The sequence below is a fragment of the Micromonospora sp. NPDC049081 genome, from assembly GCF_040648835.1.
Lineage (GTDB): Bacteria > Actinomycetota > Actinomycetes > Mycobacteriales > Micromonosporaceae > Micromonospora > Micromonospora antibiotica.
Genome location: NZ_JBEZEK010000020.1, coordinates 57,101 through 114,771, shown reverse-complemented (window position 1 = coordinate 114,771; position 57,671 = coordinate 57,101). Strand labels below are relative to the sequence as shown.

The 57,671-nt window shown below is 73.6% G+C and carries 47 protein-coding genes and 1 riboswitch (2 of these 48 running past the window's edge); of the genes, 21 read left to right on the top strand and 26 right to left on the bottom strand.

All coding sequences use genetic code 11. The features are described 5' to 3' along the window. Positions 1-414: the 3' portion of a DUF72 domain-containing protein gene (locus AB0B63_RS24715; protein ID WP_357022695.1), read on the top strand. 483 nt of this gene lie to the left of the window's left edge; the window shows 414 of its 897 coding nt (coding positions 484-897); the start codon falls outside the window, past its left edge; it ends in the stop codon at positions 412-414. 175 nt (positions 415-589) lie between these two features. Here the strand turns inward: AB0B63_RS24715 and AB0B63_RS24710 are convergent, their stop codons facing one another. From AB0B63_RS24710 to AB0B63_RS24695, 4 genes are all read right to left on the bottom strand, one after another. Then, positions 590-1,213 (bottom strand): hypothetical protein, encoded by a 624-nt coding sequence (locus AB0B63_RS24710; protein ID WP_208569061.1) that lies wholly within the window; start codon positions 1,211-1,213, stop codon positions 590-592. 84 nt (positions 1,214-1,297) lie between these two features. Further along, positions 1,298-2,161 carry an alpha/beta fold hydrolase gene (locus tag AB0B63_RS24705; protein WP_357022692.1) on the bottom strand — a complete coding sequence of 288 codons (864 nt, stop codon included), beginning with the start codon at positions 2,159-2,161 and terminating at the stop codon, positions 1,298-1,300. A gap of 87 nt (positions 2,162-2,248) precedes the next feature. Next, positions 2,249-3,463 (bottom strand): glycosyltransferase, encoded by a 1,215-nt coding sequence (locus AB0B63_RS24700; RefSeq protein ID WP_357022689.1) that lies wholly within the window; start codon positions 3,461-3,463, stop codon positions 2,249-2,251. Positions 3,464-3,738: 275 nt separating this feature from the next. Beyond that, entirely contained in the window at positions 3,739-4,959 is a 1,221-nt protein-coding gene (locus tag AB0B63_RS24695) for a globin domain-containing protein (protein WP_357022686.1), read from the bottom strand. A gap of 146 nt (positions 4,960-5,105) precedes the next feature. Between AB0B63_RS24695 and AB0B63_RS24690 the strand changes: the two genes are divergently transcribed. Then, positions 5,106-5,546 carry an Rrf2 family transcriptional regulator gene (locus AB0B63_RS24690; RefSeq protein ID WP_219469197.1) on the top strand — a complete coding sequence of 147 codons (441 nt, stop codon included), beginning with the start codon at positions 5,106-5,108 and terminating at the stop codon, positions 5,544-5,546. 235 nt (positions 5,547-5,781) lie between these two features. On the opposite strand, the gene AB0B63_RS24685 is transcribed toward AB0B63_RS24690, so the two are convergent. After that, on the bottom strand, positions 5,782-7,038 hold the full coding sequence (locus AB0B63_RS24685; protein WP_357022683.1) for a hypothetical protein: 1,257 nt from the start codon (positions 7,036-7,038) through the stop codon (positions 5,782-5,784). Between the two features lie 312 nt (positions 7,039-7,350). On the opposite strand from AB0B63_RS24685, the gene AB0B63_RS24680 reads away from it, so the two are divergent. Together AB0B63_RS24680 and AB0B63_RS24675 are read left to right on the top strand one after the other, a co-directional pair. Further along, positions 7,351-9,408, top strand: a complete 2,058-nt coding sequence (locus tag AB0B63_RS24680) for a DNA topoisomerase IV subunit B (RefSeq protein ID WP_357022680.1) — start codon at positions 7,351-7,353, stop codon at positions 9,406-9,408. A gap of 41 nt (positions 9,409-9,449) precedes the next feature. Beyond that, positions 9,450-11,939, top strand: a complete 2,490-nt coding sequence (locus AB0B63_RS24675; protein ID WP_357022677.1) for a DNA topoisomerase IV subunit A — start codon at positions 9,450-9,452, stop codon at positions 11,937-11,939. 48 nt (positions 11,940-11,987) lie between these two features. On the opposite strand, the gene AB0B63_RS24670 is transcribed toward AB0B63_RS24675, so the two are convergent. The 7 genes from AB0B63_RS24670 to pseB form a co-directional block, all read right to left on the bottom strand. Then, positions 11,988-12,620 (bottom strand): alpha-ketoglutarate-dependent dioxygenase AlkB, encoded by a 633-nt coding sequence (locus AB0B63_RS24670; RefSeq protein WP_357022674.1) that lies wholly within the window; start codon positions 12,618-12,620, stop codon positions 11,988-11,990. A gap of 13 nt (positions 12,621-12,633) precedes the next feature. Beyond that, the gene (locus tag AB0B63_RS24665; protein WP_357022723.1) at positions 12,634-13,758 is read right to left on the bottom strand and encodes a spore coat protein; all 1,125 of its coding nucleotides are present in this window, start codon (positions 13,756-13,758) and stop codon (positions 12,634-12,636) included. Continuing rightward, positions 13,755-14,483 (bottom strand): glycosyltransferase family protein, encoded by a 729-nt coding sequence (locus AB0B63_RS24660; protein WP_357022720.1) that lies wholly within the window; start codon positions 14,481-14,483, stop codon positions 13,755-13,757. The genes AB0B63_RS24665 and AB0B63_RS24660 overlap by 4 nt, the downstream gene beginning before the upstream one ends. Before the next feature lie 185 nt (positions 14,484-14,668). Further along, a complete protein-coding gene (locus AB0B63_RS24655) occupies positions 14,669-16,429 on the bottom strand; it encodes a class I SAM-dependent methyltransferase (protein WP_357022717.1) in 1,761 nt (586 codons plus the stop codon). A gap of 41 nt (positions 16,430-16,470) precedes the next feature. Beyond that, positions 16,471-17,307, bottom strand: coding sequence for a hypothetical protein (locus AB0B63_RS24650; protein WP_357022671.1), 837 nt, complete (start codon positions 17,305-17,307; stop codon positions 16,471-16,473). A 12-nt stretch (positions 17,308-17,319) separates the two neighbouring features. Then, entirely contained in the window at positions 17,320-18,477 is a 1,158-nt protein-coding gene (locus AB0B63_RS24645; protein ID WP_357022668.1) for a DegT/DnrJ/EryC1/StrS family aminotransferase, read from the bottom strand. After that, on the bottom strand, positions 18,474-19,457 hold the full coding sequence (gene pseB, locus AB0B63_RS24640) for a UDP-N-acetylglucosamine 4,6-dehydratase (inverting) (protein ID WP_219469218.1): 984 nt from the start codon (positions 19,455-19,457) through the stop codon (positions 18,474-18,476). The genes AB0B63_RS24645 and pseB overlap by 4 nt, the downstream gene beginning before the upstream one ends. 349 nt (positions 19,458-19,806) lie before the next feature. Between pseB and AB0B63_RS24635 the strand changes: the two genes are divergently transcribed. Beyond that, the gene (locus AB0B63_RS24635; protein WP_357022664.1) at positions 19,807-21,708 is read left to right on the top strand and encodes a hypothetical protein; all 1,902 of its coding nucleotides are present in this window, start codon (positions 19,807-19,809) and stop codon (positions 21,706-21,708) included. Between the two features lie 169 nt (positions 21,709-21,877). Here the strand turns inward: AB0B63_RS24635 and AB0B63_RS24630 are convergent, their stop codons facing one another. Continuing rightward, positions 21,878-22,390: a GNAT family N-acetyltransferase gene (locus tag AB0B63_RS24630; protein WP_208569048.1), complete on the bottom strand. Its 513-nt coding sequence runs from the start codon at positions 22,388-22,390 to the stop codon at positions 21,878-21,880. An 88-nt stretch (positions 22,391-22,478) separates the two neighbouring features. Between AB0B63_RS24630 and AB0B63_RS24625 the strand changes: the two genes are divergently transcribed. From AB0B63_RS24625 to AB0B63_RS24610, 4 genes are all read left to right on the top strand, one after another. Further along, on the top strand, positions 22,479-22,730 hold the full coding sequence (locus AB0B63_RS24625; protein ID WP_244252945.1) for an acyl carrier protein: 252 nt from the start codon (positions 22,479-22,481) through the stop codon (positions 22,728-22,730). Then, positions 22,727-23,989 carry an AMP-binding protein gene (locus AB0B63_RS24620; protein ID WP_357022660.1) on the top strand — a complete coding sequence of 421 codons (1,263 nt, stop codon included), beginning with the start codon at positions 22,727-22,729 and terminating at the stop codon, positions 23,987-23,989. The genes AB0B63_RS24625 and AB0B63_RS24620 overlap by 4 nt, the downstream gene beginning before the upstream one ends. Continuing rightward, positions 23,982-24,728: an SDR family NAD(P)-dependent oxidoreductase gene (locus AB0B63_RS24615; RefSeq protein ID WP_357022657.1), complete on the top strand. Its 747-nt coding sequence runs from the start codon at positions 23,982-23,984 to the stop codon at positions 24,726-24,728. Before AB0B63_RS24620 ends, AB0B63_RS24615 begins: the two co-directional genes overlap by 8 nt. A gap of 94 nt (positions 24,729-24,822) precedes the next feature. Beyond that, the gene (locus tag AB0B63_RS24610) at positions 24,823-25,278 is read left to right on the top strand and encodes a hypothetical protein (protein WP_357022654.1); all 456 of its coding nucleotides are present in this window, start codon (positions 24,823-24,825) and stop codon (positions 25,276-25,278) included. 395 nt (positions 25,279-25,673) lie between these two features. Here AB0B63_RS24610 and pseI read toward each other — a convergent pair whose 3' ends face one another. The 3 genes from pseI to AB0B63_RS24595 all read right to left on the bottom strand — a co-directional run bounded on the left by pseI (position 25,674) and on the right by AB0B63_RS24595 (position 29,374). Then, positions 25,674-26,726, bottom strand: coding sequence for a pseudaminic acid synthase (pseI, locus tag AB0B63_RS24605; RefSeq protein WP_357022651.1), 1,053 nt, complete (start codon positions 26,724-26,726; stop codon positions 25,674-25,676). 108 nt (positions 26,727-26,834) lie between these two features. Beyond that, positions 26,835-27,959 carry a glycosyltransferase gene (locus AB0B63_RS24600; protein WP_357022648.1) on the bottom strand — a complete coding sequence of 375 codons (1,125 nt, stop codon included), beginning with the start codon at positions 27,957-27,959 and terminating at the stop codon, positions 26,835-26,837. Positions 27,960-28,048: 89 nt separating this feature from the next. Then, positions 28,049-29,374, bottom strand: coding sequence for a polysaccharide pyruvyl transferase family protein (locus AB0B63_RS24595; protein ID WP_357022645.1), 1,326 nt, complete (start codon positions 29,372-29,374; stop codon positions 28,049-28,051). Between the two features lie 186 nt (positions 29,375-29,560). On the opposite strand from AB0B63_RS24595, the gene AB0B63_RS24590 reads away from it, so the two are divergent. The 4 genes from AB0B63_RS24590 to AB0B63_RS24575 all read left to right on the top strand — a co-directional run bounded on the left by AB0B63_RS24590 (position 29,561) and on the right by AB0B63_RS24575 (position 34,076). Further along, a complete protein-coding gene (locus AB0B63_RS24590; RefSeq protein WP_357022643.1) occupies positions 29,561-30,871 on the top strand; it encodes an acyltransferase in 1,311 nt (436 codons plus the stop codon). 136 nt (positions 30,872-31,007) lie between these two features. Continuing rightward, positions 31,008-31,505 carry a hypothetical protein gene (locus AB0B63_RS24585; protein ID WP_357022641.1) on the top strand — a complete coding sequence of 166 codons (498 nt, stop codon included), beginning with the start codon at positions 31,008-31,010 and terminating at the stop codon, positions 31,503-31,505. 126 nt (positions 31,506-31,631) lie between these two features. Continuing rightward, positions 31,632-32,393, top strand: coding sequence for a hypothetical protein (locus AB0B63_RS24580; RefSeq protein ID WP_357022638.1), 762 nt, complete (start codon positions 31,632-31,634; stop codon positions 32,391-32,393). Between the two features lie 402 nt (positions 32,394-32,795). Further along, a riboswitch (cyclic di-AMP (ydaO/yuaA leader) is annotated at positions 32,796-32,940 on the top strand. A gap of 272 nt (positions 32,941-33,212) precedes the next feature. Next, complete coding sequence (locus AB0B63_RS24575) at positions 33,213-34,076, top strand: C39 family peptidase (RefSeq protein ID WP_357022636.1); 864 nt, start codon at positions 33,213-33,215, stop codon at positions 34,074-34,076. Between the two features lie 263 nt (positions 34,077-34,339). Here AB0B63_RS24575 and AB0B63_RS24570 read toward each other — a convergent pair whose 3' ends face one another. From AB0B63_RS24570 to AB0B63_RS24555, 4 genes are all read right to left on the bottom strand, one after another. Further along, a complete protein-coding gene (locus AB0B63_RS24570; protein WP_357022633.1) occupies positions 34,340-36,034 on the bottom strand; it encodes a CDP-glycerol glycerophosphotransferase family protein in 1,695 nt (564 codons plus the stop codon). A gap of 24 nt (positions 36,035-36,058) precedes the next feature. Continuing rightward, positions 36,059-37,567, bottom strand: a complete 1,509-nt coding sequence (locus AB0B63_RS24565; RefSeq protein ID WP_208569038.1) for a bifunctional cytidylyltransferase/SDR family oxidoreductase — start codon at positions 37,565-37,567, stop codon at positions 36,059-36,061. 170 nt (positions 37,568-37,737) lie between these two features. Next, positions 37,738-38,556 (bottom strand): ABC transporter ATP-binding protein, encoded by an 819-nt coding sequence (locus AB0B63_RS24560; RefSeq protein WP_067303417.1) that lies wholly within the window; start codon positions 38,554-38,556, stop codon positions 37,738-37,740. After that, a complete protein-coding gene (locus tag AB0B63_RS24555; protein ID WP_357022630.1) occupies positions 38,549-39,442 on the bottom strand; it encodes an ABC transporter permease in 894 nt (297 codons plus the stop codon). The genes AB0B63_RS24560 and AB0B63_RS24555 overlap by 8 nt, the downstream gene beginning before the upstream one ends. A 177-nt stretch (positions 39,443-39,619) precedes the next feature. Here AB0B63_RS24555 and AB0B63_RS24550 point away from each other — a divergent pair, with 177 nt between their 5' ends. From AB0B63_RS24550 to AB0B63_RS24530, 5 genes are all read left to right on the top strand, one after another. Continuing rightward, complete coding sequence (locus AB0B63_RS24550) at positions 39,620-40,258, top strand: TetR/AcrR family transcriptional regulator (protein WP_357022627.1); 639 nt, start codon at positions 39,620-39,622, stop codon at positions 40,256-40,258. A 173-nt stretch (positions 40,259-40,431) separates the two neighbouring features. Then, positions 40,432-42,552 (top strand): DUF6077 domain-containing protein, encoded by a 2,121-nt coding sequence (locus tag AB0B63_RS24545; RefSeq protein WP_357022624.1) that lies wholly within the window; start codon positions 40,432-40,434, stop codon positions 42,550-42,552. A 215-nt stretch (positions 42,553-42,767) separates the two neighbouring features. After that, on the top strand, positions 42,768-44,522 hold the full coding sequence (locus tag AB0B63_RS24540; protein ID WP_357022621.1) for a CDP-glycerol glycerophosphotransferase family protein: 1,755 nt from the start codon (positions 42,768-42,770) through the stop codon (positions 44,520-44,522). Between the two features lie 158 nt (positions 44,523-44,680). Beyond that, a complete protein-coding gene (locus tag AB0B63_RS24535) occupies positions 44,681-45,337 on the top strand; it encodes a response regulator transcription factor (RefSeq protein WP_208569033.1) in 657 nt (218 codons plus the stop codon). A gap of 10 nt (positions 45,338-45,347) precedes the next feature. Further along, positions 45,348-46,859, top strand: a complete 1,512-nt coding sequence (locus AB0B63_RS24530; protein ID WP_357022618.1) for a HAMP domain-containing sensor histidine kinase — start codon at positions 45,348-45,350, stop codon at positions 46,857-46,859. A 1-nt stretch (position 46,860) separates the two neighbouring features. On the opposite strand, the gene AB0B63_RS24525 is transcribed toward AB0B63_RS24530, so the two are convergent. The 4 genes from AB0B63_RS24525 to AB0B63_RS24510 all read right to left on the bottom strand — a co-directional run bounded on the left by AB0B63_RS24525 (position 46,861) and on the right by AB0B63_RS24510 (position 51,155). Next, the gene (locus AB0B63_RS24525; protein WP_208569084.1) at positions 46,861-47,763 is read right to left on the bottom strand and encodes a TAXI family TRAP transporter solute-binding subunit; all 903 of its coding nucleotides are present in this window, start codon (positions 47,761-47,763) and stop codon (positions 46,861-46,863) included. Positions 47,764-47,933: 170 nt separating this feature from the next. After that, positions 47,934-48,602 carry a hypothetical protein gene (locus tag AB0B63_RS24520; RefSeq protein ID WP_219469255.1) on the bottom strand — a complete coding sequence of 223 codons (669 nt, stop codon included), beginning with the start codon at positions 48,600-48,602 and terminating at the stop codon, positions 47,934-47,936. A 95-nt stretch (positions 48,603-48,697) separates the two neighbouring features. After that, entirely contained in the window at positions 48,698-49,504 is an 807-nt protein-coding gene (gene yaaA / locus AB0B63_RS24515; RefSeq protein ID WP_357022615.1) for a peroxide stress protein YaaA, read from the bottom strand. A gap of 22 nt (positions 49,505-49,526) precedes the next feature. Continuing rightward, positions 49,527-51,155, bottom strand: a complete 1,629-nt coding sequence (locus tag AB0B63_RS24510; protein ID WP_357022612.1) for a hypothetical protein — start codon at positions 51,153-51,155, stop codon at positions 49,527-49,529. Between the two features lie 278 nt (positions 51,156-51,433). Between AB0B63_RS24510 and AB0B63_RS24505 the strand changes: the two genes are divergently transcribed. Further along, entirely contained in the window at positions 51,434-52,474 is a 1,041-nt protein-coding gene (locus AB0B63_RS24505; RefSeq protein WP_307799553.1) for a phosphatase domain-containing protein, read from the top strand. Positions 52,475-52,507: 33 nt separating this feature from the next. On the opposite strand, the gene glgB is transcribed toward AB0B63_RS24505, so the two are convergent. Both glgB and AB0B63_RS24495 read right to left on the bottom strand, forming a co-directional pair. After that, entirely contained in the window at positions 52,508-54,610 is a 2,103-nt protein-coding gene (gene glgB / locus AB0B63_RS24500; RefSeq protein WP_357022608.1) for a 1,4-alpha-glucan branching protein GlgB, read from the bottom strand. Then, positions 54,598-56,853 carry a maltotransferase domain-containing protein gene (locus AB0B63_RS24495; protein ID WP_357022605.1) on the bottom strand — a complete coding sequence of 752 codons (2,256 nt, stop codon included), beginning with the start codon at positions 56,851-56,853 and terminating at the stop codon, positions 54,598-54,600. Before AB0B63_RS24495 ends, glgB begins: the two co-directional genes overlap by 13 nt. Positions 56,854-57,045: 192 nt before the next feature. Between AB0B63_RS24495 and AB0B63_RS24490 the strand changes: the two genes are divergently transcribed. After that, entirely contained in the window at positions 57,046-57,330 is a 285-nt protein-coding gene (locus AB0B63_RS24490) for a hypothetical protein (RefSeq protein WP_357022602.1), read from the top strand. Between the two features lie 78 nt (positions 57,331-57,408). After that, positions 57,409-57,671: the 5' portion of a hypothetical protein gene (locus tag AB0B63_RS24485; protein ID WP_219469273.1), read on the top strand. The gene runs 49 nt beyond the window's last position; the window shows 263 of its 312 coding nt (coding positions 1-263); the start codon lies at positions 57,409-57,411; the stop codon falls past the right edge of the window.

Here is a 57,671-nt window from a genome sequence, read left to right as displayed (position 1 = left end):
CCGTGGCGGGTCGCGGTGGAGCTGCGTCACGGGTCCTGGTTCGACGGCCTCGCGGCGGCCGAGACGGTGACCTTCCTGCGTGACCACGACCTCAGCCTGGTCTGCGTCGACATGCCGCAGGGGCACCCCTCCTCGGTGCCGCCGATCATGGTGGGTACGGCCGAGCCGGTGCTGGTCCGGATGCACGGCCACAGCGCGCACTGGGCGCACGGCAGCAAGGAGGACCGGTTCCGGTACGCCTACGCCGACGACGAACTACGTCGCTGGGCCGACCTGCTCACCGACCTGGCCGCCCGGTCCGGGGAGCTGCACGTGCTGTTCAACAACTGCTGCGCGGGGCAGGCCCAGCGGGACGCCGCCCGGCTGGCGGAGCTGCTCGGGGTGACCCCCACGACGGCCGTCGCCGGCCACTGACCCCGGTCACCGACCCTCGGGTGTGTCCCGGGCCGTCCACCACGCGACGTGCCGTCGGGCCGGGCGACCGGGCCAGGACGGTCGGCGGGCGGGTCGGGTAGCCGACCCGCCGGTGCGGGGCCCGCCGTCGTGCTGTCGACGGCGGGCCCCGCACCGGCCGGTCCCGGCCCGACGGTCAGCTGGCCATCGCCATCCTGCGGCGGGCCCCCGTCGCGGCCAGCCGGCCCATCGTCATCGGGGCGCCCATCAGCCCACCGGCGCGACCGAGCATCCCCCGGAACACCTGGCCGGGCTTCTGTTGCTCACCCATGTACGCGGTGACCACCACCAGTGCCCCGGTCAACGCCGGAATGGTCCACTGGAGGACCTTCATCTGCCGCTGCCGGTGCGCCACCTCGGCGGGTGTCTGGTAGTTGGGCTCGGTGGTCCCCGAGACCGGCGGGTTGCCGGCGTTCTGCAACTTCATCCCGATCAACCGGCTGTAGCCGGTCACCGCGAGCGCGCTGACGGTCAGCGCCGTCTTCACCGCGCTCATCCGTCCCACCCCGGACTGGGCCATCATCCGGGGGCTCTCGGTGGCCAGTTCGCCCACCGCGCCGGCCAGGTGCGCGCCGATCGCCGCCGCGTTGACCGGGGTCCACCGCGACCAACCGGCCGAGGCCACCGGGAGCCGTTGGGTCGAGTCGCTGATCCGTGCCGCCGCTCCGTTGACGCCCAGCGCTCCCATCAGGGAGCCACCGAACCAGGCCGCCAGGCCCAGGTCGTGCATCGAGCGTAGTGCGGTGTGTCGTTCAGACATCTGATCCCCCTCCACCGTGTGCGGGCGCAGCGGCATACCCGCCCCGGCGGCGGCTACGCGCCCGGCTCGCGGCCAGGCGGGGGATCAGCGGCGCGGCAGCCCGGCGGCGAAGTCGGCGACCCGCCGGGTCAGCGGCAACCCGGCCCGCACCCAGCGGAAGTGGTCCAGCGCAGCCCCCGCCTCGGCCACCGTGTACCGGTGCCGGGTGACCGGTGCGGCGGTGAGCTTGGCGCAGAGGTGGTCGACGACCGGGTGCGGGGTGTACTGGTCGTCGTCCACGCTGACCGCCAGCACCGGCAGGGACAACCGGCCCACGGCCGCCTCGCCGTCCACCCCGTCGAGGGTGGGGAAGCGGCCGGTCCGGGCGGTGCGTGCCCAGTCCCGGATCACCCCCCGCGCCTGCCGGCCGCCGAACCCCCAGCCCGGCCAGACCCCGAGGGCCCCGGCCACCGCCGAGATCCCCTGGGAGTACGGCAGCACGCCGTAGCGCCGCAGACCCGGATAGCTGCGCCAGTACGGGACACCGACGGCGAGCAGGGCGAGCCCGTCGACCCGGTCCGTGCCGTGCAGTGCCAGGTGCAGCAGGGCGGCCTGCCCGCCGAGGGAGTGCCCGAGCAGCAGCGTGGGACGGCCGTCCAGCCGGGGCTTCAGCGCGTCGAGGACCACGCCGACGTCGGTGGCCAGCTCGCGGTAGCCGTACCGGCAGGTCCGGGACGGCGGGGGCGTGCTGACGCCGGTGCCGCGCAGGTCGGCGACGGTCACGGCCAGGCCGGCGTCGTGCAGCGCGGTGGCGAACGGGCGGTAGTACCGGGCCCGGACCCCCATCGCCGGCCAGATCACCACCGCCGGGCCGCCGGGCGCCCCCACGGGCTCCGGGTAGACCTGGATGCCGATCCGGGCCCCGTCGACGTCGACGAACTCCTGCGTGTATGCCACGTCCCCGCTCACCGACTCATCCTACCGGCCGGTAATAACGGGTCGGTGCTCCGCCCCGACCGCTCCCGGCGCCCCGGGGGGTGGTCGGGGCGGAGGCGGTCAGGCGGCTGCCGTGGCGACCTGACCGACCCCGCTGACCGAGGCGTAGACGGCGGTGAGCTGCTCCGCCCAGTGCCGGAAGGAGTAGCGGACGCGGATCCGGTCCAGGGCCGCCGTGGCGTACGCGAAGCGGCGTACCCGGTCGGCGAGCAGCCGGCGGATCGTGCCGCCCAGCGCCCGGGGGTCGCGCGGCGGCACCAGGTCCCCGGTCAACCCGTCGACGACGCTCTCCGCGATCCCCCCGACCTCCGTGCCGACCACGGGCACGCCGCACGCCATCGCCTCCAACGGGGTACGACCGAACGGCTCGTACCAGGGGGCGGCGACCAGCAGGTCGGCGGAGCGGTACCAGGCGGCCAACTCGTCGCGGGGCACCGACCCGACCAGTCGGACCCGGTCGGCGACCCCGCAGGACTCGGCGAGCGCGGTCAACCGGCGGGCGACCGGGTCGGCCGGCAGCAGGTCGGCGGGGGGCCCACCGACCACCACGCACTCGGCCCCCGGCACCGCGGGCAGCGCCCGGATGACGTCCTGGAAGCCGCTGCGTTCGCGCAGCGACCCGACGGTGAGCAACCGGGGCCGGGCCGGGTCGCGGGGAACGACCGGCCCCGCCGGCCCGAACACCGTCTCGTCCACCCCGGCCGGCACCAGGGTCAGCTTCGACCGCGGTACCCCGAGGCGGACCAGTTCCCCCAACTCGTCGTGCGACTGGACGACGATCCGGTCGGCGGCCCGCCCGAGGGCGCGTTCGTAGCCGATCCGACCCCGGGGTCCGGGGTCCCGGCCGGCCGAGCGGCGTCGGTGCGCGCTGCCCAGGTCGTGGTAGGTCAGCACCACCGGGGTGTTGGTACGGCGTCCGGCGTGCAGGGTGGCCAGGCCGCTCAGCCAGAAGTGGGCGTGCGCCACGTCCGGCCGCCAGCCGCCGTGCTGCCAGTGCTCGGCCAACCAGCGGCCGAACTCGCCCAGGTGCGGCAGGAGTTCGTCGGTCGGCACCTCCCGGGCGGGGCCGGCCGGCACGTGCCACACCTGGTACCCGGTGTCGGTCGACACGGTGTCGGGTGGGGTGGGGGAGTCCCGCCGGGTGTAGACCCGCACCTCGTGGCCCTCGGCGGCCAGCGCCGCCGCCTGCTCGGCGACGTGCAGGTGCTGCGCACCGGTGTGCTGTCCGGTGGCGGCGAGCGGGCTGGCGTGCCCCGAGACCAACGCGATGCGCATGCTTCCTCCTCCGTGGGCCGGTCGCCGGCGAGGCGGCCCCGGTCACGCCGGGCCCCGGTCGTCGTCACCGGGTCCCGCGCACCGGGCGATCGGCGGGCACCCGGCCGCCGGTCAGGAGCCGATGCCCGGACGTCGCGCACCGCCCTGCATGCCCGAACCAGTTGCCCAGCGCGGAGGCGATAAACATCAACTTTCCGTACCGGCCCGACCGCCCTGCGTGTGCCGGTGGTCGGGCGGGGCCCGGTCCGCCGGACGGCCGTGGTGGGGAGGACCGTTCACCTCGGCTCGGGCAGCATCCCCGGGCCGAAGACCTCGTAGCCGATCCGCTCCGCCGGTACGCCCCGACGCAGCAGGTCGCCCCGGACCTGGTTCATGAACGGCAGCGGTCCGCAGAGGTGCACGTGCGCGTCCGGGGAGAGGGGGATCAGTTCCGGCTCGATCAGGCCCCGGGACACCTCGGCGACCAGTGGCGGGGTGTCGTCCCCGGCGGTGCCCTGCTCGTACCAGAGCCGCAGGCGCAGCCGGGGCAGCCGGGCGTGCAGCGCGAGCAGGTCGGCCCGGTGGGCGTGGGCGGCGGCGTCCCGGTCGGCGTGGGCCAGCACCACCGGCCGGTCCGGTGCGGTGGCCGCCAGGTGCTCCAGGGCCGACATCGCCGGGGTGAGGCCGATCCCGGCGCTGACCAGCAGCAGTGGCCCGTCCCCGGCGACCGCGCTGACCTCACCGAAGGGTGGGCTCAGTCGCAAAATGTCGCCGGGGGCGACGCGTTCGTGCAGGAAGCTGGAGACCAGACCGTCCGGGGCGTCCCCGGTGCCCCGGACCCGTTTCACGGTGATCCGCCAGTGGTCGTCGGCGGGGCGGCCGGAGAGGCTGTACTGACGGATCTGCTGGCCGAGCCCGCCGCCGAGGTCCACCGCGACCGAGACGTACTGCCCGGGGACGAAGCCCGGCACCGGGCCGCCGTCGGCCGGGACGAGGGCGATCGAGACGACGTCGGTGGCTTCCGGGGTCACCCCGCCGACCCGCCAGTCGCGCCACACCGCGCCGTCCCCGGCCAACCCGGAGACCGTGTAGAGGCGGGCCTCCCGGGCGACGAGTTCGCAGGCCATCAGCCAGTACACCTCGTCCCAGGCGGCGGCGACCTGCGGGGTGACCGCCGCGCCGAGCACCTCGCCGACGGCGGCCAGCAGGTGCCGACCCACCAGCGGGTACTGGGCGGGAGTGATGCCGAGCGAGGCGTGTTTGTGCGCGATCCGGTCCAGGATCGCCGTCCACCCTGTCGTGTCGGCACCGGTGAGGTGCCCGGCGTACGCGACGACGGAGGCGGCCAGGGCCGCCTGCTGACGTCCGGTCGCCTGGTTTCCCCGGTTGAACAGGTTCAGCAGTTCCGGGTGGGCGGTGAACATCCGGGCGTAGGAGCGGCCGGTGATCTGGTCGGCATGGGCCCGGACCACGGGCAGGGTGGCGGTGACGACGGCGGCTGACGACTCCGAGAGCACGGCTCCTCCTTGCTGTTCGGCTACAGAGGACACTTAAACAGGAATCTCAGAGTCTTCTTAAGGGCCGAAGGTCCCGGGTCCGTGGACGCGGCGGTTCCGGCCGTCCGCCCCTGTCCGCCGCCGACGGCCCTGGTTAGGGTCGGACGGTGAAGCTCAACCGGTCGACCGACATGGCCCTGCGGATCGCCATGCTCACCGCCCCCGCGTCGACCCGGACCACCGTCGACGAGCTGGCCGACCGGCTGGACCTGCCCCGCAGCCACGTGGCCAAGGTGGTGCAACGGTTGCAGCGCGCGGGCGTGCTGGTCACCGTGCGGGGCCGCTCCGGTGGGGTGGCCTTCGCCGAGGGGGCCGAGCGGATCACCGTCGGCCGGGTCGTACGCGCCTTCGAGGGGGAGGGTGAGGTGGTCTCCTGCGAGGAGTCCGGCTGCGCCCTGCGCGCCGGCTGCCGCCTGCGGGTCCAGCTCCGCCGCGCCCAGGCGGCCTTCCTCGCCGTCCTCGACGAGGTGCCGCTGGGCGACCTGGTCGACGCCTCGCCGACCGCCCTGCTGCTCAGCCTCGCCCCGCCCGCTCCGACGGCGACCTGAACCCGCGTCGCGCCCCCCGTGCCCCCGCACCCGGCCGGCGCGGGGCAAGCTGAGCGGCCCGGTCGGTGGGGCGAGCTGCGCGGCCGATTCGTAGGCGAGCTGAGCGGCCCGTTCGGCAGCCGGGTGCGGCGCGGGTCCCGGGCGGGGTGGAGGGGTGCGGTGCCGGCGCTGTGGCCGGTGGGAGCGGTGTGGCCGGTGGGAGCGGCTCGACCGCCCGCTCCCACCGGCCACCGGTTCAGCTGACCCGGACCGTGCCGTCCGTCGACCGGACGCAGGCGACCGTACGGGCCGCCGTCGCCGCCGCGCCGGTCAGGCACCGACCCAGAACCTGGTGCCCGGCCGCGCTCGGGTGCCAGGACTCCTGGCAGGTCTGGAAGTACGTCCCGCAGGTGTTCGCGATCCGCTGGATGTCCAGCTTGTCGTAGCCGGACAGGCTGGTCACGAAGACTCCCGAGGTGCCGTCCTGGAGCCGGATCGGGGTGGCCAGCGCGTTGCCGGGGCTGCCCGCCGACTCGCACAGCCGGGCCCCGTCAAAGGCCCGCTGTACGTTGAGGTAGACCAGGTCGGCGGAGGGGAACTCGGCGGACAGCGTGTTGCGCACCGAGCTGACCAGGGTGCCCAGGCCCTGCGAGAAACGCTGGCCGGGGGCGAGGCTGGCCCGGTGGATCGGGCAACCGGCGGCGTACCGCTCGGCGCCCAGGTCACGGAACTTGTCCCGGGTGTCGTCCCGGCTGTCCTCCTCCCAGTAGGTCGAGGCCAGCTCCGGCGGCAGCGGGTTGGTGTAGTCCTGGAAGACGATCCGGTGCTGGCCGTCGGCGTCGATCTGGTCCAGCGTGGTGAGGATCTGCCGGACCGCCGCCGTGGTCTCCGCCGTCGCGGCGGCGACCTGGGCGGAGGTGGCCAGGTCGGCGTCCGAGCAGGGCTCCTGCTCCACCGGACCGCCCAGGTACGCCCAGAACTCCCACCACCCGGTCCAGGCGTCGGCGATGAACCGGTTCGCGCACTTCTCGGCGACGCTGCCGAACGTGAACGAGCTGTTGTTCGAGCCGAGGCCGACCAGCACCAGGTCGATGTCGTGGGTCTGCCCGACCGCGCGCAACTGGTCGAGCTGGGCGGCGACCTGCCGGCCCTTGGTCCGGCTGGCCGAGGCGTTGGCGATGTCGTACGGCTGGCCGCCGGAGCAGGCCAGGTTGAACCGGTCGGTGATCCCCGGCAGGTCCGCCTTGAACAGTGAGGCGTTGGGTGATCGGTGGCAGAAGTAGGCGTTGTTGTTCGGTGCCGACCAGCCCGGGAAGGGCTGGGCCACCCCGTTGAGGTCGGTCACCGGCGCGTACGCCCCGGCACCCTCGCCGCTGATGAAGCTGTCGCCGAGGGCGACGGCGGCGGTGGGCAGGGCGGCGGCGGCCGGTGCGGCGGAGCCGACGGCGACCGGCAGGGCGGCCGTGGCGACGGTGAGGAGTGCCGCGAGGGCGCTCCGACGGAACCTGGACATGACGTCCCCCATCTGTCCATGCAAATGTGAAAGATCCTGCTGGGCCGGATCAGATCACTTGGCGAGATGGGCGTCAATGCCTCTTAACATGATCGTCGAATCACGGAAATGGTCGTTTCCGGGTCCCGTCCACCCGGCCGGGGAAGGCCCCGACGGTCGGCGGCGTTGTGCCCGGCAGACGCGCGACGCCGTCCGACGTGGGGCTGCACGCCGCTGTCGGGGCGTACGGCTACGCTCGCTGCGGCACGCCGCGCGTGGAGAGATCGAGACGGTGAGCGGCACCACACCGCCGAGACCGGGGAGTACGACCAGTTGACCGCACAGCCTGAGACCCTCTACGGGGCAGACGACCTCACCCACCTGGAGGGCCTGGACGCCGTCCGCAAGCGTCCCGGCATGTACATCGGCTCCACCGACAGTCGTGGCGTGGGTCACCTCGTCAACGAGATCCTCGACAACTCCACCGACGAGGGTGTCGCCGGTCATGCCCGTACGGTCGAGGTGATCCTGCACGCCGACGGCTCGGTGCAGGTCGACGACGACGGCCGGGGCATCCCCACCGACGTGCACGCCAAGTCCGGCATCTCCGGGGTCGAGCTGGTGCTCACCCGGCTGCACGCCGGTGGCAAGTTCGGCGGCTCCGGTTACAAGACCTCAGGCGGTCTGCACGGCGTGGGCGCCTCCGCGGTCAACGCGCTGTCCCGCCGGTTCGACGTGACCGTCCGACGCGGCGGCAAGGTGCACGCGATGTCGTTCCGGCACGGGGTGCCCGGGGTCTTCGCCGGTGACGGCCCGGACGCCCCGTTCACCGCCGGGCCCGGCCTGCAGGTCGTCGGGTCGATGAAGCGCGGCCAGCGCACCGGCACCTCGATCCGCTACTGGCACGACGCCCGCTACTTCGAGACCGGCGCCCGCCTCGACGTCGAGGCCGTCCGGATGAAGCTGCGCAACACCGCCTTCCTGGTCCCCGGGGTCGACTACCGGCTGCGCGACGAGACCGTCGAGGAGCCGGTCGAGGAGCGCTTCCACTTCCCCAACGGGCTCACCGACATGGTGGAGTTCCTGGCTCCGGCCGGCGACCGCCCGGTCTCCGGCACCCTGCTGGTCACCGGCGAGGGGACCTACCGGGAGAACGCCGCCGACGCCAACGGCGTGATGCAGTCCAACGTGCAGCGCCGGGCCGAGGTGGAGATCGCCTTCCGGTGGGGCACCGGCTACGAGCGCACCGTCGAGTGCTTCACCAACACCATCCGCAACGCCCACGGCGGCACCCACCGCAAGGGGTTCGAGCGGGCGCTGACCCGGACCCTGGCCGATGCCGTCCGCAACACCCGGGGGCTGCTCAAGCCCAAGGAGGACCCGCCCACCCTGGACGACGTCCTGGAGGGGATGACGGCGGTGCTGCACGTCCGCATCCCGGAGCCGCAGTTCACCTCGCAGACCAAGGACGAGCTCTCCACCGCCGGCATCACCAAGGTGCTCCAGACCCTGGTCGAGCAGCACGTCAAGGCGTGGCTGGAGGACAAACGCAGCAAGGCCGAGGCGCGCACGGTGCTCCAGAAGATCGTCGACGCGGCCCGGGTGCGGCTGACCCAGAAGCAGCAGAAGGACGCCGCCCGGCGCAAGACCGCCCTGGAGGGCGCGTCGATGCCCGCCAAACTCGTCGACTGCCGCGCCGCAGGCATCGACAGAAGTGAATTATTTATCGTGGAAGGGGACAGCGCCCTCGGAACAGGGCGACTTGCCCGTTCTGCCGAGTATCAGGCGCTACTGCCGATTCGCGGCAAGATTCTCAACGTGCAGAAGGCCAACCTCCAGCAGGTGCTGGACAACGCCGAGTGCGCGGCGATCGTGCAGGTGCTCGGGGCCGGCTCGGGGCGTACCTTCGACCTGTCGTCGTTGCGCTACGGCCGGGTGCTGATCATGGCGGACGCCGACGTGGACGGCGCGCACATCCGGACCCTGCTGATCACCCTCTTCGCCCGCTACATGCGACCGCTGATCGAGGCCGGCCGGCTCTTCGCCGCGATGCCACCGCTACACAAGATCACCACCAAGGGGCGCAGCCCGCAGACCACCTACACCTACACCCAGGCCGAGATGGAGGCGACGGTCCGCAAGCTGGAGAAGGCCGGCAAGCAGATCGTCACCCCGATCCCGCGCTTCAAGGGCCTCGGTGAGATGGACGCCGACGAGTTGTGGGACACCACGATGAACCCCGCCACCCGGGCGGTCCGCCGGATCACCCTCGACGACGTCGACGCCGCCGAGCGCATCCTCGAACTGCTGATGGGCGAGAAGGTCGAGCCGCGCCGCAACTGGCTCATCGACTCCTCCGACCGGGTCGACCGGGACGCGATCGACGCATGACCAGCACCGTGGCCGCCGTACCCCCGGAAGAGAGCTGAACGATGGCACGCCGTAAGGACGACCGCGCCAAGGTGGATCTGTCCGCCTTCGACCAGGCCGGCGCGCGGGTCTTCGACAACCCGCTGGTCACCGAGGTCTCCGACTCCTACCTGGAGTACGCCTTCTCGGTCATCCACTCCCGCGCCCTGCCCGACGCCCGCGACGGTTTGAAGCCGGTGCACCGCCGCATCCTGTGGTCGATGCACGAGCAGGGCCACCGCCCCGACCGGGGGCACGTGAAGTCGGCCCGGATCGTCGGCGACGTCATGGGCAAGTACCACCCGCACGGCGACACCGCGATCTATGACGCGATGGTCCGGCTCGCCCAGGACTTCTCGCTCAACGCGCCACTCATCGACGGGCACGGAAATTTTGGTAGCCCCGACGACGGCCCGGCCGCGGCGCGTTACACCGAGGCCCGGCTCTCCCGGGAGGCGATGCTGCTGGTCGGGGAGCTGGGCGAGGACACCGTCGACGTCGAGCCCAACTACGACGGCTCACTGACCCAGCCGACCGTGCTGCCCGCCGCCTTCCCCAACCTGCTGGTCAACGGCGCGTCCGGGATCGCGGTCGGGATGGCGACCAACATGATCCCGCACCACCTCGGCGAGGTGGTCTCCGCCGCCCGCTGGCTGATCAACCACCCGGACGCCGACCTCGACCGGTTGATGGAGTTCGTCCCCGGCCCCGACCTGCCCACCGGTGGCCTGCTACTCGGCCTGGACGAGGTGCGCCGGGCGTACGAGACCGGGCGCGGTGTGGTGCGGATGCGCGGCCGGGTCGAGATCGGCCCGCTGGAGGGCAGCCGGGGGCGGCAGGCGATCACCGTGGTCGAGTTGCCCTACGGCGTCGGCGCGGAGAAGGTCATCGCGGCGATCACCAACGAGGTGAACAAGACCAAGCGGCTCACCGGCATCGCCGACGTCAAGGACCTCACCGACCGGGAGAGCGGCACCCGGCTGGTCGTCGAGTGCAAGGTCGGGGTCAACCCGCAGGCGTTGCTGGCCGACCTCTACCGGCTCACCCCGCTGGAGCAGTCCTTCGGCATCAACAACCTGGTGCTGGTCGACGGCCAGCCGCGCACCCTCGGGTTGAAGGCGCTGCTGGAGGTGTTCCTGGCCCACCGCTACGAGGTGGTGACCCGGCGCAGCGCGTACCGGCGGCGTAAGCGCCAGGAGCGGCTGCACCTGGTCGACGGCCTGCTGGTCGCCCTGCTCGACATCGACCGGGTGGTCAAGCTGATCCGGGCCAGCGAGGACGCCCAGGCCGCCAAGGACGGCCTGATGCAGAAGTTCAAGCTCTCCGAGATCCAGGCGACCTACATCCTCGACACCCCGCTGCGCCGGTTGACCAAGTACGACCGGATCGAGCTGGAGGCCGAGCAGGAGAAGCTGCGCGGGGAGATCGCCGAGCTGTCCAAGATCCTCGACGACCCGAAGGTGCTCCGCAAGGTCGTCTCCGACGAGTTGGCCGCCGTGGTGAAGCAGTTCTCCGCGTCGCGGCGGACCACCCTGGTCGACGGGGACCTCAAGGAGGTGCTCGCCGCGTCGGTGCCGGCCGGGCCGCTGGAGGTGGCCGACGACCCGTGTCAGGTGATCCTCTCGGCGACCGGGCTGGTCGCCCGCACCGCGGCCGAGTCGGAGGAGGCGTCCGAGGGGCGTCGCCGCAACGGCCGGGTCAAACACGACACCGTACGCGCGGTCGTGCACACCACGGCCCGGGGGCGGGTGCTCCTGGTCACCAGCGCCGGCCGGGCCTTCAAGGTCGACGTGTTGCCGCTGCCGGTGCTGCCCGAGCAGGCCGGCACGGTGTCGCTGCGTGGTGGTATGGCCGCCGCCGAGATCGTCCCGCTGGCGGCGGGGGAGACGGTGATCGGTCTGGCCCCGCTCGGCCCCACCGCGCAGGGCTCCCCGGGGCTGGCGCTGGGCACCCGGCAGGGTGTGGTCAAGGTCTGCGCCCCGGAGTGGCCGGTCCGCTCGGACGAGTTCGAGGTGATCTCGTTGCGCACGGGCGACGAGGTGGTGGGGGCGACCTGGCTGGCCGACGACACCGAGACGCTGGCCTTCGTCACCAGCGAGGCGGCCCTGCTGCGGTTCGCCGCCACGCTGATCCGCCCGCAGGGGCCCAAGGGTGGCGGGATGGCCGGGATCAACCTGCCGGCGGGTGCCCGGGTGGTGTTCTTCGGCGCGATCCGCACCGACGACGCCGCCCACGGGGAGCCGATGGTGGTCACCTCCACCGGGGCCACGGTCAAGGTGACGCCGTTCGCGTCGTACCCGGCGAAGGGCAGGGCGACCGCCGGGGTGCGGGCGCAGCGCTTCCTCAAGGGGGAGACGGACCTGGTGGTGGCCTGGATCGGGGCGCGGCCGGTGGGCGCGACGGCGACCGGTGACCCGGTGGAGCTGCCGCCGGCCGATCCGCGCCGCGACGGGTCCGGCTTCGCCGTCATGCTCGGCCCGACCGTCGTCGGTCACCTCATCGAACGCGACTGAGTCCGGCCCGGCCGTCGTGAGGGCTGACGGCCGGTCGCCCGGTCGGCGTCAGGCGACGTCGACCGGGCGGAACTGGACGCTGACCCGGGGGCCGACCGGGCGGGTGGTCTTGGGCACGGCGTGCTCCCAGGTGCGCTGGCAGGAACCGCCCATCACCACCAGGTCGCCGTGGCCGAGCGGGAAACGTAGCGTGTCGCCGCCGCCCCGGGGGCGTAGCAGCAGCGGGCGGGGCGAGCCGAACGACACGATCGCCACCATCGTGTCGGTGTGCGCGGAGCGGCCGATGGTGTCGCCGTGCCAGGCGACGCTGTCCCGCCCGTCGCGGTAGAGGCACATGCCGGCGGTGACGAACGGCTCGCCCAGCTCGGCGGCGTAGTGCCGGCTCAGCGCCGTGCGGGCCGCGGTGAGCAGCGGGTGCGGCAGCGGGCGGTCGGGGCCGTACCAGCAGAGCAGGCGGGGGACGTCGACCTCGGTGTCGTACATAGTGCGGCGTTCGGCCCGCCAGGGCACCCCGGTGCGCAGGGCGTCGAGGACCGTGTCCGAGCCGCGCACCCAGCCCGGCAGGTGGTCGACCCACGCGCCCCGGGTGAGCACCCGGCGGCGCATCCCGGCCAGCGGGGTCAGCGTCGGGTCGGTGTCGGTGAGGTCGAGCATCGACGGTTGGTAGGCGGCCTGCGACATACCCGGCACCCTATCAGGGGTTTAGTACACCCGTACGATCGGCGATCCGGGTGAGGACGGCGTCGGCCACCCGGGCCCGGCCGCGCCCGTCGACGGTGGCCCAGGCGCGGGCCGCGAGCGCCGCCCGACGCTGCGGGGACGCCAGCAGGGCGCGCAGCGTGCGGCCCGCGTCGGCCCGCGCGGCCCGGCCGGCCAGCCCCGGCGCGACCAGGTCCGGCAGTTCACCGAGGCCGGCGGCGAGCCGGTGCGCCACCACCCGGCGGTACGCCTCACGCTGGTTGTCCACCACGCAGACCAGCGCGGCGGGCGCACCCAGACAGCACAGTTCCCAGGTGGAGGTGCCGGCGGCGCTGACCACCAGGTCGGCCGCGCCGATCAGCGTGGGCAACGTGTCGGTGGGCGCGAGGAGGTGCAGCGCCTGCCCCCGACCGGTGGCGACCCGCGTCAGCTCGGCCTCGATCTCCGGCCGCCCGACCACCACCGTCAGTTCCATCGGGTGGCCGGTGCCGAGCAGCACCCGGGCCAGCACCGGGGCCGCCCCGACGGCGTCGGTGCCGCCGAAGAAGGCCAGCACCCGGGGGCGGTCCGTCGGTGGGGCCGGCGGTGGGGCCGGCGGCCGGGCGGCGGTCACCGCGTCGCGCAGCAGCGCGTACCGCACCCCGGCCAGCAACCGGCCGCCGCCGGTGCCCGTGCCGGTGGTGCCGTGCGGGCTGGCGGTGTCCGTGCCGGCGGTGCCGTGCGGGCCGGCGGTGTCCGCGCCGAAGTTCTGGTCCAGGTAGAGGTCGGCGTCCTGACCCCGGGTGTCGCCGTCGACGATGGCCAGGGTGACCACCCCGGCCGCCCGCAGCGCCCCGGCCCCCGCCGGGTCCAGCTCGTACGAGTCGAGCACCAGCGCGTCCAGGGCGTGCGCGCGGGCCGCCTCGACCAGCCCGGCGGGGGTGACCGGACCGGGGTGGACCGGGATGCCGCGCGCGGTCAGTCGGTCGGCGGCCCAACCGACCCGCTCGACGGTCCCGAACAGCTCGACCCGGGCACCCCGGGCCAGGAACTCCTCGCCGAGGGCCAGGCAGCGCACCAGGTGCCCGACGCCGGTGTGCGGGCCGGCGTCGCAGCGCAACCCGATCCGTGGTGGCTTCAGGACTCCTCCAGCCGCTTCTGGCGTACCGAGGAGTTGAGGGTACGCAGGTCGGGCCGCCCGTCCAACCAGTCGGCGAGTTTCGCCAGCGGCACGCTGACGTCGCCGAAGTGGTCGACGACCGCGCTGACCAGCGCCCAGTCCTGGTCGGTGTCGAGGGTGAGCCGCAGCGTCGACCGGTCCGGGGTGAGGGTCACCCCGAGCACCCGGAACAGCTCCGGATGGGCGTACGCCCAGGAGGTGACGTGCACCCGGTGGTGGTCGACGGCGAGCCGGTCCAGGGTACGCAGCGCGTCCGCCCGGATGATCTCCACGTCCAACCCCCGGGGCAGGGTACGGGCGATCGAGGTGCTGGCGTAGTCGAGCCCGGGGACGGCCCGGTAGACCGCCGCCACCAGGGAGACGATCTCCGGGTCGAGCAGCGGGCAGTCCGCGGTGAACCGCATGACGGCGTCGCCGGGGTGGGCGTCGAGTGCGCCGACGAACCGGCTCAGCACGTCGTCCACCGGTCCCCGGTGCACCGGCACGTCGAGCCGCGCGCACTCGGCGACCACCGCGTCGTCGACCGGGTCGACACTGGTGGCGACCACCAGGTCGGCGAGGACCCCGCTGTCCCGGGCGGCCCGGACCACCCGGCCGAGCACGCTGCGCCCGGCCAGCGGGCGCAGCACCTTGCCGGGCAGCCGCGACGAGCCCATCCGGGCCTGCACGATCCCGACGATCCGCAGGTCGGAGCCGACCGGTGCGACCGCGTCGGGTCCGCCGAGGTCGGCGTGGCCGGGCCGGCCCGTCGCCGGGACGCCGGGCCGGCCCGTCGCCGGGACGCCGGGCCGGCCCGTCGCCGGGACGCCGGGCCGGCCCGCCGCCATGCCGGTGCCGCCGGGTCGGCCCGTCGGCGGGGTGTGCGGGGCGGTCACTGCTGCTCCTCCGGCGGCTTGGGGCCGAGCGCCTCACGGGCCCGCCGTTTCGCCGCCCGGGCACCCCGCTTGGCCAGCCGGGCCGGGGTGATGGCCAGCCGGCCCACCCGGTAGCTGAGCGAGCCACTGAGCAGGTTGATCGTGGCGTCGGCGCGACGTAGCGCCCGTTCCCGCGAGGTGAGCAGCTCCTCGGTCCACTTCAGCAGGGCCGCCAGCCGGGTCAGCTCCTCCCGCTGGCGTACCCAGGCTTCCCGCATCTGCTGGTAGCTGCGCGGCCCGGCGGGCGGGTCGGTGGGGGTGACCGCCCGCAGTTCGGTGGCGAGCGCCCCGCGCCCGTCGGCGTCCAGGCCGCGCAGGGCGGCGGTGACCGCCGCCTCGGTCTGCACGGCGGCGTCCACGGTGGCCCGGTCCAGATCGTGCCCGCCGACTCCACCGAGCACCACGGTCAGCCCGGCGACGTCCAGGGTGGACGGCCACGGGTGGGCGTAGCCGCCGGTGAGCAGGGTGACCGCGAACCGCCACAGCCCCCGGGCCAGCACCACCTCGAGGGGCAGCGGCTCGCTGGCCTGCCAGCTCGGGTCGAGCACCGCGAAGGTGTCCCCGTCGACGACCACGGTGTCCGGGTCGGCGAGCGCGACCGCGCCGGTGAGCCGTCCGTCCGGGTCGGCCTGCCCGGCGAGCCACCCGGCGTATCCGCGCAGCAACCGGCGTAGGGCGTCCAGGTCGCGCCGCAGGCAGCCGTCGAGCAGCAGGGTCCGCAGCAGCCGCCCCGGCGTCACCGGGCCGGTGAGCGCGGCCGGGTCCCGGTGGGCGGCCTCCCGGCTGGCGAAGGGCGCCGGCCGGGTCCGGTCGGCCCCGCCGCCGGTGACCGCCCAGTGCCAGCCGTCCGGCCCGTCGGACACCTCGACCACCCCCACCCCGGGCGGCCCGGTCTGCACCAGCAGCACCGGCAGCGGCCCGGCGGTGGGTGCGGCGGGGCCGGGGCGGCGGGCCAGCGTCAGCCAGCCCGGGGCCAGTGTCGCGCCGAGCCCGGCGTGCAGCGCGTCGACCGCCAGCCGGGCCGGGTCCTGGAGCACCGCGCCGCCGGCGAACCCACCGGCGCAGGCCCCGTGCAGCACCGCGTCGAGCAACCCCGAGGTGGGTGACCGGTCCAGCGCGTCGGTGCCGACCAGCGCCGTCGCGGCACCCGGATCGGGGTACGCGGCGTAGCTCGCGTCGGCGGTCAGGCCCACCTCGGCGAGCCGGTCCCGCAGCTGCTCCCGGTTGGCCGGGCGGCCGGCGTCCAGCACCCCGCCGATGCTCCACGCCGCGTCGGCCCGGTCGGCGTACCAGGGGGAGGTGGCGACCAGCCGGGACACCCCCAACGGGTTGTCCAGGCGCAGCAGCAGCGTGCCGCCGGGCCGCAGCGCGGCGGTCAACCGGGCCAGCACCCCCGCCCAGCCCAGCCGGACGCCCTCCACCGACTCGACGGCGTCCAGGCCGGCCCCGGCCAGCACCACGTCGAACGTGTCGGCGGGGTCGAGTCCGGCCGGCCCGCCGACGATCACCCGGGCCGCCCGGTCGGTCAACACCACCGCGTCGGGGTGGCTGCGCAGCAGGCAGGTGACCTCCGCGTGGGTGAGCCGGTCCAGCAACGCCGGATCGTGCGGTCCGGCCACCAGGACCCGGGCCCCGGCGGGTACGACCCGCGCGGCCAACGCGCCCAACGGACCGCCGTCGGCCAGCCGCTGCGCCGGCAGGTCGGACCAGGCCAGCATCTCCCCACCGGGCAGGACGACGGGGGCGGTGGTTCCAGTGGTCAACTCGTGCCTCCTGCGGGATGCGCCCAGCCGAGCAGCTCACGCAGCTCGGCGGGGGTGCAGCGGTGGTCGGTGCCCAGCTCGGCGCGGGCGATGTCGACGGCGGTCGGCAGGTCCACCGTCTCGCCGTGCAGCTGCGGCCACTGCCGGCGGATGCGGGCGGTGCCGCCGAAGGTGGGGTCCTCCTTGGCCAGGATCATCGGGTCGCCGTAGACGGCCGGTTCACAACCGGCGGCGATGCCGTAGAAGATGGCGCTGGTCAGCCGGTTGGACGCCACCCGGGCGTGCCGGCGCAGCTCGGTGAGCTGCTTGTCGAGGAAGAGCGGGTCGGTGTCGCGCCACCAGTGCCCCCGGTAGCCGTGGCAGATCACCCGGAAACCGGCGTTCTCGTAGAGCCGGCGGACCCGGCGCATGCCGTACTCGTGCCAGTAGAGGCAGACGGTGACCGGGCCGGGTTCGGTGTCCCTGATCCGGGCGATCAACTCCCTGTGGTCGCCCTTGACGTGCTGGCCCTCCCAACCGTGGAACGGGTACCAGATGGTGCCCTCCCGGGCGGCCGGCGGCGGGTCGTCGCGGCGCAGGTCGAGCAGGTACGCGAAGGGCGCACCGACGACCACCACGTTGCGTCGACCCACCGACCAGGCCCGCCGCCGGGTCTGCTCCGACCAGAGCAGGCTGGGGGTGCGCTCGGCGTACGGGTGGCCGGGGGCGAGGCCGTCGCCGATGTTCCAGCCGTGCTGGACGTACCCGTTGATCCGGGGCGGGTGGTCGTCGCCCAGCCCGCAGTAGCGGGCCAGCACGTGGGCGTGGCCGTAGAAGTGGTTCGCGTGGTGCATCGGTTCCCCCGGTCAGGCGGCGGTGGGCGCGGTGACGCCGCGCAGCGCCGCGCCGAGCGCGTCGATCACCCGGTCCTGGTCGGTGTCGGTGAGACCCGGGTACAACGGCAGCGACAGCTGCTGTGCGTAGAACGACTCGGCCACCGGGCAGGACCCGCGCCGGTAGCCGAGGTCGGCGAAGGCCGGGTGCCAGTGCACCGGCAGGTAGTTGACCTGGACGCCGATGCCGGCGGCGCGCATCCGGTCGTACACCTCGCGGCGGCGGCCGTCGAGGATCCGGACCGGGTAGAGGTGCCAGGCGGGGGCGGCCCACGACCGGCGGGTCGGGGTGAGCACCCCGTCCAGGTCGGACAGCGCCTCGTCGTAGCGGGCCACCAGCCGGGCGCGGGCGGCGAGGAAGTCGCCGAGCCGGCGCAGTTGGCTGCGGCCCAGCGCGCAGAGCACGTCCGGCAGCCGGTAGTTCAGCCCGAAGGAGTGCACCTCCTGGTGCCAGCCGCCCTCGTCCGGCGTGCGCAGCTCGGCGCGCTCCCGGACCAGCCCGATGTTGCGGAACCGGCGGGCCCGCTTCAGCAGCTCCGCGTCGAGGCTGGCGACCGCGCCGCCCTCGGCGGTGGTGAGGTTCTTGGTGGGGAAGAACGAGAAGGTGGTCAGGTCGGCCAGCGACCCGACCGGCCGTCCCCGGTAGGTGGCCCCGATGGAGTGCGCCGCATCGGCCAGCAGCAGCGCGTCGGAGCCGGACAGGGCGGTGCGCAGGGCGTCGTAGTCGGCCGGGTGACCGGCGTAGTCGACGGCGGCGACGACCTTCGTCCGGGCGGTGGCCGCCGCGGCTGCCGCCGCCGGGTCCAGGGTGAACGTCTCCTCCTCGACGTCGGCGAAGACGATCCGCGCGCCGAGGGCGACCGCGCTGCTGGCCGTCGCCACGAACGTCATCGGCGGCACCACCACCTCGTCGCCGGGTCCCACCCCGGCCGCCGCGTAGGCGACGTGCAGGGCGGCCGTGCCGTTGGCGACCGCCGCGCAGCCGGCCCCGCCGGTCCAGCCCGCGAGGTCCGCCTCGAACGCGTCGACCTGCGGGCCGGTGGTGAGCCAGTCGCTGCGCAGGGTGGCGACCACGGCGGCGACGTCGTCGTCGGTGACCGACTGCCGGCCGTACGGGAGCATCGCCGTCACGCCGTGATGCCCAGCATGTCGCGCAGCTGCCGGACGCTCAACCACTCGTCGTTGCCGTCGGACTGGTAGGCGAACCCGTCCGGCACCGGCTCACAGTCGACGGGCGGCCGGTAACCCCAGGTGGCGATCGTCGGTTGGACGATGAACCGGTCCTTCGCGCGCAGCGTCCGGCGGCTGTCGTCCGGGGCGATCATCTCCTCGTGCAGCTTCTCGCCGGGCCGGATGCCGATCTCGTGGGTGGTGGCGTCCGGGGCGACCGCCTCGACCAGGTCGAGGATGCGCATGCTGGGGATACGCGGCACGAACAGCTCCCCGCCCTGCATCTGGTCGAAGCTGTCCAGCACGAACTGCACGGCCTGGTCTAGGGTGATCCAGAACCTGGTCATCCGCTTGTCGGTGATCGGCAGGCTCTTGCCTTCGGCGGCGAGCCGGCGGAACAGCGGCACCACCGAACCCCGGCTGCCCACCACGTTGCCGTAGCGGACCACGGCGAACCGGGTGGGGTGCTGGGCGGCGTAGTGGTTGGCCGAGACGAAGAGTTTGTCGCCGACGAGCTTGGTCGCGCCGTACAGGTTGATCGGGCTGGACGCCTTGTCGGTGGAGAGCGCGATGACCTTCTTGACGCCGGCCTCAATGGCCGCGTCGACCACGTGCTGCGAACCGGTGATGTTGGTGGCGATGAACTCCGACGGGTTGTACTCGGCGGTGTCCACCTGCTTGAGGGCGGCGGCGTGCACCACGTGGTCCACCCCGTGCATGGCCCGGGTGAGCCGGTGCCGGTCCCGGATGTCCCCGATGAACCAGCGCAGCCGGGGGTCGTCGCCGAGTTGCTGGCGCAGCTCGTACTGCTTGAGTTCGTCGCGGGAGAACACCACCACCCGGGCCGGGTCGGCCACGTCGAGGACGTGCCGGAGGAACGTCTTCCCGAAGGACCCCGTCCCGCCGGTGACCAGAATGGAGGACCCATTCAACTCACTCAATTTGGTGCTCCCCAGCTCGTGGTTGGTGCGCCACCGGCTCGGGCCAGGCGACCGGACGGACGCTAACCAGGTCGGGTTAACACCCCGACGCCCCCGGGTGAACCGACCGCGCTGCTCCCGTGAATGCCGGACCCCCGCCAGGCGAACACTTGCCGACCCGGTTGCTGCCGGCTGACCAGCGGCTACGTCGCTGACTACAGTGGCCCGGCGCGGCCGGTGGGCACCCCCGCCGCAGGCGCATCCGACACCCACGGTCGGGCACCCGCCCCGCCCGGCCCGGCCTGCGGGCCGGGACCGTCGCGCGTCCCGGGCGGGCCGACGGGGTGCCCCGACGAGGCAGGAGGCGACGATGGTGGCCGTCACCGAGGTAGGACCCCGGGTCGCCGACCCGCCCGGCCAGCCGGCGGGTCGAGGCCGTCGGCTGGTGCCGGTGCTGCTGGTGGTGGGCTGGCTGGTGGGCGTCGCCTGGCGGATGTGGTCGTCCCGGCACGTGCCGCTGCCGATCGCCCACACCGACGAGGACAGCTACCTGCACACCGCCCGCGCGTTGGCCGGTGGGCCGGGCGGCTTCAGCAGCGAGAACGGGCCGTTGCGCCGGGTCGGCTACCCGCTGTTGATCTCCCCGGCGTTCCTCGGGGAGCGGGACTTCACCGACAGCTACCGGCTGGTGCAGTTGATCAACGCGGTGCTGAACGCGACGGTGCTGCCGCTGGCGTACCTGCTGGTGCGTCGGCTGGCGCCGGTGAGCCGCGCGGTCGCCCTGGCCGCCGCCGCCGTCGCGGCCACCCTCCCGGCGACCGTCTTCTACGCAGGCGTGGCGATGATCGACGCCGTGCTGGCGCCGCTGGTGCTGGCCTGGCTGCTCGCCGTGCACCGGTGGGTACGCCGACCCGCCCCGCTGGTCGCCACCGGGGCCGGTGCCCTGGTCGGGGTGTTCCACCTGCTGCACTCGCGGGGCCTGGTGATCGTGGGGGTGCACGCCGGTCTGGTGCTGCTGCTGTTCCTGCGGCGACGGATCAGCCCGGCGCAGGTGCTCGCCGCCGTCCTGCCGGTACTGGCGTTGGCCCTGCTCAACGAGGCGGTCATCCGGCTGCTCGGCGACCGGGTCTACCTGCTCGGGGACCCGCCCGGCGGCGGCACCGTCCGGGCGGTCGCCTCCGGCCCGGGGCTGCTGCGGGTCGGCGCGGCGGTCGCCACCCAACTCTGGTACCTGGTGGTCATCACCTTCGGCCTGGCCGGCGTCGCCTGGGCCGGCGCCGTCCGCCTCCTGCTGCGCCGTCCCGCCGCGCTGTCCTCCACCCCGGCCCCGGCCCCGGCTCCGACCCCGGCCTCTGCGCCGGCCCCGGCCCCGGCCTCCGCCCCGGTCCCAGCCTCTGCGTCGGCTCCGGCTCCGACCCCGGCCTCTGCGCCGGCCGCGACCACGGACGGCACCTCCGTCGCAGCAGGGTCGGCGGCCGACGATGCGGCGACCCGGTGGACGGTCGGGGTGGCGGTGGTGACCAGCGTCGGGGTGGCCGCCGGAGCGTCGGTGATCCTGGCCGGCATCACCGGTAAACCGCTGGACGCCATCTACGGCCGCTACGTGCAGATGCTCGCCCCGTTCTGGCTGCTGGTCGGGGTGGTGATGCTGGTGACCGCGACGCCCCGGGTGCGGTGGCGGCGGGCGGCGGTCGCGGCGGCGGTGCTGCTGGCCGGGGCGACGCTGATCGCCGCCCGGCTCGCCTGGGTGGCCGGCCGGGGACACGAACTGCGCTACGGCGGTTTCGGCGCACCCGACCTGATGGCCCTGACCGGGGGCTGGCGCGAGTTCCGGCCGTACACCGGCGCGGCCGTCGGACTGGCCGGCTGCCTGCTGCTGGTCGCCGCCGTGCGGTCGCCCCGAATGCGCGTGCCGGTGCTCGCCGCGCTGGTGGTGGTGAACATCGGCACCATGCAGGTGATCACCGACCGGCTGGTCCGGCCGATGGTCGCGGCGACCGCCCCGACCCCCCGGGTGGCCGACCTGGGGGTACGCCCCGGCGACCGGGTCTGGGCGTCGCTCGGCGTGCAGTGGGTGCTCCGGTTCAACCTCAGCCACCAGGTCACCTGGGCCGACGTGCGGTGGTTCGTGGACAACCCGCCGGCCGACGCGGACGTCGTCCTCGTCCGGTGGGCACCCGGCGAGTCGGACGACTGGGACGGCACCCGGTACGGCTTCGTCCGGTTGGGGGGTAACCCGGCGCAGCACTGGGCCGCCTGGCGTCGCCACTGATCCGGGTGGTCCCCGCACGTCACCGCCACCCGGTGCCGGGTCGCGGTGGCGCATGCTTTCGCCACCCGGTGCCGCCCCGGTCGTGTGCGTTTCCGCCGTCGCCCGGCGCGCGCCATTCGGTTAACGGGGGATGGCCGGTCGGTGAATCGTCACCGGACACCTGTCGACATCAGCGTCGGCGACGATTTTCCCGGGTCAGGGAAATGGGGACGACGATGATTTCCCGGCCGTCGACCGTCTCGGGCCGCCCGGTGCCCTCGACGAACCGGAAACGACGGTTCATCTGTCGTACGACGGTGTTGTGCGCCAACACCTCGCCGTCGAGCCGGTCCAGCGCGAGCACGTCGAAGGCGTGGTCCACCGCCGCCCGCATCACCCCCAGCCAGGCGGGCAGGGTTGCCCCCCGTTCGGCCAGCCCGTCGGCGTCCAGATAGAAACCCCAGGCACCGGACCGGGTCGGCCCGTCCAGGCGCAGGTCGAAGAACGTCACCACGCCCGCCGGCAGGTCGTCGTGGAGATAGACCAGCACGCGGCGGGCCGGGTCGGTGCGGACCCGCGACCACCACGCCGCGTGCTCGGCGGGGGTGATCTCGTGACTGGTCTTGCTGACCTGCCGGTTGGTTTCCTGATTACGCCAGGAAAACATCAGGTTAACGTCTTCCGTGGTGGCCTCGCGCAACACTCGTACCCCTTTTATTCACCTGGTGGACCCGGGTCGACCCTACCCGGGTAAATGGGCGAGGTAATTGTCGGGCTGTACACTCCGGCGCATGAACGAATTGAGTCGCGCGCAGATCCGCGACCTCATGGCGCAGGTGGTGCGGAACCAGGGCAGGGTGTTGCCCGACGACGACTCCGCCGACCTGCGGGAGATCGGCTTCCGGTCCCTGGACTTTTCCGAGCTGGCGCTGCGGGTGGAGGACGAGACCGGGGAGGAGTTGAACTTCGACGCCCCCGGGCTGCGTCGGATCGCCACCGTCGGGGACGTCCTCGACTTCCTCGCCGAACTCCAACGGCAGTGACCGTCGCGACCTCGCCGGCCGGGCTGGACAACCGCATCGTCGTCGCCGGGGTGCCCCGCAGCTGGCGGGACCTGCCTGCGCCGGCGCTGCCGTCACCCGGCGCGGTCCTCACCGCCGGAGCCGCCGACGCCCTCGCCGTCGCCCGGCAGCACGCCACCGACGGCACCGAACTGCTGCTCGCGGGCCCCACCCGGGTCGACGCGACGATGCGGGACGAGCTGCGCGCCGCCGGGTTCGCCGTCACCGTGCTCGTCGACGGGGTGCCGCAGACCGTGCCGCCGGCCACCGGGCGGGCAGCGGAGGCCGGCCGGCTCTGGCTGCTCACGTCCGGTTCGACCGGGCGGCCCAAGCGGGTCGGGCACACCCTGGACTCGTTGACCACCGTGCGGGCGGCCCAGCCGCAGCGGACCTGGCTCTGCCCGTACGCCCCCGGCAGTTATGCCTGGTGGCAGGTGGTCACCCTGTCGCTGACCCAGCCCGGTCAGCACCTGGTGGTGGTCGACCCGGACGAGCTGGACGACTGGCCGGCGCTGGCCGCCGCGCACCGGGTGGACGCCGTCTCCGGCACCCCGACCTTCTGGCGGCGCACCCTGCACCGCGACCCGGAGGCGCTGGCCCGGGTGCCGCTGCGGCAACTCACCCTCGGCGGCGAACCTGTCGACCAGACCGTCCTGGACCGGCTCCGGGCGCTCTTCCCGGCCGCCCGGATCTCCTGGATCTACGCCTCCTCCGAGGTGGGCGCGTCGATCGTGGTGCACGACGGGCGGGCCGGCTTCCCGGTCGACTGGCTCGACCGGGCCGCACCCGGTCGGCCCATCCTCTCGCTGCGCGACGACGAACTGGTGGTCGCCTCACCGCACCACGGCGTCGGGCACGACGGCCCGGTCCGCACCGGCGACCGGGCGCAGATCGTCGAGGGCCGGGTCATGATCACCGGTCGGTTGGACTCCGACGAGATCAACGTCGGCGGCAGCAAGGTCTCCGCCGGGCTGGTCCGCGACGTGCTCACCGCCCACCCTCAGGTGGCCTGGGCCCGGGTGACCGGCCGCCGCGCGCCGGTGCTCGGCCGGATGGTGGTCGCCGAGGTCGTCCCCGCCACCGCGCCGGGCCACGCCGGCCAACCGGACGGGGCATCCCCGCTCGACGAGGGTGCGCTGGTGCGCTGGTGCGCCGAGCGGCTCCCCGAGTACGCGGTGCCCCGCCGCATCCGCCTACTGACCGAGATCCCCGTCAAGGAGACCCTGAAGAGCGATGTCTGATTCCGCGCTCGTCCCACCCAGCACCGTCGTCCTCGTCTCCGGGGGGTCCCGGGGGCTGGGCCTGGCCATCGTCACCGACCTGCTCGACGCCGGGCTCACCGTTGCCGCGTTCGCCCGCAGCGTCACCCCCGAGTTGGAGAAGCTGGCCGACGTGCACCCCGACCGGGTGCACGTCGGCGCGGTGGACGTCACCGACCTCGCGGCGGCGCAGGGCTTCGTCCGGGCGGTCGAGGCGCGGTTCGGCCCGATCGACGGACTGGTCAACAACGCCGCCGTCGGGCAGGACTCGATGCACACGCACACCGCCACCGCCGACATCGCCCGGATCGTCGAGACCAACCTGACCGCGCCGTTGCAGCTCACCCGCCTGGTGATCCGGCGGATGCTCGGGCAGGGCCGGCGCGGCCGGGTCGTGAACGTCACCTCGATCTGCGCGCAGCGCGGCTTCCCCGGCCTGGTGGCGTACTCGGCCACCAAGGGCGGCATGGACGCGGCGACCCGGTCGCTGGCCCGCGAGCTGGGCGGGCGGATGCTGGTCAACGCCGTCGCGCCGGGCTTCTTCGCCTCGGAGATGTCCGCCGTGCTGGGCAGCACCCAGCTCGACCAGATCGTCCGCCGCACCCCGACCGGGCACCTGACCGAGCCCGCCGAGGTGGTACCGGTGGTGCGGATGCTGCTGTGCGAGCACACCAACATCAACGGCCAGGTCATCGTGGTCGACGGTGCTGCCTCGATCTGACCGTGCCTGCCCCGACCACCGGCCCGGCGGCGGTCGGGGCGACGGTGTCGTGACGGCCCGGTCCGGGTCGGCCGGTGGGGGTGCGGTCGGGTCGGTGGGCACCCGGCCGGGCGGGCAGTCGGGGCGCGCGGTCGGCCCGCCGGTCCGGCCGGCTGGAAACGTCGGGCTGCGACCGGTGCCGGCGCTGCTGGGCGCCGCCGAACGGCACCTGCGCGTCGGCACCCCCACCGAGCTGCGGTACGCGGTGACCCGCAGCCATCTCGACGACGGGCGCTGCGTCGGCTGGTACGGGCCGGTCACCCCAGGTTGGCGGGTGGCGATCGACGCCGAACGGGCCACCGCCGAGGTCCCGCCCGCGTTGGCCGCCCGCTTCGGCCCGGTCGACTTCTGGGCCCGCTGGACCCGGGCGGAGAGCCTGTGCAAACTGGCCGAGATACCGGTGGCCGCCTGGTGGCGGCGGCACGGTCTGGCCGTACCCCCGCACACGCGTGCGGTGTGGCGCACCCTGCACCTGGCCGACCTGGTGGTCACGGTGGCCTTCGCCCCCTGAGCAGCACCGGTGGCGTCGCCGCCCGCCACGTGATCCTGCCGCCCGCCGCGCGACCCTGCTCCGGTCCCGTCACATCCGACGTCGCCCCGCCCCCGCAGGACCGATGGGTTATCCGCCGCGCCGCCCGGTGGGTTTCCGCCGTGGCAGCCGGTGCGCCGAGGCCGTGCCACTCCTGCGAGGGTGGGCCATGATCAGATGACGATGGCGACGACATCTGCCGGCGTGTCGTCGCCATTTTCGTCATTTGACCATGAGTGCCAGGGCTGGGCGGCCTGGGTTGGACAGGGGTGGGGCTGGGCCGAGCGGGGCTGCGCAGGGCAGGGCAGGGCTTGCGCAGGGCGGGGCTTGTGCAGGGCTGGGCCGAGCGGGGCTGCGCAGGGCAGAGCGGGGCGGTGTCAGACGAGGTCCCAGCTCAGCGGGGTGCCGCGGGGGACGTCGGTGGTGAAGGTGCGGCCGAGGACCCGGTCGATCTCCACCGGAGGCAGGCCGCCGGCCGGGCGGATCGAGCGGACGTTGGCTGCGGTCACCTCGTCGCCGGCCCGGACGTCGGCCACCACGAACAGGGAACGGCGGAACCGCAGCCCCTCCCGCTCGGCCGGGGTCGGGCCGATGGCGGTGCCGCCGAGCGCCGCGTGTGCCCGCGCCGACTCGACCACCAGGGCGGCCAACTCGTCGGGGGGCAGCGAGAAGTCGGAGTCGACCCCGCCGTCGCCCCGGTCGAGGGTGACGTGCTTCTCGATGAAGCACGCGCCCAACGCCACCGAGGCCACCGGCACCCCGATGCCGGGGGTGTGGTCGGACAGGCCGACCGGCACCCCGAAGGCGTCGGCCAGCACCGGGATCCGGCGCAGGTTGCTGTCGGCCGGTGGGGCCGGGTAGGCGGCGGTGCAGGCCAACAGCACGATGCCACCGGCCCCGCCGTCGCGGGCGGTGCGCACCGCGGCGTCGATCTCGGCGAGCGTGGCCATGCCGGTGGAGATGACCAGGGGCTTGCCGGTGCCCGCGACCAGCCGGATCAGCGGCAGGTCGACCAGCTCCGACGAGGCGATCTTGTACGCCGGGACGTCCAGCCCCTCCAGCAGCTCCACCGCCGACGGGTCGAACGGGGACGAGAACACGGTCAGCCCTCGCTCCCGGGCCCGTTCGAAGATCGGCCCGTGCCACTCGTACGGGGTGTGGGCCCGCTCGTAGAGCCGGTAGAGGTTCTGCCCGCCCCACAGCTCGTGCCCGCCGGAGATGCGGAACGCCGGGGTGTCCACGTCGATGGTGATGGTGTCCGGCCGGTACGTCTGCAACTTCAGCGCGTGCGCCCCGCTGGCCGCCACCGCGTCCACGATCGCCAGGGCCCGCCCCAGGTCACCGTTGTGGTTGCCGGACATCTCCGCCACCACGAACGGCTGCTCCCCGGCCCCCACCACGTGCGGCCCGATCTTCACTGTCATCGTCATCTCCGACCCCCTGTTCCCTGTACTCGTCACTCGTCACTCGTGGCCGGTCGTCGACACGCCGACAGCGCCACCGGTCCGATGCCGGCGTACCGTGTCGGTGGTGGCCGGTCACCGGGTGCCGCGACCGGCCAGCGCGTCCCGGTCGGCGGGGGAGTCCGCCAGCGGGGTCGGCGCGGCGACCGACGGGGCCGGTTCCGGTGCGGCGACCGGGCTGCGCAGCCACCCGGCCAGCCGGTGCGCCTGGCGCAGCACCGCGTACGCGAGGTAGGCGTCCCGGCCGACCAGCCGGTGCTTGAGCCCCGCCACGCCGCCCGGCCGGGGGTAGCCGCCCGGCGGCAGGTGCCGGCGGTGGTGCGCGGCGATGCGGTGGAAGAACTCGCGGCGCAGGTGCGGGTGCAGCCGGCCGTCGTTGCCGACCACCACCAGCATGTGGTTGATCATCAGGGTGAACAGCTCGCCGCGCAGCCGCTCGTCGGGATACCGGCGGGCGACCCAGTCGAACAGCCTGTCGTACTGGGCGAAGGCGTCGAAGTGGCGACCGCTGCGGGTGGAGGTGATCGCGCCCTGCCGACCCTGCCGGTAGAGGTAGCAGACCCGGTCCAGCACGGAGATCCGTTCCGCGCCGATGAGCAGCGGATTGCTGAACGGGATGTCCTCGTACCAGCCGGGGTGGAAGCGCAGTTCCAGGTCGACCATGAACTCCCGGCGGACCACCTTGTTCCACGCGGTGTGCTGCACCCGCAGCAGCCCGGGTCGGTCGGCCAGCCGGACCACCCCGGGGATGCCGCGTAGCAGGTGACTGCTCGCGTCCACCTCGCGCCGGCCGTCCTCGCTCACCCGCAGGTGGTCGAGCATCAGCACGTCGGGGCGGTGCGCCCGGAGCCGGTCCAGCACCGCTGCGACGGTGCCCGGCGGCAACCAGTCGTCGCTGTCGACGAACCAGACGTACTCCCCGACGGCCACGTCCAGGCCGGCGTTGCGGGCGGGACCCAACCCGACGTTGCGGGTCAGGTGCACCGTGCGTACGCCCGGATGCTCGGCCGCGTACGCGCGCAGCAGCTCACCGCACCGGTCCGGCGAGGCGTCGTCGACCGCGACGATCTCGACCGCGCCCGCCGCGTCGGCCGGCACGTCCGTGCGCACCGAGTCGAGGCACTGGTGCAGGTACGCCTCCACCCCGTGGACGGGGACGACGACGCTGAGCAGCGGGGTGGGCGCGGGCTGGTTGACCACCCCGCCACCCTGGTGCACGGGTATGGACGGCCACGGAACGTGACGTATCCGGCGGAGATGGAGCTGCTGAACAGCGGCCGAGCGGCAGGTTAACGGTTCAGCATCCGCCGCACCGGTGCGCCGACCGCCCGCTTGACCCGGGCCCGCAGCCGCTGTTCCCGCAGCTCCCGCACGTCGTCGCCGAGCGCCGCGTTACGGTCGCGCAGCCACTGGATGCGGGCCAGCAGTTCCTCGGGCGAGGTGGCCCCGGCGGGCCGGACCGCCGGGGGGAACACCGTCTCGCGGACCTGCGCGTCGAACCGGGCCGCGCTGTCGCCGTCGTCGAACGCGTTGCCCAGGTCGTGCCGGGCGAGGAACGCGCGCAGCACCTCGTAGCGGGCCCGGTGCCCGGTGTTGAGGGCGGTGTAGTCGGCCTCGGCATAGAGCTGTGCGGCGTCCACGTCGGCCGGCACGTCCGGCATCAGCCGGTGCGGGATGTCGAAGTAGCGGGCCAGCTCCAGGGTGCGCGAGTCGTGCGCGAACAGGTAGCCGGGGGTGCCGGCGACCAGCGCGGTGATGGTGCCGTGGATGCGGGTGCCGAAGGCGAAGTCGAAACCGGCGAGGTAGTCCATCCAGGTCCACGGGTCGAGGAACATCCGCACCTTGTCCTGCGTGAACAGCGGGTGCGAGGTGTGCACCGGGATGGCGCTGGTCTTGCCCCGGTCCTCGGGGGCGTCGCCGTAGAGCAGGGTGCCCAGCGTCTTGAGGTCCTGCGGGAGGTAGCGCAGGTTGGGGTAGCGGGCCTGGTGCGAGGTGATGATCTTCGCCATCGACTTGACGTACGGGGAGACGGTCAGCGCCACCCGGGCGTCGGGCGTCAGGGCCGGCGCGGACTTCTCCACCCGGAACCGGTCGCCGTGCAGGAACATCGACGGGCAGCCGATCACGTCGACGGCGGAGAAGCCCAGCGTGTTCAGGTACCGCGCGGTGATCTCCCCGCGTACACCGATGCTCGGCCCCCGCTCCAGCGCCGCCCGGACGAACCGGCTGACCACGTCGTCGATCGGACGCAGGTACTCCCGGTCGCCGGTGACGTCGGTCTGCACGCCGACCCCGAACACCACCACCGGGATCCGCAGCCGCTCGACCAGCTTCGTCATCAGCTCGATGCGGTGGGCGTAGCTGCGCCGGAACGCGTTGGCCAGCGGGATGACGTACACGTCGTACTGCTCGTTGATCCGGTCGGCGTCGCGCAGGTCGACCTTGAACTCGGTCGATGTGATCCGCGCGGTGGAGGTGCGCAGCAACTTGTGCGCGGCGTGACTGAAGACCAGGTTGCCGTTGTTCTCCCCGATCCAGTTCCCCTCGTACGCCTCCTCCGGGCCGCGTACGTCGAACGGGTCCTTCTTGGCCCGCATCAGGATCCGCTGGTGCACACTCTGCTCCGTTCCTCGTTAGCCGGGCGTGCCTGCGACGGGCCGCGCCGGTCCGCCCCATGGGCGCGCGCCGACACCGACGGGTCCCGCGATGTTAGGGCAGTGGAGGGATTTCGTACACCTTCCGCACATCCGCACCACCCCGGCGCGTCCCCCGCGGTGGGGTGTGCCGGTAGGGTGCCCCGGGTGACCAGCGTGCCCACCCCCGCGTCCCCGGCGCTGAACCGGCTGCCGTCGCTGACCGGGCTGCGGTGGATCGCCGCCATGCTGGTGTTCGGCTACCACGTCGGCACCATGCGGATCGTCACCCAGCCCGACGCCAAGGCGGTGGTCGACTGGCTGTTCACCCTGGGCCTGTCCGGGGTGCAGTTCTTCTTCATCCTCAGTGGCTTCGTGCTGGTCTGGTCGACCCGAGACGGTGACCGGCGGCGGGACTTCTGGCGTCGCCGGCTCGCCAAGATCTATCCCAACCACGTGCTGACCTGGGCGGCGGCACTGCTGGTGATGTGGTGGTTCGCCGACCCGGTGGTGCCGCGCGCCGCCCTGGAGAACCTCTTCCTCGTCCAGGCGTGGGACCCCACCCCCGGCTACTTCTACAGCATCAACAACGTGAGCTGGTCGCTGTCCTGCGAGCTGTTCTTCTACCTCTGCCTGCCGCTGGTGCTGCCGGCGATCCGGCGGGCCCACTCCGGCGTGCTCTGGGCCGTGGTGGTGGCGGTGCCGCTGGTCATCGTGGCGCTCTGGCCCGGTCAGCAACTGCTCCCCGAGGGCAGCAACTGGTGGTTCACCCAGGTCTTCCCGCTGGTCCGCTCCACCGAGTTCTGGCTGGGCGTCGCCGCCGCCGAACTGCTGCGTCGGGGCCACTGGCGGGGGCCCGGCCTGCCGCTGGCCAGCCTGCTGTTCGTGGTCGTCTGGGTGGCGGCGCACTGGATCCCGGCCGAGATGTGGGCGGCGCTGCTGTCGGTGGCGTACATCCTGGTCATCCCGGCGGCGGCCCGCGCGGACGTGCAGGGCCGCTGGTCGCCGTGGCGGCACCGCACCCTCATCTGGCTCGGTGAGGTGTCGTTCGCCTTCTACCTGGTGCACGTGCTGGTGATGATGACGGTGCTGCGGCTCACCGGGCACTGGGGTGTGGGGCTGCCCGGCTGGTCGGGGCCACTGGCCGTGCTCGGTTTCCTGGTGCTGAACCTGGCGTTGGCCGCCGCCCTGCACCGCTTCGTGGAGACGCCGATGATGCGCCGGCTCGCTCCCCGCCGCCGTACCCCACCCGTGCCGGCCGCCCCCGACGCCGCTGTTCGCGGTGGTGCTGCTCCTGACGTCGTCGTTCGCGGTGGTGCGCCGGCCGGTGTCGCCGCCGGTGGGGTTCGGCCGGGCGACGCGGCCGCCGGTGACGCGGCCGGCAGCGGCGGTGTCACCGTGCCGGGGCCGAGGGCTGCCGGCGGCGGTCGTCGTGCCGGACTCCCCGTCGAGTACGTCGGACCGCGCGACCCGCACTGACCACCCCGCACCGGACCCCGGGCCGAGCTGGGCGGCGACCGGGTGCAGCACCGCCCCGGACCAGGTCCACGGTGGTGGGCGCGGCGACACGCCCGGCGGTGCTGCGGGTCGGTCACCACGGCGGTAACGTGGACATATGCTCCCGGCCGCACCCACCAGTCCGCTGTGGTGGGTCGCCCGCTGGTGGTCCCGGCTGCTGACCGGCCTGGCCGTCGCGATCGCGTTCGCCGTCGCCGGCCCGGCGCTGCCCGGCCCGGCGCTGCCCGGCCCGGCGGCGTTCGGCCCGGGGCCGGCGGCAGCCGCCCTGCCGGTCGACGCGTCGCTGTCCTTGCACGCGGCCGGAGCCCCGGCCGCCCCGACCGGCATCCGCAGCGGTGGGCAGGAGGCCGACCCGGCCGCCGTCGCCGCAGATCGGGCCGCCGCCGTCGTGCTCGCCGTGCCGACGGCAGACCGGGCCGCCGTCGTGCTCGCCGTGCCGACGGCAGACCGGGCCGCCGTCGTGCTCGCCGTGCCGACGGCAGACCGGGTCGAGGCCATCGTGTCGGCCGGCGTCGCGCGGAGCGCCCCGCCCCCGGCGCTGCCGGCCGGTCGAACACCCGTCGCCACCGCCCCCCGGGCACCCCCGGCAGGCTGAGCGCCCACGCGGGGGCCGACCCACCCGCGACCGCCTCCGCCACGCACCACACCCGCACCGTCCGGCCGGATGTTCCCGCCGCCGGTACGGCCTCCTCTTCCGCATCCCGCCTGCGAGGTGTCGACCGTGAACACCGTGCTCTCCCAGTTCCTGATCGAGGTCCCGACCGCCACCGTGATCTGGTCCGCGCTGCTCGTCCTGGCGCTGACCGGGATCACCATCCTGGTGGCCCGGCCCGAGCGGGACCAACCGGCCGCCGCAACCACTGCCGCCGCGCCGGCATCCGACGCCCCACCCCCCGTCGCCGACCTGCGTCGCTACGCGGAGGAGGTGGCCGTCGCCGCCTCCGGAGCCGCCCGGAGGGCCCGCCACCACCGCGTGGCCTGGCTGGCGGCCCACGACGCCCTGGAACGGGCCTGGCAGGCGTACGACGAGGCGGACACGCTGGCCCGCCGGTTCACCGGTGCCCGGGCGCTGCCCAGCCCGCGTACTCCCCGCACCCCCGCCGAGTACGCCGGTCGGGAGCGGTGGCTGCACCAGGAGGCCGTGGCGGCGCACTGGCGGGGAGAGTTGTCGGTGGAGCGGCTGCGGGACGTCTTCGCGCACCGCGACGGTTGGGACCCGCGTCGGCACCCGGTCGAGCACGAGGTGATGCTGGCCCGCGCGGTCCGCGAGGACCGCCGTACGGCGTACCGGGCTGCGGTCGGGCGGGAACGGGCGGCGTGGCGGAACGCCGAACTGGCCGCCGAGGCGGCCCGGTCGCTGGCTGCCGAGGCACACGCGGCGGCGCAACGGTGGCGGCCGTCCCGGGTCCCACTGCCCCGTCCGGCGACGTCCGCCACCCGCCCGGCCCCCGCCACCCGCTGGCATCCGGCCCGGGTCGGCTGACCCGGGCCGTCAGGTCGGCCGGCCGCTGGTCGGCGAAGCCAGACGGTCGGCGGATCAGCGGGTCGGCTGGTCGGCGAAGCCGGACCGGTCAGCGGGTCAGCGGGACTGAATTGTTATCTGCGGGTTGTGGGTGCCGTCACTGCGGGTGGAAACCGGACACCTGGTCACAGTCGGTCACATCGACTGCGACGATCATCGGCGGTCGGTGCCCCGCCGTCCGGGTTTTCGCCTGGACGGGCCCGGGCGCTCCGACCGTCCCACGCGTGGCGGGTCAGTGCCCGAGTGCCCCGAAACTGACTCGTCCAGCCCATGTTTGTGCAGCTCAACGGGCTTGGCGAGGGGGGAAACCGGCCAGTAGTGTCGCTGCGGTCCGGTGCGGTTTCCGATCGCAAGAGGCGACGCCGTGCCGACCCGCTCAATCGTGCCAGTCACGAACCGGGGACCCACACGCACCACCTGGGGTGAATCTCCGGGCCACGGCCCGGGGTAGGGCGATCTTCCCGCCCGAATCCGTCAGCTAACCCGGTCGGCGGCAAAGGAAGGAGTTCCCTCCTCGTGCAGCATGACCCCACCCCCTCGGTAGTTCCTCCACCTCGGTGCCGGGGCACCGCCGGACCGTCGCGCCCGACGCGCTGACCCGGCTCTCCGCCCCGCCGCCCGGCCCCTGCCGGGCGAGCCGCCGATCCGCCCGGCCCCCCGTCGGGCGGTCCCTGCCGAACGAGCGGCGCAACACCCGATCCGCGCGTGGCGTGTCCGCCGCGTGCCGATGGGGTGTGCCCGCCGCCTCGCCCCGTGGAGGAACACCCTGTGAAGCACCACATGAAACGACAGCTCCGCCTACTGGGCACCCGACGCCCGTACCGGATGGTCGTCGGCTCGGCGGCGGTCCTCGCCCTGGCCGCCGGTGGCACCGCCCTGGCCGCCGGGGTCGACGACGCCCCGACCGACCAGCAGCGCGCCACCGCCGTGGCCGAGACCGCCCCCCGCCTCGACGACGTCGCCAGCCGCGCCCAGGCCCGGGTCGCCGTCCCCGCCCCGACCAGCCCGTCGGCCACCCCGTTGGCCACCCCCTCGGCCAGCCCGTCGGCGAGCGACGCCCCGTCGCCGCGCGTCACCCGGGCGAAGGCCAGGGCCACCGCCGACCCGGACCTGACCCGCAAGGCGGCCCCGAAGCCGCCGTCGTCGAAGGTCCTGCGTTACGACTACCAGGCCCAGACCACCTACTACTACTGCGGCCCGGCGGCGGTCCGCAACGCGCTCAGCGCGGCCGGCATCGAGCGCGGCCAGGACGACCTCGCCGCCCAGTTGGGCACCACCGAGATGGGCACCAACTCGGCCGAGGACACCACCCGGGTGCTCAACGCCGTGGTCAAGGGTGACCCGTACCGGACCAGGATGTTCGCCGGCACGCCGAGCGACGCGCAGATCGACCGGCTGCGGGCCGACGTGGTCGCGGCGGTCGCCGACAAGCGGGCCGTGGTCGCGAACGTGGCCGGGGACGCCACCGACCTCGACGGCGGCTGGCACTCCTTCCCCGGCGGCCACTACATCGCCGCCGTGGGCTACCGGGACAACGGTCGTACCGTGCGGATCGCCGACTCGGCCGACCCGTCGCTGCCGGCCTACTGGGTCAGCGTGACCACCCTGGCGAACTGGATCGCCACCCGGGGCTACTCCGCCTGACCGCGCCACCCCACCCGCCCCGGCCGCCCTACCACGGGTGGCCGGGGCGGTTCGCTGTCCCAGGGTCGACCCGACCGGCCGGAGCAAGATCGTGCTCGAACATGGTTGTAGTGGCCTCCTGCGACGAGGAGGCCACTACAACCTGGATCGAGCACGATCTTGCCGACGGAGGCGGGTGCGGGGGCGTGTCCGGGACGGGTGCGAGCGCGAGCGGGTGCGGGCGGAGGCGGGTGCGGGCGGAGGCGGGCGGGTGCGGGTGCGGGTCAGGCGTGGGGGGAGAGGGGGGCGGCGGGGGTACGGGGGGTCGGCGGGGTCCAGCCCGGTTCCAGCTCGCGGCGGGCCGCGGCCAGGAAACCCTCGGCGTACGCGTCGGCGGGGAAGTCGCCCAGGTAACGGCGGCGGGTCTGCCAGCGGGCCGCCGCCAACGGGTCGGTGTCCAGCAGCCCGGTCAGCACCTCGTCGAGGTTGGCCATGTCCCGGCGCAGCACGTAACCGGAGCGGGCCAGCGGGAACCGGTCCAGGAACTCGTCGCCGTCGACGCCGAGGTCGGTCACCGCGTACGGCTTGCCGGAGTAGAGGTAGTCGGAGATGACCCCGGAGACGTCGGAGACCAGCGCGTCGGAGCGGTTGACGCACTCGGTCAGGCTCAGCTCGCGGCTGGCCGCCGCCCCCCACAGGTGCTGCCGGCCGGTACGGGTCCGGTCGGCGGCGAGCAGCTCGGTGAGCCGGGCCAACTGCCGGGCCGAGGCCGGATTCTGCCCGGTGTACGGGTGGGCGCGCAGGATCACCGTGGCCCCCCGGTCGAGCAGCCGGCGCAGCAGCGGCTCGGCCACCGGCAGCGAGCAGTAGTTGGCGTCGGCGTGGTGGCCGGTCCAGGTGGGGGTGTAGAGCACGGTCGGGGCGGTCAGCGGGCGGGCCTCCCGGCGTACCTCGATGGCTTCGACCTGCGGGCGGCCGACCACGACGAACTTCTCGGCGGGGATCTCCACGCCGGCCCGCGCGTACCGCTCGATCGCCGCCGGACCGGCCACGAAGATCTTGTCGAAGATGGCCGAGACCGGGTTGGCGCTGGGGGCCTTGTCGCTGTCGCCGTGGTGCAGTTGCACGTGGGTGAGCTGGGTGAACCGGATGCAGTGGCTGTTCTTCGCCCCGTGGTTGACATAGAACGCCACCCGCAGGCTGGGCACCAGCGCCTCGTCCATCGCCTTGAGGGTGGGGCAGTAGACCACCGGGGCGCTCGTCGCGGCGGCGATCGTGGGCAGGAACTCCGGCTCCCGCAGCAGCACCAGGAACGGCCGGCCGAGCCGCTCCAGGTAGGGCAGCCACATGGTGACCTGGTATTCCGAGCCGGGCGGGGCGGAGAAGTAGAGCAGGAACTCCGGCTGGTGGGCGCGCAGCGCCCGGGTCACCGGGCCGCCCCCACCCGACGGCCGGAACCGCCGCCGGGCCAGGTCCAGGCCGACCGCACCGCAGCCGGCCGCGACCACCAGCACGACGACCAGCGCCAGCACGGCGGGCAGGGCGAACGCGGCGGCCACCGCCACCACGGCGAGCAGCCCCAGCAGTACGCCGCCGAGCCGGGCGGCGACCAGCGGGGTCCACGCCCGCACCGGCAGGTTCGCCGCCCGGATCTCCAGGTTGCCGGCATCGCGCAGCGGCCCCATCAGCAGCACCAGGCCCAGCAGCAGCAGCGCGGTGAGCGCCAGCACCGGGTCGAACCCGTCGTCGAGCCGGCGGGCGTAGCCGACCAGGATGCCGGCGGCCAGCAGCACCGTCTCGGCGACGATGTCGGCGTCGGGGCGGACCCGACGTTCGTAACCGGCGGCGGCCAGCGCGGCCACCGCCAGGGCCAGGCCCCAACCGGTGGCCCCGGTGAACGCCACCACCAGGAAGGCGACCACGGCCAGGCCGGTGGTCAGGCACCGTGCGATCAGTTTCCTGACCAGGTCACCACGCATGTCGTACCGTCTCCGGGGGTCGGGTCAGCCGGCGTCGACGCCGCTGGGCAGCCGGTCCTGCTCGGCCGCGGTCGGCTGCGCCGGCACCGGGGCCGCCTCGCCGGGGGCCCGCCGGACGTCGATCACCTGACCGGTGAGGTCGGAGATCAGCACGTCGAGCGAGGACTGGGCGACCGTTTCGGCGGCCAGCAGGGTGTGCTCCGGCTCCTCACCGAACGCCTTCGTACGCATCGGGGTGGCGGTGCGCTCCGGGTTGATGCAGTTGACCCGGACCCCGTACTCGGCCCACTCGTCGGACAGCGCCTGGGTCAGGTTGACCAGCGCCGCCTTGGTGGAGGAGTAGAGCGCGTACTGGGCCCGGCCCCGGGTGTAGGAGCTGGACGTGTAGAGCAGCAGCTGACCCTTGGTCTGCTGCAGGTACGGCAGGGACTGCCGGGCGGCGATCACCGGGCCGACGAAGTTGACCTGGAGCACCCGGTCCATGGTCTCCTCGTCCATCTCGGCCAGTGCGCCCTTCTCCAGGATGCCGGCGGTGACCACCACGTGGTCGATCCGGCCGGTGGCCTCGAAGGCGGTCTTCAGCGCGGCCTCGACGTCGCCGGTCTGCTCGACGTGGGTGCCGGTGCTGGAGCGGCTGAACGGGAAGACCTGCGCGCCGTAGCCCCGGGCCAGCTCGGCCAGGTCGTGACCGATGCCGTAGCTGCCGCCGAAGATGACGATCGTCCGGCCGGCCAGCTCCTCGGTGTAGCTGCGGTGCGACAGCCGGGGGGCCTGGGCGGCGGCGAGCTGGAACAGCTTGTCGGCGAGGTGCACGTCGACCGGGTGGGTGACCTTGATGTTCTCGTCCGAGCCGTCGATCACCTTGATCGGGGTGCCGGGCAGGTAGCGCAGCACCACGCCGCAGTCGTCGGTGGCGGCGAAGTCCGGGTCGCCCTCGGCCCGCCGGTACGCCTCCCGGATGGTGCCCGAGCGGAACGCCTGCGGGGTCTGCCCCCGGCGCAGCCGGGACCGGACCGGGATGTCGGTGATGCACTCGTCCTCGTCGACCTGGATGATCGTGTCGGCGGAGGGGATTGCCACGTCGACGGCGGAGTAGCTCCACAGCGCGTTCACGCACTCGCGGACGATCCGGGCGCTGACCAGCGGGCGGACCGCGTCGTGGAAGAGGATGTTGACGTCGCCGTCGCCGACCGCGTCCAGGGCGGCCCGGGTGGTGGCGTTACGGGTCTCGCCGCCCTCGATGACCTTGCTGACCTTGCGGAAGCCGGCCTTGTCGACGATCTGCTGGGCGTCGGCGACGTGCCCGGTGGCCATCAGCACGATGATCTCGTCGATCTCCGGGGCGGACTCGAAGACGGCCAGGGTGTGTTCGATGATCGGCTTGCCGGCGATCTTCAGCAACTGCTTCGGGATGCCCAGGCCGAGCCGGGTCCCGGTGCCTCCGGCCAGCACCACCGCCACCGTCCGCGAGGGCCGCCACGGTGCCGGGGTCTCCGGTGTGGCGTCCGGGCCAGTGGTGTGGTCCTGCGTCATTGCCGATCCTCACTCTCGGGGGATGTCTGCACGCGTCCCGGGGGTCACCCTGAACGGAAGATTGCGCCAGCCTGGCGACGGGATGAACCTTAACGCGCGGACCGCGCCGCCCCAACGGGACGACGCGGTCCGTGGAGCATCGGATCGATGCCGTACGTGCGCCCGGAATACTACTTGCCGTTGGCGAATGCCTCGTACGCCCGGATCACCTCGTCGGTGGGCCCGTCCATCCGGATCAGCCCCGACTCCAACCAGATCGTCCGTTCACAGGTGTCCCGTACCGAGGAGAGCTGGTGGCTGACCAGGAAGACCGTGCCGGCCCCCTCGCGTAGTTCCCGGACCCGCTGCTCGCTGCGCTTACGGAAGCCCTTGTCGCCGGTGGCGAGCGCCTCGTCGATCAGCAGCACGTCGTGCTTCTTGGCGGCGGCGATGGAGAACCGCAGCCGGGCCGCCATGCCCGAGGAGTACGTCCGCATCGGCAGGCTGGCGAAGTCGCCCCGTTGGTTGATCCCGGAGAACTCGATGATCTCCGGCGTCATCCGGGCCACGTCGTCGGGCTGCATCCCCATCGCCAGGCAGCCCAACGTGACGTTGCGCTCACCCGACAGGTCGTTGAGCAGGGCGGCGTTCACCCCCAGCAGGGACGGCTGGCCCTGGGTGTAGACCGCGCCCCGGTTGACCGGGAGCAGCCCGGCGATGGTCCGCAGCAGGGTCGACTTGCCGGAGCCGTTGCTGCCGATCAGGCCGATCGCCTCACCCCGGTACGCGGTGAAGGACACCCCCTTGACCGCGTGCACCTCCTGGATGTTGGGCGCGGAGGAGCGCTTGACCAGCCGGCGCAGCGCGGCCACCGGTGTGCTCCCGCCACCGGCGCCCTTGTGCACCCGGTAGATCACGTGCGCGTCGTCCACCACCACGGTGGGGATCCGTTCGACGACCCGGGGCAGGGTCACGGTGACGTCGTTGGACGTCTCGTACCGGTCATCCACGGCCGTACTCCTGTTCGCCGCGCCAGAAGTAGACGTACCCGGCGATCCCGCCCAGAATCGCCCAGCCGGCCGCCACCAGCCAGAGCTGGGTCAGCGACTCGTTGAGCAGTGGCGCCTGCTCCAGCAGGGCGTACCGGGCCAGCTCGATGTAGACCAGGATCGGGTTGAACTGGATGAGCGTCGAGGCCCACTCCGGCAGCCGGTCGAACAGCTTGACGCTGTAGAGCACCCCGGAGCCGTACATCCAGGTGCGCAGGATGAACGGCATGACCTGCTTGAGGTCGCTGGCCTTGGAACCCATCCGGGCGACCACCATCACGACCCCGGCGTTGAAGGCCGCCTGGAGCAGCAGTGCCGGCGGCAGCATCAGCCAGGCCAGGGTGAGCGGCTCGCCGGTCACCAGCACGATGCCGACCAGCACGATCATCGAGGCCAGCAGCTGCTGGAACTGGGTCAGCGTGGCGGCCAGCGGCAGGCAGGCCCGGGGGAAGTGCAGCGCCCGGATCAGCCCCAGGTTGCCGCTGATCGACTGGGTGCCGGCCAGCACCGCGCTCTGGGTGAAGTTGAAGATGAACAACCCGGTGGTCAGGTACGCGATGAAGTTCGGGATGGTGTTCTGCCCGAGCACCACGCCGAAGATCAGGTAGTAGACGGCGGCGTTGGTCAGCGGGGTGAGCACCTGCCAGATCTGGCCCAGCTTGGCGTTGCTGTACGAAGCGACCAGTTTGGCGTTGGCGTACGCGGCGGTGAAGTGCCGGTAGGCCCACAGTCTGCGGCTGTACTCGGTCAGGGAGGGGCGCTCGCCGGCGACCCGTAGTCCGTGCCGAGCGGCCAGCTGCGCCTGGGTCAGGCCCGTTTCGGGGTCGACCAGCGCGGTGGTGGCCATGGGAAGGGCGCTCCGATCTTTCGTACCAACGGGATGCGCGCGACGATGGGAACTGTGGGTCGGCGCGGTGCCGGGGCAGCCTCGTCGCTGCGTGGACGGTAGTCCATAACACGTCGGGACGCAACCGTACCGTCGTTGCGCTACATTGGCCCACGTGACAGGTGCGAAGAGTCCCCGATGACCAGCGACAAGAGGCGTGCGCCGGCCGGTGCCGCAGTGCTGAGAGGCGACATCACCAGGGCCATCCGCCGCGCGTTGATGCAGGAACTCGCCGCCGTCGGATACGGGCGGCTCTCCATCGAGGCGGTGGCCCGCCGGGCCGGCGTCAGCAAGACCGCGATCTACCGGCGGTGGAGCTCGAAGCTCGACCTGGTGATCGAGACCGTGGTCGCCGCCGCCGGCAGCAAACTGCCGGCGCTGGACACCGGCAGCCTGCGCGGCGACCTGACGCTGCTGTTCCAGGTCGTCGCCCACGCGCTGAGCCACCCGCTGGCCTCGCAGATCATCCCCGACCTGCTCGCCGAGGCGGCCCGCAACCCGACCATCGACGAGACCCTGCAGCAGTTGCTGCGGGCCAAGCAGCAGGAGATCGGCGGCCGGCTGATCGGCCTGGCGGTGCAGCGCGGCGAGCTGCCCGCCGACACCGACGCCGACGCGGCGGTCGACCTGATCGTCGGGCCGCTGTACTGGCGACTGGCCATCGCCCGTACCCCGCTCACCCCGACCTACCTGGACCTGCTGGTGGAGTCGGTGGCCATCGGGCTCACCGCGAACGGCACCGTGCCCCGGCCGCGGGCGGCCCCGGTGTCCGGTTGACCCGGCACCCACCCCACCCGGCCAACTCCGGGACACCGCCACGCCGCCCACCGGCCATCGACGGACGATGGTTGCGGTTACCCTGCTTTCCGGACCGGAGCCGGGCGACCGTCCGCCGCCCGCCGGCCGTACGACTCTCGCGTACCGTGCCCGCACGACGACAAGGACGATCCGTGCCGAACGCCGACCCCGTTGCCGTCGCGCCTCCGCCCGTCGCACCACCCCCCGCCGGGCCTGCCGCCGGACGGCCGCAGCCCGCGCACCGGCTGCGGTCGGCACTCGCCGCGGCCCCGGCCGTCGTCACCGACGCGGCTGTGCTGGGCTTCGCGCTGTGGACGGTGCTCTACCACGCGTCCTTCCTGTTCGGGCTGCGCCCGTCGGTGACGTTCCTGATCTGGCTGGTCGGCTGCGCCCTGATCACCGCCCTGGTGGCGGTGCGTGCCCTGCGCCGGGCCCGGGTCCCCGCCCCGGCGGGTGCGGCTTCCGACGCCGCCGGAGCGCCGACGGCTTCCGACCCCGTCCCGGCGGGCGGCACGGGCCAGCCGCGCCGCTGGCTGCTGCCCGTGGTCGCCGCCGGGGTGGTCGCCGCCGTCACCGCCGGCCTCGCCGGCACCCCGGCCGGCGACGTGCTCTCCTGGTGGGTCCCGGCCGCCGCCGGCGCGGTCGCGGGCATCGGTGCCATGCTGCTCACCCGGCGGGCGTGGCGGGCTGACGACGCGGCGCCACCCGCGTCACCGGTCCCCACCGCCCTCCAGTCCGGGTACGCGCTGCTGATCTCGGTCGGGGTGGCGATCTCCTCGCTCTACCTGGCCCGCAACACCCCGGACGACGTCTACTACGTCGGCAAGACCGTCTGGGTGGCCGACCGTGACCTGGTGCCCACCAACGACTTCCTGTTCACCGAGAACGTCGCCCCGGCGATGGGTTCGCTGCCACCGACCCCGTCGATCGAGGTGTTCGACGGCGCGCTCGCGCACGTGCTCGGCATCCACGGCGCGTCCGCCACCTGGTACCTGGCGCTGCCGGTGATGGCGGTGCTGGCCGTCCTGGCGCTGTGGCGGCTCACCCACCGGTGGGCCCCACGCCGGCCGGTGCTCGCGTTCAGCGTCGCGGTCACCTACCTCTACCTGGTGGCCGGCTCGGACGCCGCGCTCGGCACCTTCCACCTGCCCCGCCTCTACGAGGGCAAGGGGATGTTCGTCTCGGCGGTCATCCCGCTGATGTGGCTCTACCTCACCGAGTGGTTCGACACCCGGTCGCGCCGCTCGCTGCTGCTCGTCTTCGCCCTCTCCGTCACCGCTGCCGGCCTCACCACCACCTCGGCGATCATCCTGCCGATGCTGGTCGGCGCGGCCGGGCTGGCGATGCTGCTGGTCGGCCGCTGGAAGGACGCGGTGGTCGGCGGGCTGGCCGCCGTGGCGTACCCGGTGGGGGCGATCGTGGTGTCCCGGCTGGTGCTGGGCGGTATGGACGCGGCCGGCGCGGACGACGCCTTCTTCGACGCCGAGTACACCTACCGGCGGACGCTGCTGGTCGGGATCGTCGGCGTGATCAGTGGCCTGGCGCTGTGGTGCGGGCCGCTGCTGGCCCGTCGGCGCACCCCGGCCCTGCTGGCCGCCGGTGCCGCCCTGGTGATGAGCGTGCTGCTGGTGCCCGGCGTGCTGGAGACGCTCGGCGCGCTGACCGGCATCTCCGTGGTGCTCTGGCGGGTGCCGTGGCTGCTCGCCCTGCCGACCCTGATCGGCCTGCTCTGCACGGTGCGCGTCCCGTCGCCGTCGCGGCTGCTGCGCGGTGCGGTCGGCGGGCTGGTCGCCGCCGCGATGGTCACCTCGTTCGCCGTCTGGGCCACCCCGATGTGGTCGAAGGACAGTTGGGTCGAGACGCACACCCGCCCCACCTGGAAGCTGCCCCAGCAGCGGCAGGAGATCGCCTTCTGGATCTCCCGGCAGGACCGGCCGGCCGGGCTGGTCCTCGCCCCGTCGACGATCATGCGGACCTCACTGATCGTCACCAGCCGGGTCCGGGTCGTCCTGCCCCGCGACTTCTACCTGGTGGAGTACGACCTCAACTCCGACTTCGCCAAGGACCGGCTGTTGCTGGCGCACTTCGCCGACGGGCGGGAAAAACCCGCCCGGGACCAGGTCGACGCCGCCGTCGACCGGCTCGGGGTGGGCACCATCTGCGTCTACAACGGCAACCGGTACGCCCGGGACATGGCCGTCGAGCTGGGCTTCAAGGAGTTCGCGACCCGACCGGGACCGGGCGCGACGACCTGCTACGGCCGGGCGGGCTGAGCGGCGGACGTCAGGTGTCGCCCGAGGGGTATCGTCGCGTCTGACCGAAATGGACCTGGATACCCGAGCGACACCGGGACGCCCTCTCGCGTTAAAGTCGCAATCACCCGCAGACCGGCACGTTCGGTCGCGGTGCTGCGGTCACGCCCGTCGCACGACGAGGCCGTCGACCGCCGGGCCCCGCCCGTCAACGACCTCGTAGGGAGCGTCCTCCTTTGTTCGGCACGTTACTGGAACGCACCGGCACCGCCGCCCGAGGCGCACTGCTGGTGCTGTTCTACCTGGTCATGCTCGTCGCGGGCGTCTTTGGATGGGTGGTCCTGTTCGCTGTGGCCGGGCTGGCCGCGGTGGTCGGTGAGTTCGCCGTCACCCGCTGGTCGCCGCCCTCGGACACGCTGCTGGAAAAGGTCGGTCTCAACCGGGGCTACCGGCAACTGAGCCGGGACCTGGCGTCCGTGCTGCTGGTCGCCGCCACGGTCCCGCTCACCGGGGTCGAGCTGACCTGGCTGCTGGTGCTCCCGGCGGCGGTCTGGGTGATCGCCGTCTTCGCGGGTGCCCTGAACACGATGATCGACCGGCGCAACCCCGTCTCCGCCCTGGTCCGCAACATCGAGCTGGGCCCGATCCGCTCGGCGCCCCGCCCGCCGGACTGGATCGCCAACCTGGCCGGTGTGCCGCTCGCGGTGCTCAACGTGCTGCTGATCCCGGCCGCCGTGGTCGCCGCGGTCCGCGTCGACGCCACCCCCGTGCTGACGGTCGCCGCGGTGGCCGCCGGGCTCGCCGCGCTGATCGGCGCGGTGGTCGCGGTGACCTGGCTGCGCGGTCGGGGCACCGGCAAGAGCCCGGTGCTGCCGGTGTTGCAGCGCTGGCTCGACAACCACCGGCCCGAGGTCGCGCTCTACTTCGCCGGCCCCGCCAAGGACGTCTACCAGGCCAACATGTGGCTGGCCCCGACCGAGGCGCTGCACCAGCGGGCGGTCGTGCTGATGCGCAGCAAGGAAGCGTTCTTCGAGCTGGCCGACACCCGGCTCCCGGTGATCTGCGTGCCCACCGGGCCCGACTTCATGAACCTCGAACTGGGCACCGTCCGGGCCGCCCTCTACGCGGCGAACGTCGGCGCCAACATCCACATGTTGCGCGAGCCGGGCATGAAGCACGTCTTCGTCGGTCACGGCGACAGCGACAAGCAGGCCAGCGTCAACCCGTACAGCAAGGTGTACGACGAGGTGTGGGTCGCCGGCCTGGCCGGCCGGGAGCGGTACGCGCGGGCCGCGGTGGGCGTCCGGGACGACGACATCGTGGAGATCGGCCGGCCGCAGCTCGCCGGGGTGCACACCTTCGGCTCGACGGCCCCCGACCGGCCGTTCACCGTCCTCTACGCCCCCACCTGGGAGGGCTGGCTCGACGACGACCCCTACCACACCTCGCTGGTGCTGATGGGGGAGCGGATCGTCCGGGGGGTGCTCGCCTCGCCGCAGGTGCGCCTGGTCTACAAGCCGCACCCGCTGACCGGTTCCCGGTCCAAGGAGGCCAAGGCGGTGCACGAGCGCCTGGTGTCGCTGATCCGGGCCGCCGGTGGTGACCCGGACGCCGGTTCGCTGGACGGCCCCGGGCACCGGGTGGTCACCGGCCGGGTCCCCGCGCTGTTCGACTGCTTCAACCAGACCGACCTGCTGGTCAGTGACATCTCCAGCGTGGTCTCCGACTTCGTGCAGAGCCAGCGGCCGTACGTGGTGGCCAACCCGAGCGGGCTGCCGGAGGACGAGTTCCGGCGCGAGTTCCCCACCTCCCGGGGGGCGTACCTGCTCTCCCGCGACTGCGGTGAGCTGCCGAAGATCCTGGCGCTGACCCGGGCCGGCGACGACCCGATGACCGACGCCCGGCGGGAACTGAAGACCTACCTGCTCGGCCCGGCCGAGGCCAACCCGATGGACCGGTTCCAGGAGGAGATCGGCCGGCTCTGCCGCTGACCGGACGGGGTACGGGGCCCGGGGCGAACACCCGTCCGGGCCCCGTCCCGTTCGTCGGCCGGCCCGGCACCGGCCGACCGGTGTTCCCCGTGGTTTCCGGCGAGCCGGTGCTTCTGCCACCATTCGCTCGTCATCCGTACGACGAATGGGGGTCACCGGTGCGCATCCTGCTGGTCGAGGACGACCGACGGGTGGCCGCCGCCCTCGCGTCGGCGCTGACCCGCCGCGGCTACGAGGTGGAGCACGCGGCCACCGTCGCTGCCGCGCTCTCGGCCGCCCCCTGTGACCTGGTGCTGCTCGACCTCACCCTGCCCGACGGGGACGGCACCGAGGTGTGTCGGGAGTTGCGGCGGCGCAGCAGCCAGCTCGGCATCATCGCGGTGACCGCTCGCGGTGAGGAACGGGACCGGGTGCTCGGGTTGCGGCTCGGTGCCGACGACTACGTGGTGAAGCCGTTCTCCATGGTGGAGTTGCAGGCCCGGATCGAGGCGGTGCTGCGGCGGGCGGCCCACGCCGCGCCGGCCCGGGACCTGATCGAGGTCGGGTCGGTCCGTATCGACGTCGCCGCCCGGACGGTCGCCGTCGACGGTCGGCAGGTGGCGTTGACCCGCAAGGAGTTCGACATTCTGCTCTCGCTGGCCCGCCAGCCCGGGACGGCGGTGTCCCGGGACCGGATCCTGCTCGACGTCTGGGGCACCACCTGGGCCGACCGGCACACCGTCGAGGTGCACGTCGGTTCGCTGCGGGGCAAGCTCGGCGACCCCCGGCTGGTGGAGACCGTACGCGGGGTCGGCTACCGGCTCCGGGGCGAGTGAGGGGCAGCCGGTGCGGCGTCGACTGGTGATCAGCTACCTGCTGCTGATGGTGCTGGTGCTCCTGGCGTTGGAGACGCCCCTCGCGGCGACGCTGGCGTCCCGGGAGACCGACCGGGTCCGCTCCGACCGGCTCGCGGACGCGACCCGGTTCGCCTCGCTGGCCGGGCCGGCGCTGCGGGGCGGCGGCGCCGGGCCGTTGACCGGCGAACTCGTCAGCTATGACCAGCTGTACGGCATCGGAGCCGCAGTCGTCGACCGGGACGGCCGGGCGCTGGTGGTGTCGACGAGTTGGCGTACGGGCCGGGACACCCGGGCGGCGCTGGACACCGCGCTGGCCGGGCAGCAGTTCAACGGGCCGGACTCGGTCTGGCCGTGGGTGGACGGCCCGCTGGTGGTGGCGGTGCCGATCAACGATGGTGGTGAGGTGCTCGGCGCGGTGGTCACCAGCACCCCGGTGGCGAAGGTCCGGCGCACGGTCACCGCCTGGTGGCTGCTGCTCGCCGGGATCGGCCTGCTCGCCGTGCTGGCCTGTGTCTCCACCGCGTTCGGGCTGGCCGGTTGGGTGTTGCGCCCGGTGACCGAGCTGGATGCGGTGACCCACGAGATCGCCGAGGGGGACCGGGGCGCCCGGGTGCAGGACCGGTGGGGGCCGCCCGAGCTGCGCCGGTTGGCAGCCAGCTTCAACCACATGGCGGTGGTGGTGTCCGACGTGATGGACCGGCAACGGGCCTTCGTCGCGCACGCCAGCCACCAGCTGCGCAACCCGCTGACCGCGCTGCGGCTGCGGGTGGAGGAGCTGGGGCCCAGCGTGACCGACCAGGCCGGCCAGGTCGAGCACCGGTTGGCCCTGGAGGAGACCGACCGGTTGGCGCTGGTCCTCGACGGTCTGCTCACCCTGGCCCGCGCGGAGCGGGAGCAGAACGAACGGGTCACCGTGGACGCGGCGGCGGTGGCCGCGTCCCGGGTCGCCGCGTGGGAGCCGCTGGCCCGGCACCGGTCGGTCACCCTGCTCCTGGCGGCGTCCGGCCCGGCGTACGCGCGGACCGTGCCGACCGCCGTCGACCAGGCGCTGGACGCGCTGATCGACAACGCGATCAAGTTCAGCGGGGAGGGCGGCGAGGTGACGGTGGCGGTCCGGCACGTCGACGGGGGCACCGCGCTGGAGGTACGCGACACCGGCCCGGGGATGACCTCGGAGCAGCTCCACCAGGCCACCGAGCGGTTCTGGCGGGCCCCGGACGCGCAGAACATCGAGGGTGCCGGCCTCGGCCTGACCATCGTGGCGGTGCTGGTGGACGCCTCCGACGGTCGGCTCACCATGCATCCGGGTCAACCGCGCGGTCTGGTCGCCGAGCTGTGGTTCCCCGGCCCGTCCGACATCGCCCTCCCGTCGGACACCGAATCCCCGTCCGACACCGACTCCCCGCCGGACACCGACTCCCCGCCGGACACCGACCCCCCGTCCGACACCGACCCCCCGCCGGACGCCGTCGTCCCCGCCCTGCCCGCCGGGGCGGGCTGAGTCAGGGTTTGGCGGACCGGTACCAGGCGGCTGCGCCCGGGTGCAGCGGCAGCGGGGTGGTGGCGATCGCCGAGCGGGGACTCATCCGGCCGGCTGCCGGGTGGGCGGCGGCCAGCTCCGACCGACGTTCCATCAGCAGCCGGGTCACCTCGCGCACCAGGGGCTCCGGCAGGTCCGCCCGGACGATCAGGTAGTTGGGGTTGGCGACCGTGGTGACCGGGTCCACGCCGTATACCGAGCGGGGGATGTCCCGGGAGACGTACACCTCGCGGTAGGCGCGACGTAGCGGCTCGGTCCACTCGCCCAGATTGACCAGCCGGATCGAGGTGGCGTCGGCGAGCGCCTTCACCCCGCGTACCGGCAGGCCACCGGAGAAGAAGAAGGCGTCGATCCGGCCGGACCGCAGCGCGGCCACCGAGTCGTCCAACCCGAGGTGTTCCTGCCGGACCTGGTCGCCGCCGAGCCGGGCCACCTCCAACAGCCGGGTCACCGTGACCTCGGTGCCGGACCCGGCCGCGCCCACCGAGACCCGCCGTCCGCGCAGGTCGGCGAGGTCGCGGATCGGACCACCGGCGGTGGTGACCAGGTGCAGCAGGTCGTCGTAGACCCGTGCCACCGCGAGCACCTTCGGTGGGCCGTTCGGGTGGGTGTCGAGCACGTCGGCCTGGGTGAAGCCCAGCTCGGCGGCACCGGAACCGACCAGCCGGACGTTCTCGGCGGAGGCGGCGGTGACCACCACGCTGGCCCGGACACCGGGCATCTCGCGGTTGAGGACGGTGGCCAGTGACTGGCCGAAGGCGTGGTAGACGGCGGTCGGGCTGCCGGTGGCGATCCGGATCCGGACCGGTTCGTCGGGGGAGTCCTGGCAGGCGACCAGCCCGCCGAGCACCACGACCAGCAGCATCAGCAGCGCTGTGCCGGCGGAGGCGGACCGCCGGCCGCGCCCGGTCCGGCGACGGCTCACGCGGTGCACTCTGCGCCGTCACCGCCCTCGGCGCAAGCTCAGCCGGCCGGTGCCGGGCCTGACCGCCGGGTCAGCCCGCTGCGGGGTGGACGCCTCGACGTCCGCCGCGCTCAGGCCGGGGCGGGCTGCCGGGCGGGGGCCAACGCGGCCCGCTCCATGATCCGCAGCCGGTCCGGACCGTCGGCGACGCTGACCACCAGGCAGCCGGTTCCCGGTCGCAGCAGCGCCGGCACCTCCAACTGGGCCGCCGACCGGACCAGCACGGCGGCCAGTTCCCGGTCGGCCAGCCGGATGCCGAGGATGTGCCGCCGGACGTGCCGGCCGCCGGCCAGCAACGCCGAGCGCCAGGCCGCCGAGGCGAGCCGGGTCCGCCAGGCGGCCCGGGGGGTGGACGAGCCGACGGCGGGGCCGAGCAGTTCCCGCCGTCCCTGCCGCCAGCCGGCCTCGCGTAACGCCGTGTACCCGGGCACCTGCGCCGTCGGCACGTGCAACCGGTGCAGCTCGTAGCGGCGACGCAGGCCACCGGTGGCCACCTCGTGCTCGACGGGGACGCCGAGCCGGACGAGCAGTTGCCGCATCCGCAGCGCGGCGTCCTCCCGGTTGAACTCCACCACCGCCCGCGGTGGGGGTGGCGTCGGGCGGTGCGTGGCGACGGCCGGCGTCGGCGTGCAGCGCACCAGGCAGGCCACCTCGAACGCGTCGGCCAGGGTCAACCAGTCCAGCGGTGGTGGGGACGCCGGGGGGCGCGGCCGGTCGAGCAGGCGGGGTTCGGAGGTCATCGGACCGCTCCTTCTCGACGGGGGTTCCCCTACGGTCGCCTGCCGGTCCGCCCGCCTCCAGCCATCGGCACCGGATTTGAGGAAATCTTGCGTTCCTAGAGTTCGGTCACCACCACGTCGACCTGACGGGGGCGGCCCGCCGTCACCGGCTGCTCCTCGACCGGGTACTTCAGGTCACGCAACGCGCCGATCAGGGCGGTCGCGGTGCGCGGCCGGGCCCCCGCCACCAGCAGGTCGCGGACCAGCCGGCCCTTGGTGGCCTTGTTGAAGTGGCTCACCACCGTGCGTTCCCCCGGCCGGCGTTCGTGCAGCACCCGCACGGTGACCGTCCGGGCGGCCAGCTCCGCCGGCGGCGTCCAGGTCGCCGCATAGGCGGCGGACCGCAGGTCCAGCACCGGGCCGCCGCCGGCCGCCGCCGTCAGCACCGGCGACAACACCCGCCGCCAGTACGCCGACAGCGCCCCCACCCCCGGCAGCCGCGCCCCGATCGGGCACCGGTACGGCGGGATCCGGTCGGTGAGGCGTACCGCGCCCCACAGGCCCGAGCTGACCAGCACCGAACGGCGGGCCGCCCGCAGCGCCCCGGGCGGCAGGGTGGCCAGGCCGAGCGCCTCGTAGAGCACCCCGGTGTAGACCTGCCCGGCCGGTGCGGTGGCGGCCCGGTCCAGCCGGGCGTTGCGGGCCAGCTCGCCCCGCTGACCGGCGGTCAACCCCAGGGCGGCCAGGGCGGCGTCGGCGGCACCGGGCCCGTCCGACCGGCCGGCGGCACCGAGGGCCATCAGCGCGGTCAGCACCTCCTCGCGGGCCGGGGTCAACTCGGGCAGGGAGAGCCGGGTCAGGTCGAGCCGACGACCGGTGCCGGCGTCGGCCTTGCCCTCGGAGGGCGGCAGCAGGATGAGCACCCGGAAAGCGTACGGGCCGAGGTCAGCGCCACGGCCGGACGGCACTCGCCGGGTGGTACACCCGGTATCCGGCGACCTCGACCAGCCGGGCGGGGTCGGCCCCGTCCCCGAGCAGCCCCCGCAGCCGGCGCTCCGCCGGGGAGTCCACCGGCAGCACGTACCCGGGTCGTTGCGCCCCCTCCACCCGCCGCCAGTACGGTCGGTAGCGGTTCTGCCCGGGGGTGAGTTGCCCGTCGAGCACCGCGCAGACCACCCGCTCACCGGTGTCGAAGGTCAACCGGTTGCAGGTCCAGTAGTCGCCGTAGACCTCCCGCAGGCCGGTCCGGCGCACCGCGTCGGCCAGCTCCCGGGCCCGCCGCTGGTCGGCCCGGGGCGCGTCCAGCGCCGTCAGGAACAGCCCGGTCGCCACCACGGCGGTCGTGGTCAACCCGGCCAGCACCGCCGTGGCGCTCGCCCCGACCAGCCGACCGACCACCCCGACGGTGCCCCGCCAACAGGCCACCGCCGCCAGCCACAGCGGCCACAGCACCGCCGGCAGGGAGATCTGCACCACCGCCAGGTAGCGGGCGTTGGCCAGCGGGTCGGTCGCGGCGGGCGGACTGCGGACGTACGACAGCAGGGTCAGGGCGGCACCGGCGACCAGGGCGAGCTGGGCGACGGGCCGGACCCGCACGGCGGTCGGCCGGCCCGTGGTCCGGCGGTAGCCGACCAGGGCGAGCCCGGCGGCGGCGACCAGCAGCACCGGGTAGAGCGCCCCGAACCACTCCTGCCGGCGGGCGCACCCGGTGACCGGGCAGAGGCCGGTGGCCAGCGGCACCCCGGTCAGCAGCCCACCGCGCACCCGGTCGACCAGCGGCGGCGTCGGCCCGGTGCCGGCGCTGAGCTGGCGCAGCACCGACCACGAGTCCGCGCCCGGCGGGGCGACCAGGTTGTCCCAGACCAGCGGGGCCACCCCGACCGCGAACCCGGCCACCAGCAGCAGCCCCGACCAGCCGAGCAACTCCCGGCGGGTGGCGTAGACCAGCAGCACCCCGGCGACCGCCAGGTAGGGGGCGAGCAGCCAGTCGGACCAGAGCGCCGCCCCGGCGCACACCCCGGCCAACCCCGCCGCCGCCCGTCGCCACCCGGGCCGCCGCCACCGGCCCCGTCGCCCCGCCAGCCCCACCGCGATCAGCAGGATCGCCAGCACCATCGGTTTACCCTCGGGCCGCCCGCCGACCACGGTGAGCTGGTCGCGGACCACCCGTTCGGTGCCGAGCGCCAGCAACCCGACGGTGAAGGTGGCGAACCACGGCCGGTAGAGCCGCCGGCTCAGCCGGTGCGACAACCAGAGGAAGAGCGCGTACAACGCGACGAGCGGCAGCCGCAGCACCGGCCAGGACGGTCCGGCCAGCGCCACCAGCGGGGCGGCCAGGTAGGACTCGACCATGCCCATGTAATGCTGCCCGTAGAGGAAGACCGGGTGTTCCCGGCCGGCGGCGATGTGCAGCGCGGCCAGCCCGAAGGTCGCCTCGTCGCTGTTCGCGGCGGGCACCGTCAGCAGGGTCAGAACCAGCCGGTAACCCACCCCGGCCACCCCGAGCAGCAGCGCGACCCGCGCCGGACGGTCCAGCCGTGCGCGGTCGGATGGAACAGGTGTCGACACGACCAACGCCCCCGTCGTCGTCCCGACCGGAGTGTGTCACGCCGGCCGGGCCTCCCGGGCCGGATCGGTCCAGCCGACCCGATGCCGGTCCGCGCCCGCCCGACGCGCCCGCCCGACTCGTCTCCCGTCCGACTCGCTTCCCGTCCGGCTCGGCCCGACTCGTTTCCGCCCGGCCCGGGGCGTCGGGCGTCTGGTGCGTGCGCCGCCGTCCACCTGGCGCTCGACCCGCTGTGCTCCTGGTCGCTCGCCTGGCCGCTGCCGGACTCCTGTGGCAGGGTTGCACCGTGCCCTCCACCACCGCGAGCCAGCTGGCCGTACCCACCCTGCACCGGGCCGCGCGGATCGAGGACGCCCTGCACCAACTGGTCGAGCGCCGGTTGCGCCGCACCGGCTGGCAGCCCAACATCGTCGCGTACGCCGGTTACGGCGCACCCGGTTGGGCCCGGGTGCTGTGCCGGGTGCTGCTCAGCCGCCCCGACCGGCGGCAGGGCCGGCTGGAGAAGGTACGCGGCTGGCGCAGCTTCGCCACCCTGCCCGCCAAACACGTCGAGGTGACCATCGAGGCCGGCGACGGCGTACACACCGCCCGCGCCGACCGCAGCGGCTTCGTCGACACCATGGTCAAGGCCAACTTCGCCCCCGGCTGGGCCTCGGTGCGGCTGCGGGTCGCCGACGCCGAACCGGTCGAGGCCCTGGTCCGGGTGATCGACCCGGAGGTGCGCCTCGGCATCCTCTCCGACATCGACGACACGGTCATGGTCACCGCGCTGCCCCGACCCATGCTGGCCGCGTGGAACACCTTCGTCCTCGACGAGCACGCCCGCACGGCGGTGCCGGGCATGGCGGTGCTCTATGAACGCCTGGTCACCGCCCACCCGGGCAGTCCGGTGTTCTACCTGTCCACCGGCGCGTGGAACGTCGCGCCGACGCTGACCCGGTTCCTGTCCCGGCACCTCTACCCGGCCGGCCCGCTGCTGCTCACCGACTGGGGGCCGACGGCCGACCGCTGGTTCCGCAGCGGCCGGGAGCACAAGCGGGCCACCCTGGCCCGGTTGGCCGCCGAGTTCCCCGACGTGCGCTGGCTGCTGATCGGCGACGACGGGCAGCACGACCCGGAGATCTACCGGGAGTTCGCCGCCGCCCACCCGGAGAACGTCGCCGGGGTGGCGATCCGCCGGCTCTCCCCGACCCAGTCGGTGCTCGCCGGTAGCCTGCCCGTGCCGAACGACCGGCCGTCGTCGGCGGGGCCGGTGGGGCAGAAGTGGCTCTCCGCCCCCGACGGCGCCGGGCTGTGGAAGCTGCTCCGCGACGCCGGCCTGGTCTGATCCCCGGCCCGACCGACGCCCGGTGCGGGTGGGTCAGTCGCGGCGGAGCCAGAGTACGCCGAGTGGGGGGACCCGCAGTGCCACCGAGGCGGGCAGGCCGTGCCAGGGGACGTCCTGGGCGTGCACCGCACCGAGGTTGCCCACGCCGGAGCCGCCGTAGTGCTGGGCGTCGGTGTTGATCACCTCGGTCCAGGTGCCGCCGGCCGGTAGGCCGACCCGGTAGTCCTCCAGCGGGCCCGCGGAGAAGTTCGCCACGCAGACCAGGGTCGCGCCGTCCGGGGCGATCCGGACGAAGGAGACCGCGTTGTTGGCGACGTCGTCACCGGCGATCCAGCGGAACCCGGCCGGGTCGGTGTCCTGCGCCCACAGCGCCGGGGTGTCCCGGTAGGCGGCGTTGAGGTCGGCGACCAGCCGCTGCACCCCGGCCCGCGCCGGATCGTGCAGGAGGTACCAGTCGAGGCCGCGTTCCTCGCTCCACTCCCGGTCGTCGCCCAGCTCGCAGCCCATGAAGAGCAGTTGCTTGCCCGGGTGCGCCCACATGTACGCCAGCAGCGCCCGTACGTTGGCCAGCCGTTGCCAGGTGTCACCGGGCATCTTGGCGGCCAGCGACCCCTTGCCGTGCACCACCTCGTCGTGGCTGATCGGCAGCACGTAGTTCTCGCTCCAGGCGTACGCCAGGGAGAAGGTGAGCTGGTGGTGGTGGTGCTGCCGGTAGATCGGGTCCTTGGCGGTGTAGAGCAGGGTGTCGTGCATCCAGCCCATGTTCCACTTGAAGCCGAAGCCGAGCCCTCCGTCGGCGGTGGACCGGGTGACCCCGGGCCAGGCGGTGGACTCCTCGGCGATCATCACCACCCCGGCGTGGTGCTTGTAGACGGTGGCGTTGACCTCCTGCATGAAGGCGATCGCCTCCAGGTTCTCCCGGCCGCCGTGCTGGTTGGGCAGCCACTGCCCCTCGGGGCGGGAGTAGTCCAGGTAGAGCATCGAGGCGACCGCGTCGACCCGCAGGCCGTCGACGTGGAACTCGTCGCACCAGTAGAGGGCGTTGGCGACCAGGAAGTTGCGGACCTCGCGGCGACCGAAGTCGAAGACGTACGTGCCCCAGTCGGGGTGCTCGCCGCGGCGCGGGTCGGGGTGTTCGTAGAGCGGGGTGCCGTCGAAACGCGCCAGCGCCCACTCGTCCTTGGGGAAGTGCGCGGGCACCCAGTCGAGCAGCACCCCGATGCCGGCGGCGTGCAGCCGGTCGACCAGGTGCCGGAAGTCGTCCGGGTCACCGAACCGGGAGGTGGGCGCGAAGTAGCCGGTGACCTGGTAACCCCAGGAACCGCCGAACGGGTGCTCCATCACCGGTAGGAACTCCACGTGCGTGAAGCCCATCTCGGTGACGTACGTGGTGAGCTGGTCGGCCAGCTCCCGGTAGCTGAGGCCGGGCCGCCACGAGCCGAGGTGCACCTCGTACACGCTCATCGGTTCCCGGTGCGGCTGCCGGCGGGCCCGCTGCTCCAGCCACCGCGCGTCGGTCCACTCGTAGCGGGACCGGTGCACCACCGAGGCGGTGGCCGGCGGCACCTCCGCGTACGCGGCCATCGGGTCGGCCTTGTCCCGCCACCGCCCGTCGGCACCGAGGACGCGGTACTTGTAGCGGGCCCCCTCCGGGGCGCCGGGCACGAAGATCTCCCACACCCCGCTGGAGCCGAGGCTGCGCATCGGCCAGCCGTCGTCGGGACCCCAGCCGGTGAAGTCGCCGACCACGCGCACCCCACCGGCGTTCGGGGCCCACACCGCGAAGGCGACGCCGCCGTCGCGGACCTGCGCGCCGAGCGCCTCCCAGAGCCGCTCGTGCCGGCCCTCGCCGATCAGGTGCAGGTCCAGCTCACCGAGGGTCGGCGGGTGGCGGTAGGGATCGTCGGTGACCCAGCCGTCGACGTCGACCCGGTAGTCGAGCACGCTGCCTTCGACGCGGGCCTCGAAGACGCCGACGTCGTGCACCCGCTTCATCGGGTGCCGGTCGTCGCCGACGAGCAGCGTCACGTCGCCGGCGCCCCGCCGCAGGGTGCGGATCGTGGTCCACCCGTCGGCGGGGTGCGCGCCGAGTAGGGCGTGCGGGTCGTGCGTCGCGCCGGCGATCAGCTGGTCCATCGGTCGTCCTTCGGGGCGGGGTCGGTCGGGGTGCTGCCGTGCGGGGCACGGCCGGTCCTGGAGCCACCGGTCCGGGCGCGGCGGGCCTTGGCGGGGCGGGGCGCGGCGGGGCCGGTCGGCTGGCCGGCCTCCGGGGCGGGGGTGGTGGGCGCGGTGCCGCCGGAGAGTTCGGCGGGCACCTCCGTCACGGTCAACTCGGCTGGTTCCGCGCCGGCCGGCAGCTCGGCCGGTTCCGCGCCGGCCGGTTCCGCGCCGGCCGGGATCTCGGCCGGCGGGGTCGGCGGGCGGCGGACCGTCAGCACGTGCGCCGGTTGCAGGTACGGGTCGAGCCGGACCGCGTTGCGCTGCCCCCACTCGTAGCGGGCCCCGGTCAGCTCGTCGTGCACGGTGAACCGTTCGTGCCAGTCGAAGCCCAGTGCCGGCATGTCCAGGGTGGTGTTGCCCCACTGGACGGTCTGGGAGTCGAACGAGCAGACCACGATGACCGTGTCGCCGGTGTCCGGGTCGTGCTTGGACCAGCACAGCAGCGTCGGGTTGTCGATGTCGTGGAAGACCAGGTTGCGCAGCCGGTGCAGGGCCGGGTGCTCGCGGCGTACCCGGTTGAGGGTGGCGACGAACGGGGCGAGCGAGCGGCCGTGTGCCTGCGCGCCGGCCCAGTCCCGGGGGCGCAGCTCGTACTTCTCGTTGTCGAGGTACTCCTCCGCGCCGGGGCGGGCGACGTGCTCGAATAGTTCGAACCCCGCGTAGATGCCCCAGGAGGGGCTGAGCAGGGCGGCCAGCACCGCGCGGATCTTGAACATCGGCGGTCCGCCGTGTTGCAGGGACTCGTGCAGGATGTCCGGGGTGTTGGGCCAGAAGTTCGGCCGCATCCAGTCGGCTGAGGCGACCAGCTCCTCGCAGTATTCGCGCATCTCGGCAGCCGTCGTGCGCCAGGTGAAGTAGGTGTACGACTGGGTGAAGCCGACCTTGCCGAGCCCGTGCATGATCGCCGGCCGGGTGAACGCCTCGGCCAGGAAGAGCACGTCCGGGTCGGTGCGCTTGACCTCGGCGATCAGCCAGTGCCAGAAGTCGAACGGCTTGGTGTGCGGGTTGTCCACCCGGAAGATCCGCACGCCCTCGCCGATCCAGTGCCGCACCACCCGCAGCACCTCGGCCCGGATGCCCTCGGGGTCGTTGTCGAAGTTGACCGGGTAGATGTCCTGGTATTTCTTGGGCGGGTTCTCCGCGTACGCGATGCTGCCGTCGGCGCGGGTGGTGAACCACTCCGGGTGCTCGGTCACCCAGGGGTGGTCGGGGGCGCACTGCAACGCCAGGTCCATCGCCACTTCCAGGCCCTGCTCGGCGGCGGCGACGACGAAGTCGCGGAAGTCGGCCGGCGTACCCAGGTCGGGGTGGATGGCGTCGTGGCCGCCCTCGGCCGCGCCGATCGCCCACGGCGAGCCGACGTCGTCGGGGCCGGCGGTCAGCGCGTTGTTGCGGCCCTTGCGGTTGACCCGGCCGATCGGGTGGATCGGCGGCAGGTAGAGCACGTCGAAGCCCATCGCCGCGACCCCGGGCAGCCGGTCCGTCGCGGTGACGAAGGTGCCCGAGCGGGCCGGGGCGTCGACGGTGGCCGGGATGGCGCCCTCGGAACGGGGGAAGAACTCGTACCAGGCGGAGAAGAGCGCCCGGGGGCGGTCCACCCAGAGCCGGTGCGGCGTGCCGGTGGTGACCAGCTCCCGCACCGGGTGCGCCCAGAGCAGGTCGGCCAGGTCGAGGGCCGGGGCGACCCGGCGGGCCAGCTCGGCCTCCTTGTCGCCCAGCGCGGCCACCGCCGCCTCGACCCGCCCGACGTCGCCCGCCGGTACGAGCTCCAGGGCGGCGGTCAGCACCCGCACGCCCTCGGCCAGGTCGTTGGCCAGCTCGGCCGCGCCCTGCCCGGCGGCGACCTTCTTGGTCACCGCGTTCTGCCAGGTCAGGTACGGGTCCTGGAACGCCTCGACGGTGAAGGTCCACTCGCCGACGGCGTCCGGGCGGATGGTGGCGTGCCACCGGTCCTGCCCCGGCTCGCCGGGCCGCATCCGGGTGAACGGGCGGGTCACATCGTCGGGGCCGTGCCAGACCACGTTGCAGCCGAGGGCGTCGTGGCCCTCCCGGTAGGCGCGCGCCGACACCGGCACCAGCTCGTCGACCACCGCCTTGGCCGGGTAGCGACCGCAGGCGACGACAGGGGAGACGTCTTCGATCGGGAACCGTCCGCTCACCCGCTCAACCTACTGTGCGAGATCCCTTCGCGCTCAATCAAGCGTCCCCTTCTCCCGCCGACCGTCCCGGGGGACGTTCGCCCAGCTCCGGACACATGGCGTTGCGGGCCGATCACCGCGTGTGTATGGTCGGCCGGGTCAATCGACGGATCATGATCTGGAGGTAGGATGAATCGGCTCAAATCCCGCGCAGTGACCCTCCTGGCAAGCGCCATGATCGTCGGCCTCGCGGTGGTCGCGGTTCCCGGTGGGGTCGCCCAGGCCGGCTACTACCAGTACCGGAAGTGCTCCGACGCGGTCTCGCTCTCCTTCTTCGTCGACAGCACCTCGTCGACCACGCGGTGGCCGCACTCGATCGGCTGGAACAACGTCATGTACGCGGCACAGGAAGCCAATGGCCGCTACCACGTTTCGCTCTGGGACACCTCGGGTGACACCAACGGCTGGGTCAGCACCGCCTGGGTCCGGCCCTGCTGAGCCCGGCCGCCGTACGGCACCGACCGTGACGCCGATGCGGCCCCGTACCCACCACATCCGACGACCCGGAGGTACCCCGTGAGAACGACCAGTAAGCGCGTGTTCGCCCTCCTGGCGGTGACCGCCCTGACCAGCCTCGGCACGGCCGTGGCCACCGGTGGTGCCGCCCAGGCGGCCTACTACCAGTACAGCAAGTGCTCCACCGCCGTCAGCCTGTCCGTGTTCGTCGACAGCACCTCGTCGACCACGAAGTGGCCCCACTCGGTCGGCTACAACACCCGGATGTTCGCGGCGCAGGAGGCCAACGGCCGCTACCACGTCTCGCTGTGGAACGACAGTGG

Bases quoted from the DNA above. Each gene is read 5' to 3' on its own strand.
- AB0B63_RS24615 (WP_357022657.1), top strand. From the start codon at position 23,982: ATGTCTGATTCCGCGCTCGTCCCACCCAGCACCGTCGTCCTCGTCTCC.
- AB0B63_RS24555 (WP_357022630.1), bottom strand. From the start codon at position 39,442: ATGGCCACCACCGCGCTGGTCGACCCCGAAACGGGCCTGACCCAGGCG.
- AB0B63_RS24635 (WP_357022664.1), top strand. From the start codon at position 19,807: ATGGTGGCCGTCACCGAGGTAGGACCCCGGGTCGCCGACCCGCCCGGC.
- AB0B63_RS24570 (WP_357022633.1), bottom strand. From the start codon at position 36,034: ATGCGTGGTGACCTGGTCAGGAAACTGATCGCACGGTGCCTGACCACC.
- AB0B63_RS24585 (WP_357022641.1), top strand. From the start codon at position 31,008: ATGCTCCCGGCCGCACCCACCAGTCCGCTGTGGTGGGTCGCCCGCTGG.
- AB0B63_RS24685 (WP_357022683.1), bottom strand. From the start codon at position 7,038: ATGTCCAGGTTCCGTCGGAGCGCCCTCGCGGCACTCCTCACCGTCGCC.
- AB0B63_RS24655 (WP_357022717.1), bottom strand. From the start codon at position 16,429: ATGCTGGCCTGGTCCGACCTGCCGGCGCAGCGGCTGGCCGACGGCGGT.
- AB0B63_RS24710 (WP_208569061.1), bottom strand. From the start codon at position 1,213: ATGTCTGAACGACACACCGCACTACGCTCGATGCACGACCTGGGCCTG.
- AB0B63_RS24575 (WP_357022636.1), top strand. From the start codon at position 33,213: ATGAAACGACAGCTCCGCCTACTGGGCACCCGACGCCCGTACCGGATG.
- AB0B63_RS24520 (WP_219469255.1), bottom strand. From the start codon at position 48,602: ATGACCTCCGAACCCCGCCTGCTCGACCGGCCGCGCCCCCCGGCGTCC.
- AB0B63_RS24565 (WP_208569038.1), bottom strand. From the start codon at position 37,567: ATGACGCAGGACCACACCACTGGCCCGGACGCCACACCGGAGACCCCG.
- AB0B63_RS24670 (WP_357022674.1), bottom strand. From the start codon at position 12,620: ATGTCGCAGGCCGCCTACCAACCGTCGATGCTCGACCTCACCGACACC.
- AB0B63_RS24700 (WP_357022689.1), bottom strand. From the start codon at position 3,463: ATGCGCATCGCGTTGGTCTCGGGGCACGCCAGCCCGCTCGCCGCCACC.
- AB0B63_RS24550 (WP_357022627.1), top strand. From the start codon at position 39,620: ATGACCAGCGACAAGAGGCGTGCGCCGGCCGGTGCCGCAGTGCTGAGA.
- AB0B63_RS24525 (WP_208569084.1), bottom strand. From the start codon at position 47,763: ATGCTGCTGGTCGTGGTGCTCGGCGGGCTGGTCGCCTGCCAGGACTCC.
- AB0B63_RS24675 (WP_357022677.1), top strand. From the start codon at position 9,450: ATGGCACGCCGTAAGGACGACCGCGCCAAGGTGGATCTGTCCGCCTTC.
- pseI (WP_357022651.1), bottom strand. From the start codon at position 26,726: ATGACGATGACAGTGAAGATCGGGCCGCACGTGGTGGGGGCCGGGGAG.
- AB0B63_RS24650 (WP_357022671.1), bottom strand. From the start codon at position 17,307: ATGCACCACGCGAACCACTTCTACGGCCACGCCCACGTGCTGGCCCGC.
- AB0B63_RS24625 (WP_244252945.1), top strand. From the start codon at position 22,479: ATGAACGAATTGAGTCGCGCGCAGATCCGCGACCTCATGGCGCAGGTG.
- glgB (WP_357022608.1), bottom strand. From the start codon at position 54,610: ATGGACCAGCTGATCGCCGGCGCGACGCACGACCCGCACGCCCTACTC.